Genomic DNA, 55,738 nt, shown 5'->3' with positions numbered 1-55,738 from the left:
CTCCCTGGTGTCGATCTTGTCGTAGCGGATCACCGCGCCGGTGTGCGGCGCGTTGATCATGTAGCCGCCGCCGACGTAGATCCCGACGTGGTGGATGCTCCGCGGATCGTTCAGATCCGTCGCCCAGAACACCAGGTCGCCCGGCCGCAGCTGATCGCGCGACGGGTGCGGGCCGGCGTACCACTGGTCGTTCGCCACCCGGGGCAGCGTGATGCCCACGCTGGCGTACGCCGCCTGGGTCAGGCCCGAGCAGTCGAACCGCCCGTTCTGCGAGGGCAGCCCCTCCCCGCCCCACAGGTACGGCGTCCCGAGCTTGCTCTGCGCGAAGTAGATCGCCGCGGCCGACTGCCCGGACACCTCCACCGGCGCCGTGGGCACGGTGAAGCTGCGGGCCATCGCCTGAATGTTCCTCACATAGCCCTGGGTCTCCTTGTACGGCGGCACCCCGTTGTACTTGGTCACCGCGTACGGGCCGGCGTTGTAGGCGGCCAGCAGGTTGGCCTGCCGGTCGCCCGGGACCTTGGCGACGTCCTTCGCGAGCGCGCAGTCGAAGGTGGCCGCCGAGGCGATCGCGTCCAGCGGGTCCCAGACGTCCTTCTTGCCGTCCCCATTGGCATCCGTGCCGTACGCCGCCCAGGTATCGGGCATGAACTGCGCCATTCCCTGTGCCCCGACGCCCGATTGGGCCTTCGGATCGAAACCGCTTTCCTGGTAGAGCTGTGCCGCGAGCATCGGCGGCGAGATCTCCGGGCAGAGCGCCCCCCACTGCTGGATCGGCGCCTGGAACGCCGCCGGGACCGTCCCCGGCGAGAGTGCAGCGCGATTCGCCGACTGCTGCGGCGTCCCACTCGCCGCGAACGTCCCCACCGTCACCAAACCGAGCAACCCGAACGTCACAACTCCCGCAGCGGCGGCGGCCGTACCGGCCTTCCGGAGTACCATCAGCACCATCCCGACGAATCGTCAGTCGAAGTGTTCCGGAAGGCGTTGCTCACCGCAATCATCAGAGATACAAAGAGTGAGCGCTATCCTTCGTACGGTGGACATCCTCGCGTACGTGCCCGGTGCCTCACGACCAATCCGCGAGAAGTAGCCAAGTCGACATCAGATCTGGCCAAGAATAGGTACCGACCCTTCGCGCGGGCGGGGTCAGGGCCCTTGAATTTGCCTGATCGGGCGGTGAGATGGAAATGAACCTGAGCAGCGTGCACACGAACGCGATCGGCCACCTGGCCGAGGACCCTCCAAAGAAGCCGAATATCGACACCATCATCGGCGGGATCGCCCCGGACTGGGGCCCGTTCGCGACCCTCGGGTCGGAGGCCAGGGTGATGGTCGAGGTCATCATGGCCGTCGCCATCCTCCTCTGCCTCGGCATCGCCGTCTGGGGGGCGGCCAAACAGCGGATCGGTGCGACCGCGATGCGCGACAGCTTCGGCGCCGAACAGGGCAAGGGGCTGATCGTCGCCGGTCTGACCGGCGTGTTCATCATTGGATCACTCGGCACTCTGTTCACCATTGTCTACGGCATGGCGATCTGACGATCGGACAGCAGTAGCCAGGCCCGCCCGCCCCGGGGCCAGGTCCCCGTCCGGACCGCCCCGAGCCCACCCGCCAGCAGTCCACCCCCCGTTCCCACCCTCCGTCCGCGCCCGCCCCCGGCGGAGGGCCCCCGGAGCCCCCCGGCTCCCCGCACCAGGAGGGCCGCCGTGCCGTTGTCCGACGACCAGCCGCACACCCGTACGCGGCTGCCGGTCGGCGAACAGCCCTCCTCCCAGCCGACCCAGCGTCAGGCCCGACCGCTCCGCACCCTGCTGACCGTCCTCGTCGTCGTCACCCTGCTCGTCGTGGCCATCTCCATCGCCAACCGCGACAAACCCGACCCCGGCAGCACCGGCCGCTCCGCCGACCACGCCGCCCCCACCGCGCCCGCCGGCGCCGGCCCCGCCCCCAGCGGCGACCAGCCCGTCGGCACCACCACCAACGGCATCGGCTCCGGCTACCCGCACACCGACCAGGGCGCCCAGTCCGCCGCCGCCAACTACGCGGTGGCGATCGGCTCCGCCGACATGTTCCGCGCCGACAGCCGCCACACCATCGTCGCCACCATCGCCGACCCGGGCGCGGTCTCGGGCCTGCAGAGCCGCCTGGACCAGGGGTTCGGCGGCGACACCGCCGCCCGTTACGGCCTCGACGCCCAAGGCCGCGCGCCCAAGGGCCTCACGTTCGTCAGCCGCACCGTCCCGGTCGGCGCCAAGTCGACCGGCTACAGCGACGGCGACGCCAAGGTCGAGGTCTGGTGCACCGGCCTCACCGGCCTCGCCGGCGAACACTCGGTCCAGCCCGTGACGACGAACTGGTTCACCCTCACGCTCTCGCTCCACTGGACGGGCAGCGACTGGAAGCTCACCGACTTCACCAGCAAGCAGGGCCCCGCGCCGATGCCGGGGGACCAGCAGGCCGCCACCGCCGACGAGATCACCGGCGCCGTCCAGCAGTTCGGGGGGTTCCGCTATGCCCGTTGACCAGACCTCACACCGCTCCACCGCACGCCGAGCGGGCACGCTGGCGGGCGCGTTCGCCACCTTGCAGGTCGCGGCGCTGTTGGCGGCCCAGCGGGTGTTCGCCGAGCCGTCACCGTCGGCCACGCCGTCCGCCACCCCCACGTGCCAGAAGGTCGATCTGCCGATCCCGGGCAGCGACGCGGGCTGCGCCCCGAATGGCGCGGTCGTCATCCCGGGCGGTGGGGCCATCGGGAGTGTGGCCGATCCGTTGGGGTCGTTGGCCAAGGGGTGTGCCCAGGCGGCGGCTTGGGTGGTGCGGAAGCTGTCGAGCGCGATCGACGGGACGACGCAGGTGGACTTCACCAATGCGTCGTTCCTGCAGCAGTACGCGGTGGTGTTCGCCGTGTCGACGGTGATCACGCTGGTGCTGTGGCTGCTGGCGGTGACGAAGCGGGCGGTGCGGGGGGCGCCGTTGGCGACGGCGTTCACGGAGGCGATCGGCTTCCTGTGGCTGACCGTCGTGGCGTCCGCGTTCACGCCGCTGATCCTCTACACCGTGGTGAGCGTGACGGACGGGCTGACCAAGGCGATCGCGGTGGGGACGAAGTCGGACACCGGGTCGTACCTGGGCGCGTTCGCCGACACCCTGGAGAAGGGGGACATGGGCGGCGGCCCGCTGATCCTGATCATCGTGTCGCTGGTGGCGGTGCTGGCGGCGGCGGTGCTCTGGATCGAGCTGCTGATCCGGGCGGCGATGCTGTACGTGGGCGCGCTGCTGGGTACGGCGGTGTACGCGGGGTTGGTGGACAAGCAGCTGTGGAAGCACGTGCGCCGGTGGGCGGGGGTGATGGTGGCGGTGGACCTGGCGAAGCCGATCATCGTGGTCATCCTGGGCCTGGCGGGTGCGGTGGCGTCGGGGGCCGGGGCCAGCGACGACTTCGCGCGGGTGTTGTCGGGGCTGGCGATCCTGTTCCTGTCGATCTTCGCGAGCGCCGCCGTGTACCGCTTCGTGCCGGGCTTCGGCGACGAGATCATGAACATGCGCCATGCCCGGGCGAGTGCGGTGTCGGCCGGTTCGGCGATGATCAACGGCACCGCGAACCTGATGAAGCAGGGCATCACCACCCACGGTGACCGCGGGCCGGTCGGTGCGGGTGGCGGCGGCGGGGGTGCGGGCGGCGGTTCGGTCGCGCCGGGCATCGCCGCGCACGCCGGGCGGACGCCGGCGCCACCACCGCAGGCCGGGCCGCCGCAGACCTCGGTTCCGATCCGCGACAGCAACTCAGCGAAGGGAGGGTGACGGGTAAGTGAGCAGTGAACCGCTCGGCCAGTACGGAGCCCAGTACGCCCAGCCGTACGTGCACCAGCGCCGCACCTACCTGATCGGCAAGGCCCGCCCGAACGCGCCGATCGGCCGCAACCGGGAGTCCGGCGAGATCGTCCTGATCATCTTCGGGGCGTTCCTCGGCATGCTCTGGGGCCTGCTGATGCCGATCCTGCCGCTGCGGATCGGCGGCCTGATCGGCCTGCCCATGGTGGCCATCGCGGCGGTGTACGTGCCGTACCGCAGGCGGACGTTCTACAAGTGGGCGGAGATCAACCGCACCTACCGCCGGACGGTGCGCAGCGGCCGGTCGGTGTGGCGCTCGGACGTGATGGACGCCGGGACCCGGATGGACGGCCGGGAGGTGGAGGTCGGCCCGCCGCCCGGGGTGGGGCGGCTGCGCTGGCTGGCCGCGCCGTTCGGGCCGGACGAGGTCGGGGTGCTGATGCACCTGGAGCGGCGGACGGTGACGGCCGCGATCGAGATCGAGGGCCCGGGTGTCGGCCTGCGCGACTCGGAGGACCAGGAGGCGCTGGTCGACCGGTTCGGCACGCTGCTGAAGCACGTCGCCAACGGGGACGGCTTCGTGACCCGGTTGCAGATCCTGGCCCGGACGCTGCCGGCCGACCCGGACGCGCACGCCAAGGACGTCGAGCGGCGCGGGGACCACGACGCGCCGCGCTGGCTGCAGGATTCGTACGACCAGTTGCAGTCGATGGTGTCGACCTCCTCGGAGCAGCACCGGGCGTACCTGGTGGCCTGCATGCACTACACCCGCGACCTGGCGGCCGAGGCGCACGCGATGGGCCGTACGGCGACCGGTCGGCGGGCCCGGGACGACGAGGGGCTGGCGGCCGTGATGGCGCGCGAGCTGACCGACATCTGCGCCCGGCTGGCGGAGGCGGACATCCGGGTGCGCCAGCCGTTGGGGCAGGCCCGGCTCTCCTCGCTGCTGCACTCGATGTACGACCCGGACCACCCGATCGACCACATCCAGGCGATGTCCCGGCGCAACGCCTGGCCGGCCGAACTGGACGCGACCAACCCGCAGTACCTGGAGGCGAAGACCCGCGAGTCGGCGACCCGGGAGCCGTGGTGCCACGCCACCGCGTGGATCAAGGAGTGGCCGCTGACCCCGGTGGGGGTCAACTTCCTGGCGCCGCTGCTGGTGCACACCCCGGACGTGATCCGGACGGTCGCGGTGACGATGGACCTGGAGCCCACCGACGTCGCGATCGAGCGGATGCTGACCGAGAAGACCAACGACGAGGCGGAGGCCAGCCGCGCGGCCAAGATGAACCGGACGGTCGACCCGCGCGACCTGGCCCACACCGGCCGGGTGGACCAGCGCGGCGACGACCTGGCCTCCGGTGCGGCCGGGGTGAACCTGGTCGGCTACATCACGGTGTCCTCGCGCAACCCCGACGCGCTGGCCCGGGACAAGCGCACCATCCGGGCCTCGGCCGGCAAGAGCTACCTCAAGCTGGAGTGGTGCGACCGCGAGCACCACCGGGCCTTCGTCAACACCCTGCCGTTCGCGACCGGCATCCGCCGCTGACGCCCGGTCCGCACCGCTCCACCACCGCCCGTCGACCAGACCAGGAGGCCGTACATGGCGCTCGGCAACCTCTCCGAGGCGTTCACCAGCCTGATGTTCGGCAAGGTGGAGACCACCCGGCTGCCGGTGCGCACCTCCACCGGCCAGGCGCAGGCGGTCTACCTGCCCACCGCCGCGCCGGGGCTGGGCGACTCGGGCGTGATCATCGGCCGTGAGGTGTACAGCGGCAAGGGGTACGTCTACGACCCCTTCCAGCTGTACGGGCAGCAGCTGCCGGCCCCGCACTGGCTGGTGCTCGGCGAGTCCGGCAACGGCAAGTCAGCGCTGGAGAAGACGTACGTGCTGCGGCAGTTGAGGTTCCGCGACCGGCAGGTCGTGGTGCTCGACGCGCAGGGCGAGGACGGCGTCGGCGAGTGGAACCTGATCGCCAACGCGCTGGGCATAAAGTCGATCCGGCTCGACCCGATGGCCGCCCGGGACGGCGGGGTGAAGCTCAACCCGCTGGACCCGGCGATCACCCAGACCGGCCAGTTGTCGCTGCTGCGCACCATCGTCGAGGTGGCGATGGGGCGGGGCCTGGAGGAGCGGGCCGGGTTCGCGCTGAAGGCCGCGCACGCCCATGTGGTGGCGACGGTGAAGGACCGTCAGCCGGTGCTGGACGACATCATCGACACCCTGCGCAGCCCCGAGCTGTCCTCGGTGGAGTCGCTGGGCGTGGCGGTGGACGAGGTGCAGTCCTGGGGCCTGGACGTGGCGCTGGTGCTGGACCGGCTGGTCGACGGCGACCTGCGCGGCATGTTCGACGGGTCGACCACCGACGGCATCGACCTGGACGCGCCGCTGATCGTCTTCGACCTCTCGCACATCGACCGCAACTCGATCGCGATGCCGATCCTGATGGCGATCGTCGGTGTGTGGCTGGAGCACACCTGGATCCGGCCGGACCGGAAGAAGCGCATCTTCCTGGTCGAGGAGGCCTGGCACATCATCAACAGCCCCTTCGTGGCGCAGCTGTTCCAGCGGCTGCTGAAGTTCGGCCGCCGGCTCGGGCTCTCCTTCGTCGCGGTGGTGCACCACCTGTCCGACGTGGTGGACGGTGCGGCGGCCAAGGAGGCGTCGGCGATTCTGAAGATGGCCTCCACCCGGACGATCTACATGCAGAAGGCGGAGGAGGCGCGGTCCACCGGCCGGGTGCTGGGCCTGCCGCGCTGGGCGGTGGAGATCATCCCCACCCTGTCGCCGGGCATCGCGGTCTGGGACGTCAACGGCAATGTCCAGGTGGTCAAGCACATCATCACCGAGGCCGAGCGGCCGCTGGTGTACACCGACCGTGCGATGACCGAGGACGCGGTGGCCGAACGGGACCGGGCCGAGCGGCAGTTGGCGGCCGAGCCGGGAGTCTGAGCGGTCGGGTCGGGGGGCTTGAGCGGCCGGTCGGGGGCCTGGGCGGGTCGGGCGGGTGGTCTGGGCGGGGAGGCCCGGACGGGGGCGCCGGCGCTGGTCGGACGGCGACGGTTCGTCAGGAGGTAATCCTCTCGTTACGTTCGACGTCCTGACAGCTACGCGCGTTGACTCTAGGCTTCACAGGCGCAACACATCACCCAGACGCCCGGTCAAGTCCACAGCGGGCGCTCCTCCAAGGTGCAGGGGACCCTCATGCTCACCGTCAGATCCCGACGCGCGGCGCTCGCCGTCGTCGCCGCCGCAGGTCTGGTCGGCACGGTGGCCGTGCCGACGGCCGCGCAGGCCGCCGACGCCAACGCCAAGCGTCACAAGACCGTCAACCTCCAGCTGCTGGCGATCAACGACTTCCACGGCAACCTGGAGCCCCCGGCCGGTTCGTCCGGCACCATCCGGGAGATCGACCCGGCCACCGGCAAGGAGGTCTCGACCCCGGCCGGGGGCATCGAGTACCTGGCCACCGAGCTGCGCAAGGCCCGGATCCCGGCCGACGACTCGATCACCGTCGCGGCCGGCGACATCATCGGCGCCAGCCCGCTCACCTCGGCGCTCTTCCACGACGAGCCGACCATCGAGGCGATGGACAAGCTCGGCCTGGACGTCACCTCGGTCGGCAACCACGAGTTCGACGAGGGCGCGCAGGAGCTGCTGCGCATGCAGGACGGCGGCTGCCACCCGGTCGACGGCTGCTACGAGCCCGGCCGCACGTTCAAGGGCGCCAACTTCAACTACCTGTCGGCCAACGTCACCGACGAGAAGACCGGCAAGCCGCTGCTGGCCCCGTACTGGGTGACCAAGTCCCAGGGCGTGAAGGTCGGCTTCATCGGCGTCACCCTGGAGGGCACGCCGAACATCGTGACCGCCGAGGGCGTCAAGGGCCTGAAGTTCGCCAACGAGGTCACCACGATCAACAAGTACGCCGCCGAGCTCAAGGCCAAGGGCGTCAACTCGATCGTCGCGCTGATCCACGAGGGCGGCTACCCGGCCAGCAGCGTCTACAACTACGACTGCGGCCCGGCCGGCCAGGGCATCTCCGGTCCGATCGTCGACATCTCCAAGAAGCTCGACCCGTCGATCGGCGCCATCGTCACCGGTCACACCCACAACGCGTACGCCTGCACCATCCCCGACCCCAACGGCGTCCCGCGCTCGGTCACCAGCGCCGCCTCCTTCGGCCGGCTGTACACCGAGATCGACATGAAGCTGGACAAGACCACCGGCGAGATCGTCCGCCCGACGGTCAAGGCCGAGAACCACGTGGTGCGCCGCACCGTCGAGAAGGCGCCCGACATGACGGCGCTGGTCGACCACTACTCCAAGCTGGCCGCCCCGATCGCCAACCGGCCGATCGGCTACATCGCCTCGGACATCAACGGCCGCGGCAACAGCGACCTGGAGAAGCCGCTCGGTGACCTGATCGCCGACGCGCAGGTGGAGGGGCTCGCCCCGGCCGCCAAGGGCGGGGCGCAGGTCGCCTTCATGAACCCCGGCGGCATCCGCTCCGACCTGGTCTACAAGGCCTCCGGCGCCGAGGGCGACGGCGTGGTGACCTACGGCGAGGCGTTCACCGTCCAGCCGTTCACCAACATGATGCAGGTCAAGACGCTGACCGGCGCCCAGCTGGTGCAGCTGCTCCAGCAGCAGGTCAGCGGCTCCAACGCGGCCGCGCCGAAGATCCTCCAGGCGTCCTCGGGCCTCCACTACACCCTGGACATGCGCAAGACCGGTGCGGACCGGGTGGTCGTCGACTCGATCCGGCTGAACGGCGCCCCGATCGACCAGGCCGCCAAGTACCGGGTCGCGGCCAACGAGTTCCTGGCCGGCGGCGGCGACGGCTTCCCGGCCTTCGCGGCCGGCACCGACAAGCTCGTCGGCGCCTCCGACCTGGACGTCTTCGCCGCCTACCTGGGTGCCCACAGCTCGGCGGCCTCGCCGCTGAAGGCCCCGGCGCAGGATCGGATCAAGGTCATCGGCCCGGGCGTCGACATCGACTGACCGTGAGCCGGTACAGGACGGGCGGGGCGCTGTCGGGGCGCCCCGCCCGTCCTGCGTTGTCCGCCTGTCCCGCCCTATTCGGGGGCGGGGCCGCCGGGCAGCCGGACGGTCGCCAGCGCGCCCGGGCCGCCGTCCCCGGCCGGGCCCAGCGACACCTCGCCGCCCGCCTCCCGGACGCTCTGCGCGACGATCGACAGGCCCAGGCCGGAGCCGGGCAGCTGTCGAGAGGACGGCGAACGCCAGAACCGGTCGAACACGTACTGCAGTTCCTCCGGCGGGATGCCGGGGCCGTGGTCGCGGACGGTCAACACGCCCTGCTGGAGCCGGACTTCGATGGTGCCGCCGGGCGGGCTGTACTTGACCGCGTTGTCCAGCAGGTTGATCACCGCCCGTTCGAGCCCGGCGGCGTCGCCGTGCACGAACCAGGGGTCGGTCGCGGTCTCGAAGACCAGCCCCGGGCCGCGCAGCTTCGCCCGCTCGACCGCCCGCCCGGCGATCTCGTGCAGGGCCACCACGGTGGGGTTGTGGACCGGCTTGGGGGAGTCCGGGCGGGACAGCTGGAGCAGGTCCCCGATCAGGACGGTGAGCTCCTGCATCTGTGCCTTCATGTTGCCCAGCAGCTTGGTCTTGGTCGCGGCGGGCAGCGGGCGGCCCGTGTCGTTGCTGCGGATCAGCAGGTCGACGTTGGTGCGCAGCGAGGTGAGCGGGGTGCGCAGCTCGTGCCCGGCGTCGGCGATCAGACGGGTCTGCCGCTCGCGGGAGTTGGCGAGGGCGGTGCTCATCGAGTTGAAGGAGGTGGAGAGCCGGGCGATCTCGTCGTCCCCGTGTACGGGGATGGTGGTGCCGACCTCCTCGGTGCGGGCGATGTGCTCGACGGCGTCGGTGAGTTGGTCGACGGGCTTGAGCGCGGACCGGGCGACCACGCGGCCGGCGATGGCGGCGAGGATGATCCCGCCGAGGGCCACGCCGCCGAGGAGGAGGGCGAGCCGCTGGAGGGAGTCCTCGATGGGCTGGGAGGGGGTCGCCACCATGACGACGACGGGCACCTGGAAGCTGTGGTTGAGGGTCAGCCGGACGATCGCGGGGTCGCCGTTGGTGTACCGGCCGTCCCGGATGATCGACTGGCCCGGCTTGAGCCGGAATCCGGCGGCGTCCTCCGACGTGGTCACGATCGCCTTGGTCGCCCCGGGGGGCAGACAGACGCCCCCGGCCCCGCCCCGGAGGAACTGGGTGTCCCGGGGGACGGCTCCGCTGATGTCCGGGATGACGACGCCGCGCTGGTTCTCCAACGCGGCTTCCGGGGTGGCGTAGCAGTCCAGGGAGTTCCTCCCGATCGGTGCTGCGGGAGCACCCGCCAGGTCCGCCCGGACCTGGTCGTACAGCTGCTTCTCCACGATGAACCAGCAGGCCAGCGCCGACAGGGCGATGGCCACCGCGACCGCGGCCGCGCTCAGGAAGGTGAGGCGGCTGCGGAGGGAGCGGGAGCGGAGCCAGTGGGAGAGGCGCCGGCGGCGGGGGACGCCGGGTGGAGCCAGTGGCGGGGGCGGGTAGGGCGTGGGGGAGGTCACGTGGTGGCGCCGGCGGCCGGGCGCAGGGCGTAGCCGACGCCGCGCACGGTCTGGACGAGGCGGGGCATGCCGCCCTGCTCGGTCTTGCGGCGCAGGTACATCACGTAGACGTCCAGGGAGTTGGAGGAGGGTTCGAAGTCGAAGCCCCAGACGGCCTTGAGGATCTGTTCGCGGGTGAGGACCTGGCGGGGGTGGGCGAGGAACATCTCCAGCAGCATGAACTCGGTGCGGGTGAGTTCGACGGGCTTGCCGGCGCGGGTGACCTCGCGGGTGGCGGTGTTCATCCGCAGGTCGGCGAAGGCCAGCACCTCGCTCTCGTCCTCGGCGGCGGCGCGGGCGGCGGCCTCGGTGGCGAGGGCGTTGCGGCGCAGCAGGGCGCGGACGCGGGCGAGCAGTTCGTCGAGTTCGAAGGGCTTGGCGAGGTAGTCGTCGGCGCCGACGTCCAGGCCGGTGACGCGGTCGCCGACGGCGTCGCGGGCGGTGAGCATCAGGACGGGGACGGTGTCGCCGCGGGAGCGCATCCGGCGGACGGCGGTGAGGCCGTCCATCCGGGGCATCATGATGTCCAGCAGGACGAGGTCGGGCCGGTCGCGTTCGACGGATTCCAGGGCCTCGTAGCCGTCGGTGGCGGTGGCGACCTCGTAGCCCTCGAAGGCGAGGCTGCTCTCCAGGGCGTCCCGGAGGGCGGGTTCGTCGTCGACCACGAGGAGCCGGGCGGAGGGGTGGCCGGCCTCGGCGGCGGTGCGGTCGTCGGCGGACGGGGTCATGGGCTGCTGCCCTTTCTCGTCGGGTGGAGGGCCTGCTGGGGGTACCGGGGGTAATTGTCCGTCTTACAGGTTCTGGCCGGCCTCCAGTTTCGGCAGAACCTGCTTGATGTCGTTGATCGGGATGGCGAAGCCGAGGCCGACGCTGCCGGCGCTGCTGCCGCCGCCGCCGGCGGTGGAGCTGGCGCCGCTGGGGGCGTACATCGCCGAGTTGATGCCGATGACCTGGCCGTTGGCGTTGATGAGCGGGCCGCCGGAGTTGCCGGGGTTGAGGGCGGCGTCGGTCTGGAAGGCCTTGTAGGTGGTGGTGCTGCCGCTGTTCTGCTGGGGGAGGTTGCCGCGCGTGCCGGGCAGGTTGGGCAGGCCGGGCAGGCTGGGGAAGCCGAAGCCGCCGTTGCTGCTGGTGGTGCCCTCGTCGAGCTGGACGGTGACGTCGCGGTTCTCGGCGCTGATGATGCCGGAGGTGACGGTGCCGGTGAGGCCGTCGGGGTTGCCGATGGCGACGACGGGGTCGCCGACGGCCACGCCGGAGGAGTCGCCGAGGGTGGCGGGGGTGAGGTTCTTGCCGCCGCTCGCGGTGATCACGGCGACGTCGAGGGACTTGTCGGTGCCGGTGACGGTGGCCGGGACGGTGGAGCCGTCCTTGAAGGCGACGGTGATCTGGCCGCCGTCGGCGGCGGTGTCGATCACGTGGTAGTTGGTGAGGATCCGTCCGCTGGTGTCGAGGATGACGCCGGTGCCGGTGGCGGTGCCGTTGCCGTTCTTGACGGTGATCTGGACGACGCTCGGCGAGACGGCGGCGGCGATGGCCGGCACGTCGGCGCCGCCGTCGGAGCGGGCGGAGACGGGGCTGGCGACGGTGCTGGTGCGGGCGGCGGAGCCGTGCTGCTCGGCGGCGACGAACCCGCCGGTGACGCCGCCGATGACGGCGGCGACCGCGGCGACGGCGGTGACCAGGGCGAGCCGTCCGCGCAGCAGGCCGCGCCGGGCGCGGTTGCCGTGGCCGCCGTGGCCGCCGGGCTGGCCGGCGGTGGGCGGCTCGGGGGGCATGGGCGGGGTCGGGGTCGGGGAGTCGAAGCCGCCCGCCGAGTGGTCCTCGCGGTACCCGTAGGCGGTCGTGGCGGCGCTGCTGCCGAGGACGGTGCCCTCGACCACGCGGGGCTCGTACGGGCCGTACTGCTCGTCGTGGTGCTGCTGCTGTTCGCTCATGCCGACCAACGTCCGCCTGGTGGATGAGGATGGCATGAGAACCGGCTCAGAAGGGTCCGAGAAGCCCGTTGGGTTCTCATAAAGCCTGGTCAGGCAGTGTGCGGCGGCGGGTGGAGCGGAGTGGGCTACTCCGCTTCCCCGGTCGGGACCGCCGCGGCGCCGCCGCAGCCGCAGGAACGGCGGATCACCAGGCGGGACGGGAACTTGCGGACCCGCTCGGTGTCCGATCCGGGCACCATCAGCGAGTCGTCGAGCACCAGGTCCACGGCGGCCCGGGCCATCGCGTCGCGGTCGGAGGCGACGGTGGTCAGCGGCGGGTCGGCGAGTGCGGCCTCGGGGACGTCGTCGAAGCCGGCCACCGCGAGGTCCTCCGGGACCTTCAGCCCGACCTCGCGGGCGGCCCGCAGCACGCCGATCGCCTGGTCGTCGGTGGAGCAGAAGATCGCCCGCGGCCGGTCCGGCGAGCGCAGCACCCCGAGCGCGACCTCGTACGCGCCGTAGCGGTGGAAGGGCGCGTCGATCAGGTGGGGCTCGGTGGGCAGGCCGTGCGCGTCCATGGCGCGCTGCCAGCCCTCGACGTGGTCGATGACCGGGTCGCCGGGGGCGGGGGACTCGACCGGGCCGCCGAAGCAGGCCACGTACGGGTGCCCGTGCGCCTCCAACAGGTGGCGGACGACGGCCTCGGCGCCGCCCACGTCGTCGGTGACCACCGCGACGTCGTCGATCGCCTCGGGGCGGCGGTGCAGCAGCACGACCTTGGCGCCCTCCATCGCGGCGAACTCCTCGGCGGCGCGCTGCGAGGGGCCCTGGCTGACCAGGATCAGGCCGGAGACGCGCATACCGAGGAAGGCCCGGACGTAGTGCACCTCGCGGTCGTCCACGTAGTCGGAGTTGCCGATCAGCACGAGCTTGCCGCGCTCGGAGGCGGCCCGTTCCACGGCGTGCGCCATCTCGGCGAAGAAGGGCTGGCGGGCGTCCGGGACGACCATGCCGATCAGGTTGGTCCGGCGGGAGGCCATCGCCTGGGCGACGCTGTTCGGCCGGTAGCCGAGCTGCTCGATCGCGGCGAGGACCTTCTCCCGGGTCGCGGGCGCGACCGGGCGCGGCCCGTTGTTGATGACGTAGCTGACGACCGCGGTCGAGGTACCAGCCAGCCGGGCTACATCGTCGCGCGTCACTTTGGCCACGGGGGGAGTCTACGCGTGTGGCGTGCGCGTCGGCAGTGGGACCTGGGGCTTTCCGTCAGGGCTTTCGGCGGGTGCCCGGCAGGTGCCGGGGAGCGAACCGGACAAGCCGGGCGGGGTGGGCCCGCCCGGCCGTCGGTCAGGCCTCCAGCGGCGCCGAGGGGCGCTGGGCGAGCTCCGGGCGCTCGCCCTTCTCCGGCTTCTCCGGGACGACGAAGCGGTAGCCGACGTTGCGCACGGTGCCGATCAGCTGCTCGTGCTCGACGCCGAGCTTGGCGCGCAGCCGGCGGACGTGCACGTCCACCGTCCGGGTACCGCCGAAGTAGTCGTAGCCCCAGACCTCCTGCAGCAGCTGGGCCCGGGTGAAGACCCGGCCGGGGTGCTGGGCGAGGTACTTGATCAGCTCGAACTCCTTGAAGGTGAGGTCGAGCGCCCGGCCCTTGAGCTTGGCGGAGTAGGTGGCCTCGTCGACCGTGAGGTCGCCGTTGCGGATCTCCATCGGGCTGTCGTCGGTGCTGATGTGGAGCCGGCCGAGTGCGAGCCGCAGCCGGGCCTCGACCTCGGCCGGGCCGGCCGTGTCCAGCAGGACGTCGTCGATGCCCCACTCGGCGGTGACGGCGGCGAGGCCGCCCTCGGTCACCACCAGGATCAGCGGGCAGCCGATGCCGGTGGAGCGCAGCAGCTGGCAGAGGCTGCGGATCTGCGGCAGGTCGCGCCGCCCGTCGACCAGGATGACGTCCGCACTGGGGGTGTCCACCAGGGCGGATCCCTCGGCGGGGGCCACCCGGACGTTGTGCAGCAGCAGGCCGAGGGCCGGCAGCACCTCCGCGGAGGGTTGCAGAGCGTTGGTGAGGAGGAGGAGAGAACTCATACCCGGTAGTCCCCTTTCCGGGTCGTCGCGGTCGCGTTACGGCTGCCGCCACAGCCGGATGGCGCACGTGCTGAGGTCGGGGGGAGGTGGATGGACGCCCGAGGAGCGCCGGAGGGCCGGCCGGTGCGCAGGACGCGACGGCGCACGCGCCGAGGGTCCCGCAACCCTTGGCGCACCGTTTCTGCCCTGTTCATCCCGCGAACCCTCCGGTTTGTTTCCGGTCCCGGGCGGCGGCCCGGGTGCCGGGTGGACACCCCGGCCGGCCGGGGCACGTCGTCGTGCCGCGTGGGGCGGGGCGGTTCCCGCGACGCGCCGGGGGTGGGCCGACGAATCGCAAGAATGTCCGTACTGGCGTCCTGAAAGCACAAAAGGACCCGGGGGCGACTCTGCCCGGATCCCTCTTGGACGTCGAGGATAGCCGACGGCCCTCCGCGCCGGGAGGGCTCGAATCCGGCGGTTCGCCCAATCCGGGCGCGCGCCGGGTGAGCCTGGACACAGCTTCGAGCCGTCCTCCGGGCCCCCTCAGCCAGGGCGATTGCCGGTCGTGGCGGCGGACACGCCATCATGGGACGCACATCGGCGGCGCCGTGCGAGTCCATCTTTCGGGTGGTCGGGCGGCCCGGTGGCGAGCCGGACCGGGGCACCGGGGCCGGGCGAGGACGACGAGAAGGGGTGGCCCCGATGGGTGCGACCACGGAGCCCGCGAGCGGCGCCCGGGTGCGCGGGACGATCCGCTACTGGGCGGCCGCGAAGTCCGAGGCCGGGCTGGCCGAGGAGCCGTACGAGGCGGTGACCCTGGCGGAGGCGCTGGCACAGGCCAGGCGGCGGCACGCGGACCGGCCGAAGCTCGTCCAGTTGCTCGGGCACTGCTCCTACCTGGTCGACGGCTCCCAGGTCGGCGGCCGGGACCACACGACCGTGGCCCTCACCGAGGGCGGCACGGTCGAGGTGCTGCCGCCGTTCGCGGGAGGCTGAGCGGCGTGACGGACATGAACAACGCGAACCAGGGCGGCTACGGCGAGTGGCCGCAGCAGCCCCCGCCGCCCCAGCCGCCCTACCGGCATCCGCAGCAGCAGCCCCAGCCGCCGTACCCGCAGCCCCCGTACCCGCAGGCCCAGGCGCCGCAGCCGGGGCAGCAGCCGCCGTACGGCTACCCGGGGTACGGGCAGCCGCCGATGGACGACGCTGCGACCACGCTGCTGCCGCCCGTCCCCGCGATGGACGACGCCACGGCGACCACGCTGCTGCCGCCCGTGCCCCCGATGGACGACGCCACGGCGACCACGCTGCTGCCGCCCGTGCCCCCGATGGAGGACGCGGCCGCGACGACGCTGCTGCCGCCGGTGGTCGTGTCCGGCGCGATGCCGTCCGCCCCGCCGGCCTGGACGCCCGCTCCGCCGCCGCCGCCGGCGGCACGGCACGCCGCGCCGCCGCAGGCCCGGCACGCCGCTCCGGCGCCGGGCCCGCAGCGGGCGGCCCAGCCGATGGCGGCCCCGCAGCAGGGAGCGCCCGCCCTCGACTCGCCGACCATGACGCTCAAGCGCCCGGTCGCCCCCGGCGGCCCGGCGGGCGCCCCGGCCGCGCCGCCGTACGCGGCCGTCCCGGCGCAGCCCGCACCGGTGGCGCCGCCCGCCGGCCCGCGCGGCCGGACCGGTTCGCCGATCATCGATCCGGGCCTGCAGCCCGCGCTGATCACCGCCGGCGTGGCCGCGCTGCTGGCCGGCGGCGCCGCGCTCGGGCAGGTGGCGCTGGCACTGGTGGTGGCGCTGCTCCAGGTGCTGACGGCGGCCGGCTGGTTCCGGCTGAACGGGATGTGGCCGGCCCGCCAGGGCATCGCGCTCGCCGCGCTGGCCGGGCTGACCGCGGACGCGGCGGTGCTGCTGGCGGACTCCGAGGGCAGCGTGGCGGCGGTGGTCGGCACGCTGGGCGGGTTCTTCCTACTGGTCCTGGTGCTGCAGACGTTCCGCCCCTCGGACCCGAAGGAGCGGTTCTACGCGCTGACGGTGCTCGGCTCGGCCACGGTGGTGACGGCGCTGTGCACCTCGCTGCTGGTGGCCGACTGGGTGCCGGCCGGGGTGGGCGCGGTCGCGCTGGCCACCGTGCTGGCCGCGGCGCCGCTGCCCGGTCCGAAGCTGCTGGGTCCGGTGCTGGGCCTGGCGGCGGCGGTGCTGCTGGGTCTGCTGGTGGGCGCGCCGCCGGCGCTGGGGGTGCTGGCGGGGCTGGGTGCGCTGGTCGGCCGACGCGTCGCGGCGTACGACTTCCCGTCCCGGTTCGTGCACATGACGGCGGGTGTGGCGTTGCCGCTGGCGGTGGCCTCGCCGCTGATCTGGATCGCCACGGACCTGCTGGCCGGCTGACACCCGGCAGACGACCGGCGAGTCCCGCTCCGGAACCATGCTCCGGGGCGGGACGTCGTACGGTCGGGCGGGAACGGCCTCGGCCGGGGGCCGCCATGGAACGCCGGGCAGGGAACGCCGGGCGAGGAACACCGAACGAGGACAGCGAACGACAAGGGCGACCGGCGACGACGGGGAGTGCGATGCGCGGATGGCTGAAGGCGACGATCGGCCTGGTGGTGCTCTCCGGCCTGCTGGTCGGCGCCGACCGGATCGCGGTCGGGGTGGCCGAGGACCAGGCCGCCGACCGGATGGTGAGCAGCGGCCGGATGAGCCAGCGGCCGGACATCTCGATCGAGGGCTTCCCGTTCCTCACCCAGGCGCTGTCGATGAAGCTGGACGACGTCCGGATCTCCTCCGACGGCCTGACCGTCGGCGACGGCGGCCGCCAGGTGGCGCTGCGCTCCTTCAAGGCCCGGCTGTCCGGCGTCACGGTGAGCGACAGCCTGAAGAGCGCCACGGTGGACAGCGGCACCGGCAGCGGCCTGATCTCGTACGCGGACCTCGCGCAGCTGCTGCCGCCGGCCTCCCAGCTGATGTCGGGGGCGGGCAAGCTGCCGGTGGGCGGCAACACCCGGCTGGCCCTGTCGTACGGCGGGCCGGGCAAGATCAAGGCCGCGCTGGGGCCGATCGCGGTCGGTGAGGGTTCGCTGCACAACAGCGGGAGCACCGTCACCGTGGACGGCTTCCAGCTCAGCGCGCTGGCCGGGATGTTCGCCGGGGTCACCGACCAGCGGCTGGCGCCGATGAGCTTCACCCTCGACTCGCTCCCGGCCGGGCTGAAGCTGGCCGACAAGGACGGGGCGACGCCGCTGCCGGAGGGCGTGCAGCTGACCTTCGAGGGCAAGGGCGTCAAGCTGCTGGGCTGACCGGCCGGTCACTTCCACCCGTGCGGTTCCCTCCCTCCGTTCCATTTCTTCCGTCTCTTGTGTTCCGCTCCGCGAGACGCGCCGTCCGGCGCGGATCGTGGAGCGGTGTCGTTTCCGCCCGTTGTGGGCCGTCCGGGGCCGCGGGTCTCGGGCGGGACGGCTGCCCGGCAGGCCATGAAAGGGTCAAATCTCAGTATTCGGTCTATCTGGTCTCGGTATTCGGTACGCTGATGACAGCGGGCCTCCGGTGTCCCTAGCATCGTCGACATGAAGCGACAGACGGATCTCACGAAGCGGCGGGCGGTCGACCTGTGCCGCGTGGCCGCCTGTCTGTGTCGAATGCGCTAACTCGGCGTTTTGGCTGGGCAGTTGAAGCCCGCCGCCGATTTTCCCGGTGACCTTGCCCGGCCGCCCCGGCCGGCCGTCGCCGCAGCTCCCCGCCCGGTCGGCCCGGACCACCACCCTCGTCCCAGTATTCGGACAGGAATTCGGACCGCAGTCGCCCGGGCACCCGGCAGCACCTCCCGAGCAGAACCTTCCGCACACCGCCCTCGGATGGAGAACACCACCATGAGCCGCAGCGACGTCCTGGTCGACGCCGACTGGGTCCAGGCCCACCTGGACGACCCGAAGGTCGTCATCGTCGAGGTCGACGAGGACACCTCCGCGTACGACAAGAACCACATCCGCAACGCCGTCCGGATCGACTGGAAGCAGGACCTCCAGGACCCGGTCCGCCGCGACTTCATCGACCAGGCCGGCTTCGACGCGCTGCTCAGCGCCAAGGGCATCGCCAACGACGACACCGTCGTGCTCTACGGCGGCAACAACAACTGGTTCGCCTCGTACGCCTACTGGTACTTCAAGCTGTACGGCCACGGTGACGTCCGCCTGCTGGACGGCGGCCGCAAGAAGTGGGAGCTGGACTCCCGCGACCTGGTCGCCGAGGTGCCGGCCCGCGAGGCCACCGAGTACCGGGCGCAGGCCGTCGACTCCTCGATCCGCGCCTTCCGCGACGACGTGCTCGCGGCCATCGGCCAGCTCAACCTGGTCGACGTCCGTTCGCCCGACGAGTTCTCCGGCAAGCTGCTCGCCCCGGCGCACCTCCCGCAGGAGCAGTCGCAGCGCCCCGGCCACGTGCCGAGCGCCCGCAACATCCCGTGGGCCAAGAACGCCAACGACGACGGCACCTTCAAGAGCGACGACGAGCTCAAGGCGCTGTACGAGGCCGAGGGCATCGACCTGGCGAAGGACACCATCGCCTACTGCCGCATCGGCGAGCGCTCCGCGCTCACCTGGTTCGTCCTGCACGAGCTGCTCGGCCAGGAGAACGTCAAGAACTACGACGGTTCGTGGACCGAGTACGGCAGCCTCGTCGGCGTGCCGATCGAGCTCGGCAGCAACTGAGCCTGCGGCTCGACCGTCGTCAGAAGGGAAGACAAGACATGTGCGGTGCGAAGGCCGGCGGCCCGGACCTGGCAGGAGTTGACGTGGCGAACGAAACGATCATCCAGGGTTCGGTGACCCGCGACGGTGAGCCGGTCAACGGCTACGTCCGGCTGCTCGACGAGGGGGGCGAGTTCACGGCCGAGGTGCCCACCTCGGCGACCGGCCAGTTCCGGTTCTTCGCCCGCCCGGGCAAGTGGACCCTGCGCGCGCTGGTGCCGGGCCAGACCGTGGACCGTCAGGTGGTGGCCTCCCAGGGCACCGCCGTCGAGGTCGCGATCGCGGTCTGATCGGCGCCCGAGCGACCCGATCGACCCGATCCACCTGATCCGCCCGATCCACCAGATCCGCGGACGAAGTACACCGAGGGCCCTGCCGCGGCAGGGCCCTCGGTCGTACCGTGGAGGCGTGCAGACAAGGCGGCGGCGGCACTACTACTTCGCCCTGATGGGCGTCTGCCTGGGCCTGTTCGTGCTGGCCTGGGGCGTGGTGAGGTTCTTCTCCGTGCCCGCCGCGATCGGCATGTGCGTGGTCGCGATGGTGATCCCGCCGGCCGCCGCCGTGTTCGCCAACAAGCGGGACCCGGACGACGACTGGTGGAACGACCCGCGCTGGGACGACCCGAAGTGGGACGATCCCGGCCACGACCGGGACCGCCCCGACCACGAGGAGCACCCGTAGGCGTCAGTAGACGAGTGCCTGGACGTTGTCCGCCATGATCTCGCTGACGAAGACCTGCGCGCCCGCGATCCGGACGCCCTCGACGGTGTCCTGCTGCACGATCCCCCGGCGGGCCGCACACTGGGTGCACAGCGTCACCGAGCCGCTCGCGAGGATCGCCTCCAGCAGGTCCGGAAGCGGTGCCGCGTGCGGCAGTTCGAACTCCGCCGCCCGCCCCGGCAGGGCGAACCAGGAGGACTCCCCGGTCAGCCAGAGCGAGACCTCGATCCCACTGGCGACGGCCACCGCCGCGACGGTGAACGCCTGCGAACACCGCTCCGGCGCATCGGCCCCGGCGGTGACCTTGATGACGAGTTTCTTCGACATGGCGCCACCTTAGAGGGCTCGCGGCCCCCGCTCGCCGTCATCCCAGGATCCCTTGGGGAAACCTTGGACGGCGGGGGAGAATCGGCGCGAACGATGACGTGGTGGGGCTCACCGCGACCGGCCGATGACCGGCGGATAGAGTGAGCGGCAGCAAAATCCACCACACTGTCGCCGCCTGGGAGCCACCCGTGTCCGGTCTGGAAATCTTCTTCGACGGTCTGCTGGCCCTCATGGCCGTGCTGATCACCTGGTTCGCCATCTTCTCGGTGATGAAGCTCTACCAGGGCCAGCGCTGACCCTGCCGTACGGTTGAGGCAGCCCACACCGACGACGACAGCGACCAGGAACATGATCGAGATCCCCTCTGACCTCCACAAGGACGTCGTCCCGCTCGCCTTCCTCCTCGGCACCTGGGAGGGCGCGGGCGTTTACGACTTCCCCGGCGCCGAGAAGTGCAACTTCGGCCAGGAGATCGTGATCCGGCACGACGGCCGGCCCTTCCTGGAGTTCCGCTCCCGTACCTGGGTGCTGGACAACGAGGGCGAGAAGGTCCGTCCGCTGGAGAACGAGCACGCGTTCTGGCGCATCACCAGCAACCACGACGGCACCAGCGGCGTCCGCGGGATCGAGATCTCCTCCGTCCGCGACGACGGCACCGTGGAGATCTGGTACGGCGAGCTGGCCGACGGCAAGCCGCAGATCGACGTCTCCACGGACGCGGTCGCCCGGATCGAGGGCTCGCCGGAGTACTCGGGCGGCAAGCGGCTGTACGGCTTCGTCAACGAGGAGCTGCTCTGGGTCGGCGAGAAGGCCGCCCCGAACGTGCCGCTGCGCCCGTACATGTCGGCCCAGCTGAAGAAGGTGCTCAGCCCGGCCCAGCTGATCAAGGACATCAACGACCTGCCGGACGACGGCATCGCGTTCTTCAAGTGAGCCCGGCGCTCCGCTGAGCGGTACGGCTTTCGCGTGAGGTAGGGACCGGCCGCCGGCCGGTCCCTACACTTGCCTCAGGACCCCCGACCTTGGCAGGGACAGCACCGTGGCGGACACCGGCACCACCGACTGGCAGCTCTCCGGCGACTGGAAGGCCGACCTGCGTGAACGCGGCTACCGGCTGACCCCGCAGCGGCAGCTCGTACTCGAAGCCGTCGACCGCCTCGACCACGCCACCCCCGACGAGATCCTCTGCCACGTCCGGCAGACCGCCAGCGGCGTCAACATCTCCACCGTCTACCGGACCCTGGAGCTGTTGGAGGAGCTCGGCCTGGTCTCGCACGCCCACCTCGGCCACGGCGCCCCGACCTACCACCTGGCCGGCCGCCACCACCACCTGCACCTGGTCTGCCGGGACTGCGACAAGGTCTCCGAGACCGGCACCGAGATCGCCGAGCCGCTGATCAGCAGCCTGCGCGAACAGCACGGATTCGACACCGACCTCAAGCACTTCGCCATCTTCGGCCGCTGCGCCGACTGCACCGCCAAGCTCGCGGACGGCCGGTCGTAAGCTGGCCGGTATGAAGAGCCCGCTGCTGAGCCTGCCCGGAGCCGTCCCCGCCGAAGGCGCCGACGAGGGCGTCGCCGCCCACTACGGCGACATCTTCCGCGAGCAACGCAACCTCGCGCAGGGCACCGGCTTCGTCGACCTCTCGCACCGCGGCGTGCTCACCGTCACCGGCCAGGACCGCCTGGCCTGGCTGCACCTGCTGCTCACCCAGCACGTCAGCGCGCTGGCGCCGCAGGAGGCCACCGAGGCGCTGGTGCTCTCCCCGAACGGGCACGTCGAGCACGCGCTCTACCTGGTCGACGACGGCACCACCACCTGGGCGCACGTCGAGCCGGGCACCCAGGAGGCGCTGCTGGGCTACCTGGAGAGCATGAAGTTCTTCTACCGGGTGGAGGTCGCCGACGCGACCGCCGAGTACGCCGTGGTGCACCTGCCGGCGGGCTCCACCGCCTCCGTCGAGGGCGTCGCGGCGGTGCGCGAACTCCCGTACGGGCGCGACCTGTTCGTGCCGCGCGCCGAGCTGGCGAAGCTGACCGCCGGGTACGGTCCGGCGGCGGGGGTCTGGGCGTACGAGGCGCTGCGGATCGAGGGCCACCGGCCGCGGCTGGGCTTCGAGACCGACCACCGGACCATCCCGCACGAGGTGGACTGGCTGCGCACCGCCGTCCACCTGCAGAAGGGCTGCTACCGCGGACAGGAGACCGTCGCCCGGGTGCACAACCTGGGCCGGCCGCCGCGCCGCCTGGTCTTCCTGCACCTGGACGGCACCGAGGAGACGCTGCCCCCGCACGGGACGCAGGTGCGGCTGGCCGCCGAGCCGGACGGGCGCCCGATCGGCTTCGTCACCTCCTCGGCCCGCCACCACGAGCTGGGGCCGATCGCGCTGGCGATCGTCAAGCGGAACGTCCCGGTGGACGCGGTGCTGCTGGCCGGGACGGTGCCGGGCACCCAGGACGTGATCGTCCCGCAGTAGCCCGTGCGCCCGGCTGCGGTCAGACCTCCACGAGGACGGTGAACGGGCCGTCGTTCACCAGCGCCACCTGCATGTCGGCGCCGAACCGGCCCGTCTCCACCTTGGCGCCGAGCGCGCGCAGTTGGGCGACCACCTCGTCCACCAGGGGCTCGGCGACCGGGCCGGGGGCGGCGGCGTTCCAGGTCGGGCGGCGGCCCTTGCGGGCGTCGCCGTAGAGGGTGAACTGGCTGATCACCAGCAGCGGGGCCCCGAGGTCGGAGCAGGACTGCTCGACGCCCTCGTCGTCGGCGGGCAGCAGCCGCAGCGTCCACAGCTTGCGGGCCAGTTGGGCCGCCTTGGCCGGGGTGTCCTCGTGGGTGACGCCGACCAGGACGCAGAGCCCGGGCCCCTCGATCGCGCCGACGGTCTCTCCGGCCACGGTCACCCTGGCCTCGGTCACTCGCTGCACCACTGCTCGCATGCCGCCATTGTGCCGGAGGCCCACGGGGTGCTCGGTGGGCACCCGGGGCGTGCGGGAGGGGCGCGTGTGCAGGTGGTGCACGCTGGGTGGTGCACGCCTGCGCGGGGTCGGGCGCCGCTCTTCCTGCGGAAAGGTCCGGTCATATCAGCCACCCCCGTTCGCCAGGGGGCCGTTCGGGTGCACGGGCGGTGCGCCCGCGCCGGGCGGGGTGGCACGCTGGTGGACCGTACGGAGGGCCCGGCGCGCCATATGGTCCGCCGCACCGGGCCGGGCTCGGCCGGGAGGTCGAGCCGGTAGGTCAGGCGTTCTGGCGGCATCGCCCCGGTGGGTGGTTGCGGCCGGGAACCGGAACCTTCGGGGGTGGCCGGGCGTGCCAACGGACGGGACGCGTGAGCCCGTCGGGGGACGGGCCGGACCGGCGGCAGGGACGCAGTGCCGCGAGCGGGCGGGATCGGACGACGGCAGGTGGGTTGGTTGATGGACGCGAGCAGCGCGGCGTGGGACCGGTCCGGGCACGTGGCGGAGGTCGCCGGGGGCGCCGGGGCCCTGGGCACGGCGATAGAGCCCGACCTGGAGCGGCTGGGCCTGGACCAGCTGCGGATCCTGCGCCGGGAGACCCTGGAGCAGGAGGCCGACCTCTCCTACCTGCGGCGGCTGCTGCACGGGCGGATGGACATCCTGCGCGCCGAACTCGACCGCCGGCCCGGCGGTCCGCCGCGGCCGGCCGGACCGCCCGGGGCGGGCGGTGCCGACGGCCCCCCCGGCGACCTGCTGGACCGCCTCCCGGCCATCCTGACCGACGCGCCCTCCACCGTGCGGCGCTCGGCCCGGCACGTCACGCTCGGGCCGCCGCGCGGCCACGAGTCCCAGCTGGAGGCGGCCGAGCTGATGGGGGACGTCCAGCTCGCCGACCTGGCCGCGCACCCGGCGGAGGAGCTGCTGGCCGCGCTGGAGCGGCTGCGCACGCACGAGCGCGAGGTGTCCGGGCGGCGGCAGCGGCTGCTGCGGACGGCCGACGGTTGCAGCGCGGAGATCACCCGCAGGTACCGTGATGGGGAAGCACGGGTCGAGGACCTGCTCGCAGGGGGGCCGCTCTGACCGGGTGAGGTACCACGGGCGGGCGGGGCCCGGTCCACCCTCACCCCCGGAAGGCTCCCGCCATGTCCCAGTCCGCCACCCCGCCCGTCGTCCTCGCCGAGGTCATACGCTCGGGCTTCACCGAGGGCCGCCACCACGGCTCCCTGGTGCTGCTCGCCGCCGACGGCTCGGTGGAGTTCGCGCTCGGCGACCCCGACGCACCGGTCTTCCCCCGGTCGACCGCCAAGCCGTTCCAGGCGGTGGCCACGCTGCGGGCCGGGCTGGCGATCGAGGGCGAGCTGCTGGCGCTGGCCGCCTCCAGCCACTCCGCAGAATCGTTTCACCTCGATGCTGTCCGGGCCATCCTGAGCTCCGCCGGGCTCGACGAGTCCGCCCTGCGCACCCCGGCCGACCTCCCGCTGGACGAGACCGAGGCGGAACTGCTGCTCGGCTCCGGCGGCCGCCGCGCCCCCGTCCTGATGGACTGCTCCGGCAAGCACGCCGGCTGGCTCGCCGCCTGCGTCGCCAACGGCTGGGACACCGCGAGCTACCTCGACCCCGGGCACCCGATCCAGCTTCTGGCCCGCGAGGCCCTGGAGGAGGGCACCGGCGAGACCGCCACGCACGCCGGGGTGGACGGCTGCGGCGCGCCGCTGCTGGCCGTCACGCTGACCGGCCTGGCACGCGGCTACCGCGGCCTGGTGCTGGCCGCCGAGGGCACGGCGCCCCGCCGGGTGGCCGACGCGATGCGCGCCCACCCCGAGTACGTGGCCGGCACCCGCCGGGCCGACACCTGGCTGATGCGGGCCGTCCCCGGCGCGCTGTCCAAGATGGGCGCCGAGGCCGTCCAGGTGGTGGCGCTGCCGGACGGGCGGGCGCTCGCCTTCAAGATCGACGACGGCGGCGAGCGGGCCCGCGGCCCGGTGCTGGCGGCCGCACTGCGCCGGCTCGGGGTGACCGGCGCGGACGAGACCGTCGAGCGGATCGGGGCGGCCCCGCTGCTGGGCGGCGGCGCCCCGGTCGGGCAGGTGCGGGCGGCCTTCTAGCGGCCTCCCACGACTTCCGGGGAGCCCGCAAGGGGCCTCCCCGGGGCCTGCCGCGGCCTCCCGGGGCCTGGCAGCGGCCTTCCAGGGGATGCGGGGCGGCCGTCGGCGTGCGGGCGGAGCGGCGGCGGTGCACGGTGGACCGGGGGCCGTCGCACAGCTGAGGGAGTCCGCCATGACTGACCACGTGTACCGGGTGACCGAGATCGTCGGATCCTCGACCGAGAGCGTCGACGCCGCGATCCGCAACGGGGTGGAGCGGGCCTCCCGGACGCTGCGCAACCTCGACTGGTTCGAGGTGACGCAGGTCCGGGGCCACCTGGAGGACGGCGGGGTGAAGCACTACCAGGTCGGACTGAAGCTCGGCTTCCGGCTGGAGGACTGAGCCCGCTTCCGCGGCCCGGCCCAGGCCCGCTCGCAGCCCCGCCCTACAGCTCCGCCGTCGGCCCCGGCCGCCCGGTCAGCGTTCGGGCAGCACCAGCGGCACCCCGGTGCGCGGGTGCGCCAGCACCTCGACCGGGTGGCCGTACACCTCGCTGAGCAGCGGGGCGCGCAGCACCTCGGCGACCGGCCCGTCCGCGACCGTCGACCCGGCGTTCAGCAGCACCACCCGGTCCGCGTAGGCCGCCGCCAGGGACAGGTCGTGCAGCACCACGACCACGCCGTCCCCGGCGGCGGCGCGCTCCCGGGCGACCCGCAGCACCAGCTCCTGGTGGCGCAGGTCGAGGGCGGCGGTCGGCTCGTCCAGGAGCAGCAGCGGGGCGCGCTGGGCCAGCACCCGGGCCAGCGCCACCCGGGCCCGCTCGCCGCCGGACAGGGCGGTGAACGGGCGCCCGGCGAAGGCGGCGGACTCGGTGGCGGCCATCGCCTCGGCGACCACGGCCTCGTCCTCGGCGGCGGCCGCCGTGCCGGTCCAGGGGGCGCGGCCCATCCGGACCACCTCGTCGGCGGGGAACGGGAAGGACAGCGCGGCGGACTGCGGCAGCAGCGCGCGGTGCAGGGCGAGCTCGGCGGCGCCGTAGCCGGCCAGCGGGCGGCCGCGCAGCCGGACCTCGCCGCCGTCCGGCCGGACGTCGCCGGCCAGGACGGACAGCAGGGTGGACTTGCCGGCGCCGTTCGGTCCGAGCAGCGCGACCACCTCTCCGGCGGCGACCCGCACCGACGCGCCGTCCAGCAGGGCACGCCCGCCGATGGTCAGCCGGATGGTCTCGGCGGTCAGCAACTCGCTTCCGGGCAGGGGCCGTTCGGGCACCTCCCGGGGGGTTCGCAATCTCATGCCCAGCCTCCCTGCCGGCTCCTGGTACGGCGCAGCAGCCAGAAGAAGAACGGACTGCCGATCAGTGCGGTGAGCACCCCGAGCGGCAGCTCGGCCGGCTCGGCGACGGTGCGGGCGGCGAGGTCGGCGGCCACCAGGACCAGCGCGCCGCCGAGCGCCGAGGCGGGCAGCAGGAAGCGGTGGCCGGGCCCGGCCAGCATCCGCAGCAGGTGCGGGACGACCAGCCCGACGAAGCCGATGATGCCGCTGACCGCGACGGCCGCGGCGGTGAGCAGCGCGACGACGGTGATCAGCACCAGCCGCATCCGCTCGACGTCCACCCCGAGGTGGCGGGCCGGGCGTTCGCCGAGGGCCAGCAGGTCCAGCTTGCGGGCGTACAGCGGGGCGACGGCCAGGCCGACGGCGGCGAACGGCAGGACGGCGAGCACCTTGCCCCAGGTGGCCTGGGCGAGCGAGCCGAGCTGCCAGAAGGTGACCTGGCTGATCGCGGCGGAGTCGGCGGTGAACAGGAAGATCCCGATCAGCGCGCCGCAGAAGGCGTTCACGGCGACCCCGGTGAGGATCAGCGTGACCACCTCGGTGCGTCCGCCGGAGCGGGCCATCAGGTACACCGCGAAGACGGTCAGCAGGCCGCTGGCGAAGGCGAAGGCGGTGATCGTCCAGCTGCCGAGGGCGTCCAGGCCGAGCACGATGCAGGCCACCGCGCCGACCGCGCCGCCCGAGGAGACGCCGATCACGGCGGGTTCGGCCAGCGGGTTGCCGAACACGCCCTGCATCAGCGCTCCGGCGCAGCCGAGCGAGCCGCCGACCAGCAGGGCGAGCACCACCCGGGGGAGCCGGACGTTCCACAGCACCGACTCGGGCACCCGGTCCAGGGCGTGCCCGCCGAGGCCGAGCCGGTGGGCGGCGGAGGCCAGGATGTCGCCGAGCGGGATGCGGTAGGCGCCGATGCCGGCGGCGAGCAGGGCGCAGAGCACCAGGGCGGCGGCGAGCCCGGCGGTGATCAGGGTGGTCCTGCTGACGGCGGGCGCGGTCTTCGCCCGTACGGCGGTGGTCACTTGGCGTCCGCCGGGTAGAGCTGGGCGGCGATCTCGCGGAGCACCTGGGGGGTGCGCGGGCCGTAGCTGAGCAGTTGGCCGTCCTCGATCGAGACGATCCGGCGGTCGAGGCCGGCCGGGGTCTGGGCGACGCCGGGCAGCTTGAGCAGGCCGTCGACGCCGCCGACCGAGTCCAGGCCCTTGCTCATCACCAGGATGGCGTCGGGCGCGGCCTTGACCAGGGCCTCGCTGGTGAGCGGGGTGAAGTCGCCGGTGAGGCCGGCGGCGGTGCCGGCGTCCTGGCCGCCGACCGCCTCGATCAGCGAGCCGGCGCCGGAGGCGGGCCCGCCGAGCAGGTAGACGGAGGCGCTGCCGCGCAGGTAGAGGAAGGCGACCTTGGGGTGGCGGGCGGCGGCCGGGGCGGCGGCCCTGGCCTCGTCGATCCGCTGTCCGGTGCGCTCCTTCAACTGCCGTCCGGCGTCCGGGACTCCGAGGGCGGCGGCGACGGTGTCGATGCGCGGGCCGACGTCGGCGAGCCGCTTGGCGTCGTCCAGGACGAGCAGCGGGACGCCGGCCGCGCGGATCTGCGCGATGGCCTCGGCCGGGCCGGTGGAGCGGTCGGCGAGGACGACGGTGGGGTGCAGCGACAGCACGCCCTCGGCGGACACGTCGTGGGCCTGGGTGATCACCGGCAGGGCGGTGGCCTGCTGGAAGGTGGTGGAGACGTCCCGGGCGACCACCTTGGGGCCGAGGCCGAGGCTGAACACCAGCTCGGAGAGGCTGCCGTTGAGCGGGATGATCCGCTCGGCGCTGGTGACGGTGACCTGGCGGCCGTCGACGGAGGCGGTGGTGGCCGGGAGCTGCGGGACGGGTTCGACGGGCAGCGGTTCGACCGCGTCGGGGGCCCGGGAGGAGCTCGCCGCGGCCGCTCCGGTGGTGGTGCCGGACGGGCCGCAGGCGGTGAGGGCGAGCAGCAGGCCGAGGGCGAGCAGCAGGAGGGCGGGCCCGCGGGCCGCCCCGGTTCGGATCGTACTGCTGCTCAACGCGCTTCCCTTCGATGGGAGTTGTCGCCGCTCCGGTCCTGGTGGAGGGGTTGCGGCGGGACTCTTGACTCATATATTAGGTTAGCCTTACCTGAGTTCCGCAAGGGGGTCGGCGCCACGCCCGACCCCTCCCTTGCCGCGCCCTTCACCGCCACTGACCGCACCCCGCCGAGGAGTGATCCGCCGTGCCCCTGTCCAGCCGGCTCCGCCGTCTGGCCGCCACCCTGGTGGCCGCCCTCGCCGCCCTGCTGGCGGTGGGCCTCTCCCCCGGCCCGGCGCACGCGGCGGAGGGCAAGGTCGCCGGCGGGCGGCTGGACTGGGGCATCAAGCAGTCCTTCCTGACGTACATCACCGGTCCCATCGCCAAGGGGAGTTGGACGCTCAACGGCGGCGCGGCCACGGTCGGCGGCAGCACCTTCCGGTTCCACTCCGCGACCGGCGGCTACGACCCGGCGACCGGTGCGCTGACCGCCGCCTTCTCCGGCGGGGTCCGGTTCACCGGGCACCAGGAGAACGGCGCCAACGCGCTCGACCTGAGCCTCGGCCGGCTCACCGTCCGGGCCGTCCAGGGCGGCGCGGCCGGGCTGTACGCCGACGTCAGCAGCAAGTCCAAGGACACCGGACAGGTCAGCAGCGCGAGCCAGGCCAAACTGGCCGAGCTCTCACTGGCCGGCGTCGACCTGCGCGGCGCGGCCGGCACCCTGACGCTCAGCAACGTGCCGGGCACCCTCACCGACGCCGGGGCCAAGGCCTTCGGCAACTTCTACCCCGCCGGGACGGCCCTGGACCCGCTCACCCTCTCGGTCAACCTGCCCGCCGCGCAGCCGACTTCGCAGGCCCCGTCGCCGACCGCCGCGGCCACCCCCTCGGCGGCCGCCGTGCCGACGCCGTCGGCGACCGCCGAGGGGGTGGCCGCCGAGACCCCGACCACCCCGCCCGGCGCCCAGGCCCCCGCCAGGACCGAGTTCGCCAACGGCGCCCTCGACTGGGGCGTGCGCCGCACCTTCCGCGACTACGTCACCGGCGCGATCGCCCAAGGCCGCTGGGAACTCGGCGCCGGCGCGGCGGACGGCGGCGCCTACTTCCGCTGGACCCCGGCCAAGGGCGGCTACGACCCCGCGAACGGCGACCTCACCGCCGCCTTCACCGGCACCGTGCGCTTCACCGGCCTGCGCAGCGGCGACACCTACGGCCTGGACCTCACCCTCGCCAACCCGGGCGTCACCGTGGCCGGCGGCCAGGGCCGACTGGTCGCGGACGTCTCCGGCCGGACCCCGGACGGCGCCACCCAGCAGCTCACCGGCGTCGAGCTGGCCGCCTTCGACCCGGCCGGCCTCAAGCCCGAGGGCGGCCTGCTGAAGGCCGTCGAGGTGCCGCTGAAGCTCACCGAGGGCGGCGCCAAGGCCTTCGGCGGCCTCTACCCGGCCGGCACCGAGATGGACCCGCTGAGCTTCGCCGTCGCGCTCGACCCGGCCGCGGCGCTGCCCCCGCTGCCCGACCTCGGCAGCGCCCCGGCCACCGCGCCGAGCGCCACCGCGACCCCCGCCACCGACCCCTCCGCCGCGCCCGTCGCCTCCTCCTCCCCGGGCGGCTTCCCGGTGGCGGCCGTGGCCGGCGGCGCCGTGCTGGTGGCCGCGCTCGCCGTGACCGGCGGCCTGCTCGTCCGGCGCCGCCGCGCGGCCGCCGCGCCGGGCGCGGGCGCCGACGGCGGCCCCGGCGATGCGCCGGGCCCCGGCGACGCGGCCTGACACCCCGGAGCGTCCCCCCGCTCCCTCCCCCCGCCCCATCCGAACGGAGTACCCACCATGTCCCGCAACCGCACCCGGCTGGCCGCCCTCGCGGCCGCCACCGCCGGCCTCGGCCTGACCGCCCTCGGTGCCCCCGCACTGGCCTTCGGCGCGGGCGGCCCCGGCAGCGTCACGTACGACACCGGCGCGCTGGACTGGGGCGTGAAGGCCAGCTTCCGCAGCTACGTCAGCGGCCCGGCCTCCCAGGGCGGCGCCATCGAACTGACCGGCGGCGCCACCACCAACGCCGACGGCACCTTCCACTTCGGCCTGGCGAACGCCACGTACGACCTCGCCACCCACGCGCTGAGCTCCTCCTTCACCGGCGGGGTCCGCTTCACCGCCCACCACGGCGCGCTGGACGTCGCCCTCAGCGACCTCAAGGTCACCACCGCCGGGACGACCGGCACACTCACCGCCGACACCGCGTCCAAGGAGTCGATGGGCGCCACCGAGGTCACCCGACGGGACGACGTGCCGTTGGTGACGTTCACCGTCGGGCGGGACACCACCACCGGGGTGCCGACGGCGGCGAAGCTGACCGAGCAGGGCGCCAAGGCCTTCGCGGGCTTCTACGCGGCCGGGACGGACATGGACCCGCTGTCGCTGCTGCTGAAGCAGAGCCCGGCGACGCCGTCGCCGACGGCCACGGCGACCGCCACCGCTTCGCCGACGGCCCCGACCCCGACCCCGACGTCGACCCCGACCGCCACGGGCACGCCGTCCGCCTCGCCGTCCGCCACCGGCACGCCGTCGGCCACGCCCTCCGCCACGCCGTCGGCCACCACGACGCCGTCCGCGACGCAGTCGCCGAGCGCCACCGCCTCGCCGTCCGCGAGCGCCACCCCGTCCGCGACCGGGACCCCGGCGCCCACCGGTGCCCCCGGCCGGCTGCCGGTGCTGAACGGCACCCTCGACTGGACGGTCAAGGAGAGCTTCCGCGCGTACCTGGCCACCCCGATGGCGAGCGGCAAGGTCGAGTTCGGCGGCGGCGCGGCCGACTACCGCTTCGGCGGCGCCACCGGCGGCTACAACACCGCCGACCACTCGCTGACCGCCGCGTTCGACGGCTCGGTCCGTTTCCTCGGCCACCCCGGCAAGGACGGCTGGGCGCTCGACACCACGCTCTCCAAGCTGGGCCTGACGATCGACCAGGGCGGCGCCTTCCTGACCGCCGACGTGAACGGCAAGTCCCCCGACGGCAAGGCGACGTCGCTGAGCGGCGCGCGGATCGCCAAGCTGGACGTGCCCGCCTCCGCCCTGAAGCCGGTCAACGGCGTGGTGACGCTCTCCGGCGTCCCGGCCACGCTCACCGCCGAGGGCGTCCCGGTGTTCTCCAACTACCCGGCGGGCACGGCCCTGGACCCGGTCAGCGCCACCCTGGCGTTCGACAAGGACGCCAAGCTGCCGGCCACCCCGCCGCCCGCCGGGTCCGGTGCCGGCGCCGGTGCTGGTGGCGCCAACCAGCCTGCCGGAGGCCAGGGTTCGGGTACCGGCGCGGTCGGTGGCGCCTCGCTGACCACCGGCGGCGGCCTGACCGGTGCGGGCGGTGCGGGCGGCGTGCTGGCCGCCACCGGTTCGCAGACCCCGATGGTCCCGCTGCTGGCCACCGCGGCCGGTCTGCTGCTGGTCGGCGGCAGCGCCACCGTGCTGGTGCGCAACCGGCGCGGCGCGCGCTCCTGACGCACCCCCGGGACGCGCGACGGCCCCGGCGAGCAACCGCTCGCCGGGGCCGGTCCGTTGGCGCACCCGGACGGGTGCGCCCTACGGAGAAACGTTCAGGCGCTCAGCGGGTAGCGCGCGTCCAGGTCCCGGAAGACCGCGCCGTTGAGCACGAAGGCCCGCTTGCACTCCTCGACCACCCGGCGCCGCTCCACCTCGTCCATCGCCAGCCCGGCCGCGTCGAGCCGGGCCCGGTAGTCGCGCTTGAAGGCGGCCGGGTTGTCGACCTCCTCGAAGACGTAGAACCGCACGCCGTCGCCCTTGCGCTCGAAGCCCCAGGTCTTCTCGGCGATGCCGCGGATGATCTGACCGCCGGACAGGTCGCCCAGGTAGCGGGTGTAGTGGTGCGCGATGTACCCGGCCGGCCACGTCTCGGCCAGTTCCTCCACCCGCGCGACGTACGCGGCGGTGGCCGGCAGCGGCGCCAGGCCGTCCTGCCAGTCCGGTCCGCGCAGGTGCGCCAGGTCGCGCTCGATGGCGGCGGTGCGCAGCAGCGCCCGGTCGATGAAGGGCCCGGCGAGCGGGTGCTCCGCCAGGTGTCCGGCACGGCTCTCCAGGGCCCGGTAGACGTACCAGAGCTGGCCGGTGAGGTCGGCGTAGGCCTCGATGCCGAGCCGTCCGCCCAGCAGGTGGCTCATGAACGAGGACTGTTCCGCGGCCTCGTGCTCCTCGCTGCTGGCGGTGCGGAGCGCGGTGGAGAACGGGACGGGCTCGGGCGTGGGCATGCGGCCTCCAGGATCGGATTCGGCCCCGACTGTTTTGGTTAGCCTAACCTAACAAATCGTCTTGCCGACAGGCTGTCGGCAAGACGGCCGCGCCCGGCCCCGGACACGGCGAAGGCCGGGGCCCGCGGACGAATCCGCGAACCCCGGCCTCCGGCTGCCCCGACCTACCTCGAACTGCTCAGAACGATCTGATCGAACGAGATCGGAACGACGGCTCAGTGGCCGCCCTGCTCCGCCAGACGCTTGATCGAAGCGGTGACCTCGGCCTCGGCCTCGGCGCGGCCGACCCAGTTGGCGCCCTCGACGGACTTGCCGGGCTCCAGGTCCTTGTAGACCTCGAAGAAGTGCTGGATCTCCAGACGGTCGAACTCCGACACGTGGTGGATGTCCCGCAGGTGCTCCCAGCGCGGGTCGGTGGCCGGAACGCACAGCAGCTTGTCGTCGCCGCCGGCCTCGTCGGTCATCTGGAACATGCCGATGGCGCGGCACTTGATGAGGCAACCCGGGAAGGTCGGCTCGTCCAGGATCACCAGCGCGTCCAGCGGGTCGCCGTCCTCGCCGAGCGTGCCCTCCACGTAGCCGTAGTCGGCCGGGTAGCGGGTCGAGGTGAAGAGCATCCGGTCGAGCCGCAGCCGGCCGCTCTCGTGGTCGACCTCGTACTTGTTACGAGAGCCCTTCGGGATTTCGATAAGGACGTCGAATTCCAACGGTTCCTCCAAGGTAGGGACTGACAGAATCCAAGTGTCTCCTACGGGAGTGAGTGCTCGGGAAAGGGGCCGGTCGGTGGGAACAGGGGTCGGGGCGGCGCGCCGCCGCAGGGGGACGGCCGCCGGACTGTTCGGAGCGGCCCTGCTGGTCGCCGGAACGGTCCTGACCTCGGGCGGAGCGTACGCGCAGCCCTCCCCTGGCCCCGGCGGCCACAGCACCGAGCACGGCGAGGGCGACGGCCGGGACGGCCGCGACGGTGGGAAGGGCGGCCGGGGGAGGGGCGACGGCAAGCCCGGGCCGGGCGACACCCCGGCCACCCGCCCGGCCGAACAGCCCACCGCCCCCGGCACCGCCGCCGGCTCCACGCCCAGCGGCACCGGCTCCACGGGCCCCACCGGCTCCACCCCCGCCCCGGGTGGCGGCGCCCGCCCGGCCCCCGCCCCCGGCGCCGTCCTGGCCACCGTCGAGGCCGGCGGCGCCGCCGCCGCACCCACCGCCCAGGGCCTCCAGCAGGCGCTCGCCGCCGCCGTCGCCGACAAGAGCCTCGGCACCGTCACCTTCGCCGTCGCGGACGCCGCCGGCGGCCAACTCCTGTACGGCTCCGGCGAGAACACCCCGGGCACCCCCGCCTCCACCACCAAGCTGGCCACCGCGATCGCGGCCCTGTCGCTGATCCCCGGCGACACCCGGCTGACCACCCGGGTGGTCCGGGGCGCGGACCCCGGCACGATCACCCTGGTCGGCGGCGGCGACCCGACGCTCACCGCGCTGCCCGCCGACCAGGTCCAGATCGGTGGTCAGGCGGCCGATGCCGACACCGCCCCCGCCTCGCTCGACGCCCTGGCCCGGCAGACCGCCGCCGCCCTCAAGGCCGCCGGCACCACCACCGTCAAGCTCGACTACGACCTGTCGATGTACGCGGGCAATCCGCAGCACAAGAACCACGACGCGCAGAACATCGCCCTGGTCGTCCCGCTGATGGCCGACGAGGGCAGGGTGGACCCCAAGAGCCGCGACGAGGCGCCGGCCCGGGTCGCCGACCCGGCCGGGAAGGCCGCCGAGAGCTTCGCCGCCCTGCTCAAGGCCCAGGGCGTCGCCGTCGACGGCACGGCCAAGCCCGCCGCCGCCCCGGCCGCCCCCGCCGCCACCGTCCTCGGCCGGGTGGACTCGCCGACCGTCGCCCGGCTGGTCGAGCGCATGCTCACCACCTCCGACAACCAGCTCGCCGAGGCGATGGCCCGTCAGGCGGCCCTCGCCGCAGGCCAGCCGGCCAGCTTCGAGGGCGCCGCCACCGCCGTCACCCGGGAACTCGCCAAGCTCGGCGTGCCGATGACGGGCGTGTCCCTGAACGACGGCAGCGGACTGCACCCGGGCAACGCCGTCCCGCCGGCCGTCCTCGTCCAACTCCTCGCCCTGGCCGCCTCCGACCAGCACCCGGCCCTGCGCCCGGTCCTCACCGGCCTGCCCATCGCCGGCTTCACCGGCACCCTCGGCAAGCGCTACGGGAGCGGTTCGGGCGCCGCCGCCGCGGCCGGCCTGATCCGCGCCAAGACCGGCACCCTCAGCGGCGTCAACACCCTCGCCGGCACCGTCGTCGACGCCGACGGCCGCCTTCTGGCCTTCGCCGTCATGACCCGCACCACGGCCCCCGCCGACACCGCCCGCGCCGCCATGGACCGCATCGCCGCCCGCCTCGCCACCTGCGGCTGCCGCTGACCCGCCCGCGCCCCCGCCCCGGGCCCCGCCGGGGGCGGGGTGAGGGTGTTCGTCGCGGGTGGCTGCCGCTGGTGGGTGGGAGCACGTACGGTGAGGGCATGACGAGCGCGAGTGGCGGTGCTGGCATGGTCGACTGGAATCTCGCGGTCGCAACCGCGACCAGGTTGGTGCGGCCGGGGCCGGAGGTGAGTCGGGCGGAGGCGGCGGCCGTGGTCGCCGAACTGCGCCGGCACGCGCTGGAGGCCGAGGAGCACGTCCGGGCGTTCACGGGGATGCGGTCGAGCAGTCTGACGGCGGCCACCGCGACGCCGGTGCTGGTGGTGGACCGCCCGGGCTGGGTGCGGGCGAACGTGGCCGGCTTCCGTACGGTGGTCCAGCCGCTGGTGGAGAAGCTCCAGGCGCGCCGGGCGAGCAGCCCGACGGCGGGGGTGTTCGGCGCGGTGGGGGAGAAGGCCACCGGCATCGAGGTGGGCGCGCTGCTGGCGTTCCTGGCCGGGAAGGTGCTCGGCCAGTACGAGACCTTCGCCCCGGCGGAGCCTTCGCTGGAGGCCCCGGACAGCCCGGCGGCGCTGTTCGACAAGCCGCGGCTGGGGCCGGAGGGCCCGGGGCCGGGCCGGCTGCTGCTGGTGGCGCCGAACATCGTGCACGTCGAGCGGGAGCTGGACGTCGACCCGTCCGACTTCCGGCTCTGGGTCTGCCTGCACGAGGAGACGCACCGGACGCAGTTCACCGCGGTGCCGTGGCTGCGCGACCACATCCAGTCCGAGGTGCAGTCCTTCCTGGCGGAGACGGACGTGGATCCGGGCGCCCTGCTGGACCGGCTGCGGGACGCGGCGGGTTCGCTCGGCGGCGGGCTGCCGGGTGTCGGGGGCCGGGAGGGCGTGCCGTCGGCGGGGCTGATGGAGGTCGTCCAGTCGCCGGCGCAGCGCGAGATCCTGGGCCGGCTGACGGCGGTGATGTCGCTGCTGGAGGGCCACGCGGACGTGGTGATGGACGGGGTCGGCCCGGCGGTGGTGCCGACGGTGGCGGAGATCCGGGAGAAGTTCCAGCAGCGCCGGGACCGCGGGGCGAACCGGCTCGACCTGCTGTTGCGCCGGCTGCTCGGCATGGACGCGAAGCTGCGCCAGTACCAGGACGGCGCGGTGTTCGTGCGCGGGGTGGTGGGGCAGGTCGGCATGGAGGGCTTCAACCGGGTCTGGACCTCCCCGAACACGCTGCCGACCAAGGAGGAGATCCACGATCCGGCCGCCTGGGTCGCCCGCGTCGCCCGCTGAGGCGGGCTCGGACGGGGCTCGGACCCCAAGCGCCGCGCGGTGGTCGGTGGTGGTCAAACCCGCTCGTACGAGTGGTCCAATCGGGCAGACGGAGGGTGAAGATACGTTTCTCCATTCACCCGAACGTGGGACGGTGGTCGTACCGGTGGCGCGGGTGGCGTAGCGGGGTGCTCCTTTCTGCCACCATCTGTGAGCGCCCGGTAACAGGGCGCTCATGAAGCTGCGCGGCCCAGCCGCGCGAGCCGCCGTCCTGTCCCCTCCGTCGAGGAGTCGTCCGCCGTGGGTCCACACCCCGCAGTCGCAGCGATACGCCTGGCCGTCCGCCGCACGCTCACCGACCTCGCCGCCGAGGCCGGTACCACCTTCACCGCGCCCGTGCGCGAGCCCCGCGAGCGCCCGGCCGGGGCGCCCCTGGTGGGCGCCGCCGTCGGCACCACCCTGATCGGCAACGCCGCCCGGCACCCGTCCGGACTGCCCCGGACCCCGGCCGCCCCCGGCTCCCCGCTGGTGCTGGTCGCCGTCAGCGGCGGCGCCGACTCGATGGCGCTGGCCATCGCCGCCGCCTTCGAAGCCCCCAAGATCGGCCTGCGGGTCGGCGCCGTCACCGTGGACCACGGCCTGCAGCCCGGCTCCGCCGACCGGGCCGCCCAGGTGGCCGAACGGCTGCGCTCGCTCGGCCTGGACCCGGTCGAGGCGATCCCGGTGCGCGTCGGCCGGTCCGGCGGCCCGGAGGCCGCCGCCCGGGACGCCCGCTACGCGGCCCTGGACGCGGCCGCCGAACGGCTCGGCGCGGTCGCGGTGCTGCTCGGCCACACCCGGGACGACCAGGCCGAGACGGTGCTGCTGGGCCTGGCGCGCGGTTCGGGCTCCCGCTCGCTGGCCGGGATGCCGGCGCAGAAGGGCCGCTACCGCCGCCCGCTGCTGGAGCTGGACCGGGCGGCCACCCGGCAGGCCTGCTCCGCCCAGGCGATCCCGGTCTGGGACGACCCGCACAACTGTGATCCCGCCTACACCCGCTCCCGGGTCCGGCACGAGGTGCTGCCGGTGCTGGAGAAGCACCTGGGCGGCGGGGTGGTCGAGGCGCTGGCCCGCACCGCCCGGCTGTTCCGCGACGACGCGGACGCCCTCGACCAGTGGGCCTCCCTGGCCGAACGCGACCTCCGGACGGGTGAGGGCGCCCTGGACGCCGTGAAACTCGCCGAACTCCCGCCCGCGGTCCGCCGCCGGGTGCTGCGCCGGGCCGCGCTGCGCGCGGGCTGCCCGGCCGGGGACCTGTTCGCGCGGCACCTGGAGACGATCGACCTGCTGGTCACCGGATGGCGCGGCCAGGGGCCGCTGCACCTACCCGGGGGCGTCGAGGCCACCCGCAGGTGTGGCACGCTGGTCTTTCGGCGGCAGGGCGACTGACGGACGGGCATGTCCCGGGGTAGTCGGCCGCCGGCCACACAGACCCCGAACGTTTGAGGACGTATCCCCGGTGGACCAGAACGACATGGGCGCTGACCTCGCGAAGGTGCTCATCAGCAAGGACGAGATCGACGCCAAGCTCCTGGAGCTGGCCGAGCGCATCGACCGGGACTACGCAGGCAAGGACCTGCTGATCGTCGGCGTCCTCAAGGGGGCTGTGATGGTCATGGCCGACCTCGCCCGGGCCCTGCACTCGCAGGTCACCATGGACTGGATGGCGGTGTCCTCCTACGGCATGGGCACCAAGTCCTCCGGCGTGGTCCGCATCCTGAAGGACCTGGACACCGACATCGCCGGCCGGGACGTCCTGATCGTCGAGGACATCATCGACTCCGGTCTGACCCTGTCCTGGCTGCTGGGCAACCTGAGCTCGCGCGGCCCGGCCTCGCTGGAGGTCTGCGCCCTGCTGCGCAAGCCGGACGCGGCCAAGGTCGAGATCGACGTGAAGTACGTCGGTTTCGACATTCCGAACGAGTTCGTGGTCGGCTACGGCCTGGACTACGCGGAGAAGCTGCGTAACCTGCCCTTCATCGGGACGCTCGCCCCGCACGTCTACGGGGGCTGAGGGCTCCGTTCGGGCTACGGATGGGAACAGGAGCCGGTTCCCGCCCGTTGGACCGGGGGGACCAAGAACGACAGCCGTGTCGCTGCGCTCCCGCCATGCGCGGGTGTGACTGCGGTACGGTCCATTAAAACCGCTCTTCACATGAGCACCGACCAGGATGCGCCGGCGGCACCCAGCCCGCGGCGCCGCTGAGTGGCAGGAGGGACGGGGCGGCAACGCCCCGCATGGATGGACGTCAAGCGATACTTCCGTGCGCCGATCATGTGGATCGTGCTGGCCGTCCTCGCCGTCATCGTCTTGATGCAGGTCGTTTCGGATTCGAACGGCTACAAGACGGTGGACACCGGTCAGGTCGTCGCGGCGATCGACGCGAAGCAGGTCAAGTCGGCGCAGATCACCACTGGTGACTCGAACACCATCAAGATCCAGCTGAAGGACGGCGCCACGCTGTCCAACGCCGGTACCGGCAAGACGCCGTCCGGCAGCAAGTTCCAGGCCTCGTACATCGGCGACCAGGGTGTTGCGATCGCCGACAAGCTCCAGGCCCAGATCAACGACAACGACCAGAGCACGCTCGCCGAGGGCTACACCATCAGCCCCGAGAAGCAGAGCACCTTCGTCAGCCTGCTGCTGTCGATGCTCCCGATCGTCATCATCGTCCTGGTCTTCCTGTTCCTGATGAATCAGATGCAGGGCGGCGGCTCCCGGGTCATGCAGTTCGGCAAGTCCAAGGCCAAGCTGCTCACCAAGGACACCCCGAAGACGACCTTCGCGGACGTCGCGGGCGCCGACGAGGCGGTCGAGGAGCTCCACGAGATCAAGGAGTTCCTCCAGGAGCCGGCCAAGTTCCAGGCCGTCGGCGCCAAGATCCCCAAGGGTGTGCTGCTCTACGGCCCGCCCGGTACCGGCAAGACCCTGCTGGCGCGTGCCGTCGCGGGCGAGGCCGGGGTGCCGTTCTACTCGATCTCCGGCTCGGACTTCGTCGAGATGTTCGTGGGTGTCGGCGCCAGCCGCGTCCGCGACCTCTTCGAGCAGGCCAAGGCGAACGCCCCGGCGATCGTCTTCGTCGACGAGATCGACGCCGTCGGCCGGCACCGCGGTGCGGGTCTGGGCGGCGGTCACGACGAGCGCGAGCAGACTCTCAACCAGCTGCTGGTCGAGATGGACGGCTTCGACGTCAAGGGTGGCGTGATCCTGATCGCGGCCACCAACCGCCCCGACATCCTGGACCCGGCGCTGCTGCGCCCGGGCCGCTTCGACCGTCAGATCTCGGTCGAGCGCCCCGACCTCCAGGGCCGGCTGGACATCCTCAAGGTGCACCAGAAGGGCAAGCCGATCGCGCCCGACGTCGACCTCTCGGCCGTCGCCAAGCGCACCCCCGGCTTCACCGGCGCGGACCTGTCGAACGTCCTCAACGAGGCCGCTCTGCTGACGGCCCGTTCGGACAAGAAGCTGATCGACAACGGCATCCTGGACGAGGCGATCGACCGCGTCGTGGCCGGTCCGCAGAAGCGCACTCGGATCATGTCCGAGCGGGAGAAGAAGATCACCGCGTACCACGAGGGCGGCCACGCCCTGGTGGCGGCGGCGTGCCCCAACAGCGACCCGGTGCACAAGATCACGATCCTCTCGCGCGGCCGGGCCCTCGGCTACACCATGGTGCTGCCGGACGAGGACAAGTACTCCACCACCCGCAACGAGATGCTCGACCAGCTGGCCTACATGCTGGGCGGGCGCGCGGCGGAGGAGCTGGTCTTCCACGACCCGACCACCGGTGCGTCGAACGACATCGAGAAGGCCACCGCCACCGCCCGGGCCATGGTGACCCAGTACGGCATGACCGAGCGGCTCGGCGCCATCAAGTTCGGCTCGGACAACGCGGAGCCGTTCCTGGGCCGTGAGATGGGCCACCAGCGCGACTACTCGGAAGAGGTCGCCGGGCTGGTGGACGAAGAGGTCAAGAAGCTCATCGAGAACGCGCACAACGAGGCCTGGGAGATCCTGGTCGAGAACCGCGACGTGCTCGACAACCTGGTTCTGGAGCTCCTGGAGAAGGAGACCCTGAACAAGGAGCAGATCGCGGAGATCTTCGCCACGATCGTCCGGCGCCCGGCCCGGCCGGCCTGGACGGGCTCGTCCCGTCGCACGCCGTCCACCCGGCCTCCGGTGCAGTCCCCGAAGGAGCTGGCGCTCACCAACGGCGCCGCCGCGATCGACACCGCCCCGGTGGACATCGTGAAGCTCCCGCCGCTGCCGAGCGCGGAGCCGCCCGCCGAGGGCTGATCCCGCGCACCGTACGGAATGGATGCCGCGTCACCGGGGTTTGTACCCTGGAGACGCGGCATCCGTGCTGTTCAGCAAAGTCGTCCCAAGTAAGCGAGGCCCGCATGATCGACCCGGTGACGCTCGACGGTCCACCCACCGTCGGGACCTTCGACCAGAAGCGGGCCGAGAACGCCATCCGCGAGCTGTTGCTCGCCGTGGGTGAGGACCCGGACCGCGAGGGGCTACTGGAGACCCCGGCCCGGGTCGCGCGCGCCTACAAGGAGATATTCGCGGGCCTCTGGCAGGAGCCCGAGGACGTCCTCACCACCACCTTCGACCTCGGGCACGACGAGATGGTGCTCGTGAAGGACATCGAGCTGACGTCCGTCTGCGAGCACCACCTGGTGCCGTTCCGCGGTGTGGCGCACGTCGGGTACATCCCGTCCGCCAGCGGCAAGATCACCGGCCTGTCCAAGCTGGCCCGGCTGGTCGACGTCTACGCCCGCCGCCCCCAGGTGCAGGAGCGGCTGACCAGCCAGGTGGCCGACGCGCTGATGCGGATCCTGGAGCCGCGCGGGGCGATCGTCGTGGTCGAGTGCGAGCACATGTGCATGTCGATGCGCGGCATCCGCAAGCCCGGCGCCAAGACCATCACCTCGTGCGTCCGCGGCCAGCTGCGCGACCCGGCCACCCGGGCCGAGGCGATGAGCCTCATCATCGGCCGATAGCGCAACGGCCGGCCGGTCCCTCGGACCGGCCGGCCGTCGCCTGCCCGCGCCACCCGCCCGCGTCAGCCGAGCCGCTCACCGATCCACTCCAGCGAGGACGGCAGCTCACGGGTCCAGCTGTCGAAGTTGTGGCCGCCGTCGTCCAGGTAGAGCGAGTCGACCTTGAACTGCGGGTTGGCCGCGGCGACCTGCTGGGCGTGGCCGACGAACTGGAGGGTCTGCGCGAAGTCGCCCTCCTTGCGGGAGGAGACCACCAGCAGCGAGAGGGCGGGGGCCGGGAGGTTCGTCAGCCGCCAGTCGAGGTCGCTCTGCTGCGCCAGGGCGGCGTCGCCGGCGAACAGGTCGCCGCCGGTGAACTGGTCCTCCTTGACCTTGTACTCGCTGTGCAGGCCCACCCCGCTGCCGTAGACGTTCGGGAAGCGCATCGCCAGCCGCAGCGCGCAGCTGCCCCCGGTCGAGTAGCCGAAGACGGACCAGGAGGCGGCCGAGCGGCCGGTCCGGTAGGCGGTGCGGAGCGCCTCCGGCAGGTCCTTGGTGAACCAGGTCTCGGCGCGCGGGCCGCCAGGGACGTCCACGCACTCGGTGTCGCGCGGTGGGGCGACCGTCGGGCGGGCCATCACCACGATGGTCGGCGGCATCTTGCCGGACTTCTGCAGCTCGCCCGCGGTGCGCAGGACGGGCAGCTCCTTGATCAGGTTGAGCGTGGTGCCGGGGAAGCCGGAGATGGCGACCAGGACGGGGAAGCGGACCAGGGCGAACTTCGGGTCGAAGTACTCGGGCGGCAGGTAGACGAACAGCTGGTCGGACAGCCCGGTCTCCTTGCCGGTGACCCGGACCGATTCGACCTTGCCGGTCTCCTCGGGCGGGCCCTTGGGCAGGTCGGTGACGGTCTCCAGACCGCCCTCGGTGGTCGGCTGGACCGGCGTGTCCGAGGCCGAGGTGCCGCCCTTGTGGTTCTCGTTGCTGGTCAGCGCGAGCTTGGTGCTGCCGGGGCTGAGCAGGTCGTCCCACGAGGTGTAGAACCCGAAGGAGTTGTTCACCGCCAGCGCCAGCACGGCCACGACCGCGACTTGAGTGACGGTCAGCAGGCCGATCCGGCCGAGGACGGGCAGCGGGCGCTGGCGCGCCAGCCGCGGCCAGAGCCACAGGGTGGTGACGAGAGCCGCGGCGCCGAGTGCAAGCAGCGAGTTCACCAGTGCGTCGCTGGTCAGTTCCATGCAGTCGGCCTTCCGATGGGACACTGTCGGTGCACGCCTCATCGTCTGGCGGCCCGTCAGCTCCGGCCACCGCGACTAGGCTGTCCGGATGCCCGGGCGAGCTGGGAGGGCGGGGGGAGCCGCAGGCAACCGGCGCCCTAGAATGCGGCGTCCACCGTACGTACGGCGTACCGGAGGACCCTGCCGCGCCACGCGGCGGCAGGGCTTCGGCTCCGTCCCCGGCTCCACCGCAGCGCGCCCACGGCACCGGTTTACCGACCGTTTCCGGATCCTTGGTATGCGCATTGCCTGATGAAGGAAAAGGCATTGAAGGTCCATCACACGTGCTCCCCCGGAGTGACCGGACGGCGTCCCGCAGCCTCTACGCTGAGCTTCCATGAGCGTTCCCGTGTCCGTTGAGCCGAGCCCCGAGCAGCCGCGTCGTCGACGCGGCCTGCAGACGCTTCGCACCCAGGCGGCGGCCGTTCCGAGGGCCTGGCTGCCCCGCGCGGTCGGGTACGCCTGTCTGCTGATCGGCCTGGTCGACATCGCCAGCGCGGTGTTCCCCAAGCTCCGGCACTCCAAGATGCACACCTTCACCGGGCAGCTGCCCGGCGGCACCACCTCGCTGGCCGCGGTCGGGACGATGATGGTCGGCCTGCTGCTGGTGCTGCTCGCGCACGCGCTGCGTCGGCGCAAGCGGCGGGCCTGGCGGGCGGTGTGCGTGCTGCTGCCGGTCGGCGCCGCGCTGCACATCGTGCGCTGGCACCAGGTCGGCCCGGCCGTGGTCTCGCTCGCGGTCTTCGTGGTGATGCTGGTGCACCAGCGCGAGTTCTACGCCAAGGCCGACCCGCGCACCCGCTGGCGGGCGCTGGTCAACCTGATCGTGATGGGCGCCGTCAGCGTGCTGCTCGGCCTGCTGATCGTGAGCACCCGGACCAAGTACGAGATCGGCTACCCGGCCCTGCCCGAGCGCCTCCAGCACGTCGTGTACGGGCTGTTCGGCTTCGAGGGGCCGATCCGGTACAACAACGTCCGGATGTCCGACCTGGTCGCCTACCTGCTCGGCGGGCTGGGCCTGCTGACCGCCTTCACCACCGCCTACCTGGCGCTGCGCCCGGGCAAGCCCAAGCCGGAGCTGACCCCGGAGGACGAGGAGAAGGTCCGCGAGCTGCTCACCCGGCACGGCGAGCGCGACTCGCTCGGCTACTTCGCGCTGCGCCGCGACAAGAGCGTGCTGTTCTCGCCCACTGGCAAGGCCGCGATCTCCTACCGGGTGGTCTCCGGCGTGATGCTCGCCTCCGGCGACCCGGTCGGCGACGTCGAGGCCTGGCCGGGCGCGATCAAGGTGTTCATGGCCGAGGCCCGCGAGCACGCCTGGGTGCCGGCCGTGATGGGCTGCAGCGAGGTCGGTGGCGAGGTCTGGACCCGCGAGGCGGACCTGGACGCGCTGGAGCTGGGCGACGAGGCGATCGTCGACACCGCCACCTTCTCGCTCGCCGGCCGGGCCATGCGCAACGTCCGCCAGATGGTCAAGCGGATCGAGCGCAACGGCTACTCCTGCCAGGTGCGCCGGGTCCGCGACCTCAGCCCGGAGGAGAAGCACCGGATCGCCGACGCCGCCGCCCGCTGGCGCGGCACCGACACCGAGCGCGGCTTCTCGATGGCCCTCGGGCGCTTCGGCGACCCGCTGGACGACGACTGCGTGGTGGTCACCGCCCACAAGGCCCCGGAGGAGGGCGAGAGCGGCGACGACCTGAAGGCCGTGCTGCACTTCGTGCCCTGGGGGCCGGACGGCATCTCGCTGGAGCTGATGCGCCGCGACCGCGCGGCCGACCCGGGCCTGAACGAGCTGCTGATCGTCGCCGCCCTCCAGGCGGTGCCCGCGATGGGCGTGCGCCGGGTGTCGCTCAACTTCGCGATGTTCCGCTCGGCGCTGGCCCGCGGCGAGCGGATCGGCGCCGGCCCGGTGCTGCGGGCCTGGCGCGGACTGCTGGTGTTCCTCTCGCGCTGGTTCCAGATCGAATCGCTGTACAAGTTCAACGCCAAGTTCCAGCCCGAGTGGGAACCGCGCTTCCTGGTCTTCCCGAACACCCGGGACCTGCCGCGGATCGGCTTCGCCGCGATGCAGGCCGAGGCCTTCATCACCCTCGGCATGCCGCGCTTCGGCCGCCGGCGCCAGCGGGAGGGCCTGATGCCCACCCCGGGCGCCCGCGACGTCACCGAGGCCGCCTGAGGCACCGCCGCGACCAACGGGGCCCCCGCCGAGAATCCTCGGCGGGGGCCCCGTTCGATAATGGGCACATGAGCAACTCGCCGTCCTTCTCGCTGCCGGCCGGACTGCCGCGGCTCGACCGCTGCGCCGTGATGGGTGTGGTCAACGTCACGCCCGACTCCTTCTCGGACGGCGGCCTCTGGCACGACCCCGCCAAGGCGATCGCGCACGGGCTCGCCCTGCGTGCCCGCGGTGCGGACCTGGTGGACGTCGGGGGCGAGTCCACCCGGCCCGGTTCGCAGCGGGTGCCCGAGGAGGAGGAGCTGCGCCGGGTGCTGCCGGTGGTGCGCGAGCTCGTCGCCGCCGGGGTCGTGGTGTCGGTCGACACCATGCGGGCCTCCGTCGCCGAGCAGGCCGTGGCGGCCGGTGCCGCGCTCGTCAACGACGTCTCCGGCGGGCTCTCCGACCCGGCGATGGCACAGGTGGTCGCCGACACCGGCGCGCCCTTCGTGGTGATGCACTGGCGCGGCCAGTCCGCGGACATGGAGCGGTTGGCGGTCTACCGGGACGTGGTGACGGACGTCGTCGCCGAGCTGGCCGTCCGGGTGGACGCGCTGCTGGCGGCCGGGGTCAAGGAGGACCAGCTGATCCTCGACCCGGGGCTCGGCTTCGCCAAGACCCCCGAGCACAACTGGGCGCTGCTCGGCCGGCTGGACGCGCTCACCGCGCTCGGCCGTCCCGTCCTCGTCGCCGCATCGCGCAAGCGGTTCCTGGGTACGCTGCTGGCCGACCCGCAATCCGGGGCGCTGCGCCCGGCCCGGGAGCGCGACGACGCGACCGCCGCGGTGTCGGTGCTGTCGGCCCAGGCCGGCGCCTGGGCGGTGCGGGTGCACGACGTGTCCGGCACGGCGGACGCCGTCCGGGTGGTCGCGGCCTGGCAGCACGCGGCCCGGCAAGGGGTGAGGGAGGGTCTGTGACAGGTGACGGCAGGCTGAGCGGCGGAACGGCCGGCCAGGCCCGCGAGGCGGACCTGGAGGCGGTGCTCGCGGCGAACCAGGCGCTCTACCAGGCACTGGAGGAGGGGGACCTGGAGGCGGTCGAGGACGCCTGGCTGGGCGCCGCGGACGCGGACGACAAGGGCGGCGTGGTGTGCGTGCACCCCGGCTGGCCGGTGCTGCGCGGGCGGGCGCAGGTGACCCGCTCGTACATGCTGATCATGATGAACACGGAGTACATCCAGTTCTTCCTGACCGATGTCGAGGCCGAGGTCCACGGAGATGTGGCCCTTGTCACGTGCACCGAGAACATCCTCTCCGGCGGCGAGGCGGAGGAGGAGGGGGAACTCGGTCCGCTGGTCGGCGGAAAGGTCGTATCCACGAATCTGTTCCGCCGTACCCCGGGCGGGTGGAAGCTCTGGTCGCACCACGGTTCACCCGTTCTGACCAGCGGCGACGACGAGGACGAGGACTGATTCGGGCGGCCTTCGGAAAACGCCGCCGGGAGGTCGCCCGGGAATTCCCGAGTGGTCACCGAACGTTCACGTCAATCGCCATTCCGGTGCGCGTGGCGACGGTTCGTGCCGGGTAGGACGGTCAGACGTTGTCAGCGCCCGCGGGTAGATTCGAAACGGAGTGGCGGGTGTGCTGCCCGCCTTCGCCCCGCCCGTCCATGCCATTCTCCGGGTGGGGCCCGTCCGACTGGGAGCAGTGATTCGTTTGCTGGACCGCGTCACCCTGCGGGGGCTGCGTGCCCGGGGCAACCACGGCGTCTTCGAGCGCGAGCGCATCGAGGGCCAGACCTTCGTGGTCGACCTCGTGCTGTACCTGGACACCCGCCCCGCCGCGTCCGGCGACGACCTCACCCGCACGGCGCACTACGGCCTCGTGGCCGAGGAGGTCACCGCGATCATCGCCGGGGAGCCGGTCGACCTGATCGAGACCCTGGCCCAGCGCATCGCCGACCAGTGCCTGAAGCACGAAGCGGTCGAGGAGGTCGAGGTGACCGTGCACAAGCCCGACGCCCCGATCACCGTGCCGTTCGACGACGTGACCGTGACCATTCACCGGGGCCGCGCATGACCGCCGCCGTGCGCCCCGTTCCAGTTGCAGAGGGATCTCGATGAGCACCAGCGACCCGACCGCCTCGCCGACCACGTTCGACCTGGAGAGCCGGGTGGACTCCGCCGACACCACACTGCACAGCCAGCACTGCGCGGTGATCGCACTCGGCAGCAACCTGGGCAACCGCCTGGACACCCTCCAGGGCGCCGTCGACGCGCTCGCCGACACCCCCGGGCTCAAGATCAAGGCCGTCTCCGCGGTCTACGAGACCGAGGCCGTCGGCGGCCCGGACGAACAGCCCAACTACTACAACGCGGTCGTCGTGCTGCGCACCTCGCTGCCGCCGCGCGACCTGCTGGAGCGCGGCAACGCGATCGAGGACGCCTTCGGGCGGGTCCGGACGGTGCACTGGGGTCCGCGGACCCTGGACGTCGACATCCTGGCCTACGAGGGCGTGCTCAGCGACGACCCGCAGCTGCTGCTGCCGCACCCGCGCTCGCACGAGCGGGCCTTCGTGCTCGCCCCCTGGCTGGACGCCCAGCCGGAGGCCGAGGTGCCCGGGCACGGGCAGGTCGGCGCACTGCTGGACGCGCTCGGCGGCCCGGGCGCGCAGGGCGTCCGGCGGCGGGACGACATCCGGCTGACGCTGCCGGAGTGACCGGCCGCGGCCCGGCGGCCCGGTGAGGGCGGCCGGGGAACTCGACCGGGGGGCCCGGCCGTACGAGTAGGTGTCCGCCGTTCGCGCGGGTGCCCGCCCGGTCGGGCCCGGTACGGTGGCCTGGCGCCGCCGTGCCGGGCCACCGGGCGACGGCCGGCTCTGGTAACCCCGGGAAGGACCTCCTCCGAGTGAAGCTGCTTCGCCTCCGCCTGCTGGTCGGCATCACCGCTGCTACCACGGCGCTGTCCTGGGCCGGTGCCAAGCTCTGGGTCTCCCTGGACACGCTGCCGGCCGTGCCGGTCGCGGCGCCGGTGGTGCTGGCGGCGGTGGCGGTGGTCCTGTTGGCGACCGCCCTCTCGCTGCGGTCCCGGCTGAAGGCGGTGCGCGAGCGGCAGCCCGGCGCGAAGGGCGTCGACCCGCTGCTGGCGGCCCGGGCGGTGGTGCTGGGGCAGGCCAGCGCGCTGGTCTCGGCGGTGGTCACCGGCGTCTACGCGGGCGCGGGGATCTTCCTGCTGGGCGAGCTGGACGTGTCGGCGCGCAAGGACCAGGCCGTCACGGCCGGGCTCGCGGTGCTGGCGGGGGCCGCGGTGATCGCGGCGGCGCTCTGGTTGCAGCACGTGTGCAAGCTGCCGGAGAACCACGACGATCCGAGCGGCCCGGCGCCCTCGCCCCGTTGAGCAGGTCCTTTTTCGTGATCTTGAGTGAAACGCCGGGCACGTGCGGTAAAACTTGCGCACTGTCAAGGGCGGAAGAGGACCCTGGGCTGACACGGCCCCAATTCGCACGCTAGTTTCTTGGCATGTCTCGCGGACGCCACCGTCATTCCTCCGTCCTCGGCCGGATCCTCCCCCCCACCGCCGCCGGCGTGCTGCTCGTCGCTGCGCTGGCCGCCCTGCTCTTCAGTCAGGACGCCGTCCTGGTGCGTTCGGTGGGTGTCGCGGCGGTCGTCGCGACGCTCGGCTTCGCGCTGCTGCTGCGGCAGCGGGACAAGGCGGCCCGGGCGGCCGCCGAGATGGCCGCGGCGCAGCGGCTGCGGGCCGAGGAGCGCTTCGAGGAGCAGCTGGCGGAGGCCGAGTACGCGGCTGAGGTCGCCGAGGAGCGGGCCACCCGGTTCGGGCGGCGGCTGACGGCGGAGAAGTCGCGGCTGGCGAAGGCCGAGACCGAGATCGCCCGGCTGCTGCGGGAGCGGGCCGTGACGGTGGCCGAGCAGGCGCTCAAGGAGGCCGAGGCGGCCCAGCGGGCGCTCGCCGCGAGCCGCCCCAAGTACCCGGCCAGCCCGGCCGCGTTCGTCCGTGCCGCGTCCGTGCTGCGGGTGCTGGAGCGGCGGGCGGCGGAGCAGGAGGCGCGGCGGGAGCGGACGACGGGATCGGCGGGCTCGGCGGTCGCGCTGCGGGCGCGTACGGCGCCGGCCGCTGCGGCCCCGGCGCCCGTGCCCGTGGCTGCCGTGGTGGCGCCCTCGGTGCCGGCGCCGGTGGCTCCCGCGGTGCCCACTCCGGAGCAGGCTCCGGTGGCACAGGCACAGGCACAGGCACAGGCACAGGCACAGGCACAGGCACAGGACCAGACCCAGACCCAGGCGTCGGTGCGGCCCGCGCCGGTGCGCCCGGCGCTGACCGCCACGGTCGGGCAGCTCGGCGGGACGCCGTCCGCTCCGGTCGCGGCGCCCGCGCCGGTGGAGCGGCAGCGGCCGCGGTCGGCGCCGTCCGGGGCGGTGCGCGGGCCGGGCTTCAGCTTCTTCGGCCGTGGTGCGGGCGCGGCCGTGCGGGCGGCGGCCCCGGCGCCGGCGGTGGGCAGCGTCGCCGAACTGGGCGAGCGCACGGACCTGGCCGACGTGGTGGGCGACGAGGCGGTGGCCGCGCAGGCGAAGGCCGAGGCGCAGGAGGCCCAGGAGGCTCGTGAGGTGCAGGAGGCCGTGGCCGGCTCGCAGGCGTCGCAGCCGGCGGCCGAGCCTGCGCCGGGCGCGCCCGCGGTGGTGGACCTGACCCCGGAGGACGAGACCGAGCTGATCCAGCTGCCGGAGCTGCGCGCCTCGCGCTGAGTCAGGGCCGGGTACGCGAAAGCGGCGCGGGACGTCGGTGTGACCGATGTCCCGCGCCGCTTTGTTTCCAGCGGTGTGCCGGGCCGGGAGGGGCCCGGCGGGGCGTCAGAGCTGGACGCCGAAGTCCTGGGCGATGCCCGCCAGGCCGGAGGCGTAGCCCTGGCCGACGGCGCGGAACTTCCACTCGCCGCCGTTGCGGTAGAGCTCGCCGAAGATCATGGCGGTCTCGGTGGCGGCGTCCTCGGAGAGGTCGTAGCGGGCGATCTCGGCGCCGCCGGCGGCGTTCACCACGCGGATGTACGCGTTGCGGACCTGGCCGAAGCTCTGGCCGCGGGCGACCCCGTCGTAGATGGTGACGGGGAAGGTGATCTTGACGGCCTCGGCCGGCAGGCCGGCCAGGTTGACGTTGAGCGACTCGTCGTCGCCGGCGCCCTCGCCGGTGCGGTTGTCACCGGTGTGCACGACGGTGTTGTCCGGGCTGCTGGTGTTGTTGAAGAAGACGAAGTGCCCGTTGGAGAGCACCTTGCCGTCCGCGTTCAGGACGATCGCGCTGGCGTCGAGGTCGAATTCGGTGCCGGTCGTGGTCCGGACGTCCCAGCCCAGGCCGACACTGACCGCGGACAGGCCCGGGGCCTCCTTGGTCAGCGAGACGTTGCCACCCTTGGAGAGGCTCACTGGCATGGCGATTGCTGTCCTTTCGTTCGCTTTTTCCGGGACAACGCAATACTCCGGTGGGTTGGTTCCGCGAAGTCCGTGAATTCTTCGTGGGCGCCAATCCTCTGGCAAAGGTCTGACAATGCCCTGGTCAGATCCGGGGGAACCGGCCCTGCAGCGACCAGATGTTCGGATTGTCGGCCAGCTCGGGGTGCATATCGAAGAGGTCGGCGAGGGTGTCCTGGAGGAAGTCCCTGGCCTCGCGCCGCAGCTCGCCGTGGCGGACCACGGCGGGCGGCTCGTCCGGCAGCCAGGTCGCGGTGATCTCGACCCAGTTGAAGCGGCGGGCGAACCGCAGCAGCTCGGTGTTCTGGGTGAAGTCGAGGTCCGCGGTCTGCACCCGGGCGGCCCGGCCGCCGTCCGGGTCGCGGTCCAGTTCCTCGGCGATGTCGCACAGCGCCCAGGCGAAGTCGAGCACCGGTACCCACCCCCAGCCGGTGGACAGCTCGGCGCCCTCGGCGTCCAGGTAGACGTCGCCGCAGAACAGGTCGTACCGCAGGGACCGCACCGGGGCGGAGCGGTAGTCCGTCTGCGGGGGGTCGGGGAAGCGGTTGGAGAGGGAGTAGCCGAGCTCGATCACGTACGCCATTGTCCGGGCTGCGGGCGGTGGTGCGGAACCGGGCTGCCGGCCGTCGCGGATAACCGGGTGACCGGGCGGTGCGGGCGCGGGATGATGGACGCATGCCCGAGCCCATCCGCGTACGGGGGTCGGTGGTCGTCCCCGACGCCGAGCTCGTCTGGCGCTTCTCGCGTTCCTCCGGCCCCGGTGGCCAGCACGTCAACACCTCCGACAGCAAGGTCGAGCTGCGCTACGACCTGGCGGCGTCCAAGGCGCTGCCCGAGGTGTGGCGCGAGCGCGCGCTGGAGCGGCTGGCCGGGCGGCTGGTGGACGGCCGGGTGCTGGTGATCCAGGCCTCGGAGTTCCGCTCGCAGTGGCGCAACCGGGAGGCGGCCGCGGCCCGGCTGTCGGCGGTGCTGACCGAGGCGTGCGCGCCGCCGCCGAAGTCCCGCCGGGCGACCAGGCCGAGCCGGGGGATGGTCGAGCGCCGGCTGTCCAACAAGCGGCGCCGCTCCGAGCTGAAGCAGGGACGGCAGTCGCCGCGGGGCGGCGAGTAGCCGGGGCGGCTCAGCCGAGGGCGCGGTAGCCGCCGCGGAAGTAGAGCAGCGGCCGGCCGGCCGGGCTGGGCACCGCGGCCTCCAGGACGCGGCCGAGCAGCAGGGTGTGGTCGCCCGCCGGTATCCGCTGCTCGGTGCGGCACTCGACGGTGGCGAGCGCGCCGTCGATCAGCGGGGCGCCGGAGCGCGGGCCGCGGTGGTGCGGGGTGTCCGCGAACAGCAGCCGGTCGCTGAGCCGGCCCTTCATGGCGAAGCGGGAGCCGAGCGCCTTCTGCCCCTCGGTGAGCAGCGAGACCGCCCAGGTGTCGGTGCGGGAGAGCACCTCGTCCATCCGGGAGTCCTCGCGGACCGAGATCAGGACCAGCGGCGGCTCCAGCGACACGGACAGGAAGGACGTGGCGGTCATGCCGACGTCCTCGCCGTCCTCCGGGTCGTGGACGGTCACCAGGCTCACGCCGGAGGCGAGCTGGGAGAGTGCCGCCCGGAACTCGTCGGGCGTGGCGTGGGAGGCAGCTTCGGGCTGCGGGGACGAGTACACGTACCGCACGGTAGTCGGCGGCCGCCGGAATCGGCATCGGGCCGAGGTCGTAGGACCAGCGGCGCACGGGGCGGGGTTGCGGCCGGGTTCGGGACTCACCCTCAGGAGTGAAGCAAGGGGCCTGCCAGGCGGCAGCGGGCTTCAGCGTGAGGCCAATGCGGTCGACCAAAGGAAATATTCCGATAGCGCTTTATGTCCCGCTATGGGGCGGATGAGCTGATTAAGGGTGCATTAGTGTCGTGTGATTTAAGTCACAAGTGATGGCCTATTGCTGACCGAGCGTGCCGAACGCTGTGCTCCCTGTGATTCAGTTCTTCTGGCAATCGGACGATAACCAATCAAGAACTATCCGAAGCAGCCGGGGAGCCCCCGCATGGAAGCCGAGTCGGAGCCGTACGTCCGTCTCGCGACCCTCCGCACCTTGCACCGGGTCGTGGCGGACCTCAACGCTGCCCGCAGCCTGGCGGGCACGCTGCAGGCCGTCGTCGAGGGTGCGGTGCACGGGCTCGGCTTCGACGCCGCCGCGGTCAGCCTGGTCCGCCCGGACGGGGACCTCGTGGTCGCGGCCGTCTGGGAGCTGGAGGAGAGCACCATGGGCGGCCCCTCCGTCCTGCTCGGCCAGGTCGGCTCCCGGGAGTCCTGGGACCGGCTGCTCGGCGTCAGCGACCACTGGGGCACCCTGCGCTTCCTGCCGTACGACCGCGGCTGGGCCGTCGCCAGCGACATCCCGCGCTGGATCGGGGACGGCCCGCTGCCCGTCTACGCCAACGACTGGCACCCCGCCGACGGGCTGCTCGCCCCGATGTACAGCGCCGGCGGCGACCTGCTCGGCGTCCTCTCGGTGGACCGCCCGCGCAGCGGCAAGCGGCCCGGGGCGTGGACCCGCGAGGCGCTGGAGATGTTCTCGCTGCAGGCCTCCATCGCGATCGGCAACGCCCGGCTGCGGGCCGAGATGCAGCGCGCGCTGGCCCGCCTGGAGAAGGAGCAGCAGGCCCTGCGGGCCAGCGAGGAGAGCTTCCGCCAGGCCTTCGAGTACGCGCCCAGCGGGATGGCCATCACCGAACTGCACGGCGCCGGGCGCGGCCAGCTGACCAGGGTCAACGACGCGCTCTGTCGCCTGCTCGGCCGCCCCCGCGCGGTGCTGCGCCAGCAGAGCTTCGCCGACCTCGTGCACCCGGAGGACCGGGCGCTGCTGGAGCGCACCAGCGCCGAGAGCGGCCGGGCGGAACTGCGGCTGTCCCGGCGGGACGGCGGCTACCAGTGGGTGTGCCTGCGCAACTCGATCGTGGCGGACGCGGCCGAGGGCCCGAGCTTCCTGCTCACCCACGTCGAGGACATCGAGGACCGCAAGCGCCACGAGTTCCAGCTCGCCCACCGGGCCAGCCACGACGCGCTCACCGGCCTGCCGAACGGCGCCGAACTGAAGGCCCGGCTGGGCCGCCGGCTCTGCGCCGAGCCGCAGACCGTCGGGGCCCCCGCCGGGCCGGGCGAGCCGGCCTACCCGGCGCCGTACGGCTACCCGGCCGACTCCTACAGCGCGCACGCCGCGTACGACCGGCTGGAGGGCGCGGACCCGTACGGCGGGCCGGTGCACGGCTACGGGACGCCCGAGGGCGGCCCGCCGTACGGCCTCGCCCCGGGCTACGGGGAGCACGTGCACGCGGTGGTCCCGGCCGACCAGGGCCCGGGCGGCGAGGCGTGGTCCGCACCGTTCCGCTCCGGCGTCGCGGCGTCGCTGGACAAGGGACTCGCGGTGCTCTTCTGCGACCTGGACGGCTTCAAGTCGATCAACGACCGGTTCGGCCACAACGCGGGCGACGCGGTGCTGGTCGAGGTCGCCCGGCGGCTGAGCCAGGCCGTCCGGGACGGCGACACGGTGGCCCGGCTCGGCGGCGACGAGTTCGTCGTGCTGGCCGACGGGATCGGCCGCGAGGAGGCCAAGGACCTGGCCCACCGGCTGCGGGGCGCCATCATCCCGCCGATGCGGATCGACGGCCGGGCGATGCGGGTGGGGGTGAGCCTCGGCGTCGGCTGGGCGGGCTGCGGGATGAGCATCGAGGAGGTGCTGCACACCGCGGACGAGCGGATGTACGACGAGAAGCGGGCCCGGGGCGGCGCGGTGCGCGGCGCGCGGGGCGAGCGCTCGCACCGACGGGCGGGCTGAGCCCGCCGGTCCTGGTTACCCACGGGTTGTCAAGGGCTCTTTTCCGGCTGTCACAAAGGACAGGTAGGGTTCCCGGGTACGACAGCGTCCATGATCTGCGCCGGCGGCCCGCATCCCGGCGGCGCGAACCGGATGGGGGAGTTGACCACCGTGACGACCGCCGGCAACAACGGAGCGCCCGAGGGCGGTGCCCCGCAGGACGACGACCCGTTCGGCTACCTCTACCGCCCGGCGGAGGGTGCCTCCGGGCAGCCGGCCGAGCCACAGCAGGGCGTGCCCCGGACGTCGTACAGCCGTCCGATGGAGGTCGGCCGGGCCCAGTACGGGCAGCAGCCCTACCAGCCGCGGCCGCAGCAGCCCCCGTACGGACAGCAGGCGGGGCCGCAGCAGGGCTACCCCGGCGGCCAGCAGCCGTACCCGCCGCAGCAACAGCAGCCCGAGCACGGCACCGCGCCCACCCAGCAGACCCGTTACGCCGAGCACTCCCGGCCGCAGCCGGGGGAGGACCGGTCGAGCAGCGGCCGGAGCAAGGGCGCGGTGATCGGCGCGGTCGCGGTGGTCGCGGCCATAGCGATCGGCGCCGGGATCGCGCTCTCCAAGGGCGACCCGGAGGGTGACAAGACCGCCAAGGGCGGCGCCCAGACCACCGCCGCGGCTCCCCCCAGCACCCCGGCGACCGGCAGTTCGTCCCCGACCGCCTCGGCCTCGGCGAGCACCACCGCCCCGGCCGGCCCGTTGACCGTGGACGCGGGCCAGCTCCAGGCCCAGAACGCGGCGTCCGGCAACGGCGTCAAGGGGACCAAGTCCGCCGACGGCAGCTACCTGACGCTCCAGCCGGGCGGCTCGGTGACCTGGAACGGCGAGGTCGCCGCGGCCGGCACCTACAAGCTGAACGTGCACTACAACAACACCGGCGGGGACCTGAAGGGCGCCGCCTCGGTGAACGGCAAGGACTGGCCGAGCGGGCTGCTCTTCAAGAACTACGCGTCCGGCAAGGACCCTGCGTCCTCCTGGTTCAACACCTGGATACTCCCGCAGCTCCAGGCCGGGGCGAACAGCATCACCTTCACCGTGCCCTCCGGGTCGATCCTGATCGACCAGATCACCCTCGAACCGAATGCGACCGGCTGACCGGTTGAGCAGCTGACCGGCTGAGCCGGAACACGAGACGGCCGCCCGTCCCCGTGGGGGAAGGGCGGCCGTCGGCGTTCCGGCGCTCCGTCAGGCGGGCTTGACCACGTCGAAGCGCTCGCCGCCGAGGACCCAGCGGCCGCGGCGCATGACGGCGACCAGGTCGTAGCCCTCGGAGTCGAGCACGACCAGGTCGGCCTGCTTGCCCGTCTCCAGCGAGCCGATCGAGTCGGCGAGGCCCAGCAGGCGGGCCGGGGTGGCGGACAGCGACTCGACGGTCTGGTTCAGCGTCAGGCCGTTGACGGTGAGCGAGCGCTTGAAGGCGACGTCCAGGGTGAGCGT

General features: G+C 73.0%; 55 protein-coding genes (1 of these 55 cut by a window edge). 37 read left to right on the top strand and 18 right to left on the bottom strand.

What is annotated here, in order from left to right; all coding sequences use genetic code 11:
• Positions 1-942: the 5' portion of a bifunctional lytic transglycosylase/C40 family peptidase gene (locus AB0R04_RS30320; RefSeq protein WP_363376772.1), read on the bottom strand. Its footprint begins 285 nt before the window's first position; 942 of the gene's 1,227 nt are visible here — the first part of the coding sequence; its start codon is at positions 940-942; the stop codon falls past the left edge of the window.
• A 248-nt stretch (positions 943-1,190) separates the two neighbouring features.
• Here AB0R04_RS30320 and AB0R04_RS30315 point away from each other — a divergent pair, with 248 nt between their 5' ends.
• From AB0R04_RS30315 to AB0R04_RS30290, 6 genes are all read left to right on the top strand, one after another.
• Positions 1,191-1,541: a hypothetical protein gene (locus tag AB0R04_RS30315; protein WP_063348277.1), complete on the top strand. Its 351-nt coding sequence runs from the start codon at positions 1,191-1,193 to the stop codon at positions 1,539-1,541.
• Between the two features lie 168 nt (positions 1,542-1,709).
• The gene (locus AB0R04_RS30310; RefSeq protein ID WP_363376770.1) at positions 1,710-2,525 is read left to right on the top strand and encodes a hypothetical protein; all 816 of its coding nucleotides are present in this window, start codon (positions 1,710-1,712) and stop codon (positions 2,523-2,525) included.
• Positions 2,515-3,804 (top strand): hypothetical protein, encoded by a 1,290-nt coding sequence (locus tag AB0R04_RS30305; protein WP_363376768.1) that lies wholly within the window; start codon positions 2,515-2,517, stop codon positions 3,802-3,804. Before AB0R04_RS30310 ends, AB0R04_RS30305 begins: the two co-directional genes overlap by 11 nt.
• Before the next feature lie 7 nt (positions 3,805-3,811).
• Positions 3,812-5,386: an SCO6880 family protein gene (locus AB0R04_RS30300; RefSeq protein ID WP_063348275.1), complete on the top strand. Its 1,575-nt coding sequence runs from the start codon at positions 3,812-3,814 to the stop codon at positions 5,384-5,386.
• Positions 5,387-5,440: 54 nt separating this feature from the next.
• On the top strand, positions 5,441-6,790 hold the full coding sequence (locus AB0R04_RS30295) for an ATP-binding protein (protein WP_063348274.1): 1,350 nt from the start codon (positions 5,441-5,443) through the stop codon (positions 6,788-6,790).
• Between the two features lie 252 nt (positions 6,791-7,042).
• On the top strand, positions 7,043-8,842 hold the full coding sequence (locus AB0R04_RS30290; RefSeq protein ID WP_063348273.1) for a bifunctional metallophosphatase/5'-nucleotidase: 1,800 nt from the start codon (positions 7,043-7,045) through the stop codon (positions 8,840-8,842).
• 74 nt (positions 8,843-8,916) lie between these two features.
• Here the strand turns inward: AB0R04_RS30290 and AB0R04_RS30285 are convergent, their stop codons facing one another.
• The 5 genes from AB0R04_RS30285 to AB0R04_RS30265 all read right to left on the bottom strand — a co-directional run bounded on the left by AB0R04_RS30285 (position 8,917) and on the right by AB0R04_RS30265 (position 14,438).
• Complete coding sequence (locus AB0R04_RS30285; RefSeq protein WP_363376766.1) at positions 8,917-10,410, bottom strand: HAMP domain-containing sensor histidine kinase; 1,494 nt, start codon at positions 10,408-10,410, stop codon at positions 8,917-8,919.
• Positions 10,407-11,177 (bottom strand): response regulator transcription factor, encoded by a 771-nt coding sequence (locus tag AB0R04_RS30280; RefSeq protein WP_363376764.1) that lies wholly within the window; start codon positions 11,175-11,177, stop codon positions 10,407-10,409. Before AB0R04_RS30280 ends, AB0R04_RS30285 begins: the two co-directional genes overlap by 4 nt.
• Positions 11,178-11,240: 63 nt before the next feature.
• On the bottom strand, positions 11,241-12,383 hold the full coding sequence (locus AB0R04_RS30275) for a trypsin-like peptidase domain-containing protein (protein WP_363376762.1): 1,143 nt from the start codon (positions 12,381-12,383) through the stop codon (positions 11,241-11,243).
• A 125-nt stretch (positions 12,384-12,508) separates the two neighbouring features.
• Positions 12,509-13,570 (bottom strand): LacI family DNA-binding transcriptional regulator, encoded by a 1,062-nt coding sequence (locus tag AB0R04_RS30270; protein ID WP_363376760.1) that lies wholly within the window; start codon positions 13,568-13,570, stop codon positions 12,509-12,511.
• 136 nt (positions 13,571-13,706) lie between these two features.
• Positions 13,707-14,438, bottom strand: coding sequence for a response regulator transcription factor (locus tag AB0R04_RS30265; RefSeq protein ID WP_063348270.1), 732 nt, complete (start codon positions 14,436-14,438; stop codon positions 13,707-13,709).
• A gap of 681 nt (positions 14,439-15,119) precedes the next feature.
• On the opposite strand from AB0R04_RS30265, the gene AB0R04_RS30260 reads away from it, so the two are divergent.
• From AB0R04_RS30260 to AB0R04_RS30230, 7 genes are all read left to right on the top strand, one after another.
• Entirely contained in the window at positions 15,120-15,413 is a 294-nt protein-coding gene (locus AB0R04_RS30260; protein ID WP_063351215.1) for a MoaD/ThiS family protein, read from the top strand.
• A gap of 14 nt (positions 15,414-15,427) precedes the next feature.
• Positions 15,428-16,795, top strand: a complete 1,368-nt coding sequence (locus AB0R04_RS30255) for a hypothetical protein (RefSeq protein ID WP_363376788.1) — start codon at positions 15,428-15,430, stop codon at positions 16,793-16,795.
• A 182-nt stretch (positions 16,796-16,977) separates the two neighbouring features.
• Positions 16,978-17,703: a DUF2993 domain-containing protein gene (locus AB0R04_RS30250; RefSeq protein ID WP_363376758.1), complete on the top strand. Its 726-nt coding sequence runs from the start codon at positions 16,978-16,980 to the stop codon at positions 17,701-17,703.
• Positions 17,704-17,970: 267 nt separating this feature from the next.
• Positions 17,971-18,051 carry an Ms5788A family Cys-rich leader peptide gene (locus AB0R04_RS30245; RefSeq protein ID WP_350517234.1) on the top strand — a complete coding sequence of 27 codons (81 nt, stop codon included), beginning with the start codon at positions 17,971-17,973 and terminating at the stop codon, positions 18,049-18,051.
• Positions 18,052-18,273: 222 nt separating this feature from the next.
• Positions 18,274-19,110: a sulfurtransferase gene (locus AB0R04_RS30240; RefSeq protein ID WP_350885168.1), complete on the top strand. Its 837-nt coding sequence runs from the start codon at positions 18,274-18,276 to the stop codon at positions 19,108-19,110.
• Between the two features lie 38 nt (positions 19,111-19,148).
• A complete protein-coding gene (locus AB0R04_RS30235) occupies positions 19,149-19,439 on the top strand; it encodes a DUF1416 domain-containing protein (RefSeq protein ID WP_030059605.1) in 291 nt (96 codons plus the stop codon).
• 118 nt (positions 19,440-19,557) lie between these two features.
• Complete coding sequence (locus tag AB0R04_RS30230; protein ID WP_079135696.1) at positions 19,558-19,830, top strand: DUF3099 domain-containing protein; 273 nt, start codon at positions 19,558-19,560, stop codon at positions 19,828-19,830.
• A 3-nt stretch (positions 19,831-19,833) separates the two neighbouring features.
• Here the strand turns inward: AB0R04_RS30230 and AB0R04_RS30225 are convergent, their stop codons facing one another.
• Complete coding sequence (locus AB0R04_RS30225; RefSeq protein ID WP_063348267.1) at positions 19,834-20,196, bottom strand: DsrE family protein; 363 nt, start codon at positions 20,194-20,196, stop codon at positions 19,834-19,836.
• A 348-nt stretch (positions 20,197-20,544) separates the two neighbouring features.
• Between AB0R04_RS30225 and AB0R04_RS30220 the strand changes: the two genes are divergently transcribed.
• From AB0R04_RS30220 to AB0R04_RS30210, 3 genes are all read left to right on the top strand, one after another.
• Positions 20,545-21,129, top strand: coding sequence for an FABP family protein (locus AB0R04_RS30220; RefSeq protein WP_363376755.1), 585 nt, complete (start codon positions 20,545-20,547; stop codon positions 21,127-21,129).
• A 106-nt stretch (positions 21,130-21,235) separates the two neighbouring features.
• On the top strand, positions 21,236-21,700 hold the full coding sequence (locus tag AB0R04_RS30215; protein WP_363376753.1) for a transcriptional repressor: 465 nt from the start codon (positions 21,236-21,238) through the stop codon (positions 21,698-21,700).
• Between the two features lie 10 nt (positions 21,701-21,710).
• On the top strand, positions 21,711-22,673 hold the full coding sequence (locus tag AB0R04_RS30210; protein ID WP_363376751.1) for a glycine cleavage T C-terminal barrel domain-containing protein: 963 nt from the start codon (positions 21,711-21,713) through the stop codon (positions 22,671-22,673).
• 19 nt (positions 22,674-22,692) lie between these two features.
• Here the strand turns inward: AB0R04_RS30210 and dtd are convergent, their stop codons facing one another.
• Complete coding sequence (dtd, locus tag AB0R04_RS30205; RefSeq protein ID WP_063348263.1) at positions 22,693-23,133, bottom strand: D-aminoacyl-tRNA deacylase; 441 nt, start codon at positions 23,131-23,133, stop codon at positions 22,693-22,695.
• 477 nt (positions 23,134-23,610) lie between these two features.
• Between dtd and AB0R04_RS30200 the strand changes: the two genes are divergently transcribed.
• The 3 genes from AB0R04_RS30200 to AB0R04_RS30190 all read left to right on the top strand — a co-directional run bounded on the left by AB0R04_RS30200 (position 23,611) and on the right by AB0R04_RS30190 (position 25,638).
• Entirely contained in the window at positions 23,611-24,231 is a 621-nt protein-coding gene (locus AB0R04_RS30200) for an ABC transporter substrate-binding protein (protein ID WP_363376749.1), read from the top strand.
• 62 nt (positions 24,232-24,293) lie between these two features.
• Positions 24,294-25,256, top strand: coding sequence for an asparaginase (locus tag AB0R04_RS30195; RefSeq protein ID WP_363376747.1), 963 nt, complete (start codon positions 24,294-24,296; stop codon positions 25,254-25,256).
• 172 nt (positions 25,257-25,428) lie between these two features.
• The gene (locus tag AB0R04_RS30190) at positions 25,429-25,638 is read left to right on the top strand and encodes a dodecin (RefSeq protein ID WP_063348261.1); all 210 of its coding nucleotides are present in this window, start codon (positions 25,429-25,431) and stop codon (positions 25,636-25,638) included.
• A gap of 75 nt (positions 25,639-25,713) precedes the next feature.
• On the opposite strand, the gene AB0R04_RS30185 is transcribed toward AB0R04_RS30190, so the two are convergent.
• From AB0R04_RS30185 to AB0R04_RS30175, 3 genes are read right to left on the bottom strand one after another with little or no spacing between them, the layout of a single operon-like run.
• On the bottom strand, positions 25,714-26,529 hold the full coding sequence (locus AB0R04_RS30185) for a heme ABC transporter ATP-binding protein (RefSeq protein WP_363376745.1): 816 nt from the start codon (positions 26,527-26,529) through the stop codon (positions 25,714-25,716).
• Complete coding sequence (locus tag AB0R04_RS30180) at positions 26,526-27,587, bottom strand: iron ABC transporter permease (protein ID WP_363376743.1); 1,062 nt, start codon at positions 27,585-27,587, stop codon at positions 26,526-26,528. The genes AB0R04_RS30185 and AB0R04_RS30180 overlap by 4 nt, the downstream gene beginning before the upstream one ends.
• Entirely contained in the window at positions 27,584-28,540 is a 957-nt protein-coding gene (locus tag AB0R04_RS30175; protein ID WP_363376787.1) for an ABC transporter substrate-binding protein, read from the bottom strand. The genes AB0R04_RS30180 and AB0R04_RS30175 overlap by 4 nt, the downstream gene beginning before the upstream one ends.
• 254 nt (positions 28,541-28,794) lie before the next feature.
• On the opposite strand from AB0R04_RS30175, the gene AB0R04_RS30170 reads away from it, so the two are divergent.
• Positions 28,795-30,357 carry an HtaA domain-containing protein gene (locus AB0R04_RS30170; protein ID WP_363376741.1) on the top strand — a complete coding sequence of 521 codons (1,563 nt, stop codon included), beginning with the start codon at positions 28,795-28,797 and terminating at the stop codon, positions 30,355-30,357.
• A 57-nt stretch (positions 30,358-30,414) separates the two neighbouring features.
• The gene (locus tag AB0R04_RS30165) at positions 30,415-32,079 is read left to right on the top strand and encodes an HtaA domain-containing protein (protein ID WP_363376740.1); all 1,665 of its coding nucleotides are present in this window, start codon (positions 30,415-30,417) and stop codon (positions 32,077-32,079) included.
• A 95-nt stretch (positions 32,080-32,174) separates the two neighbouring features.
• Here the strand turns inward: AB0R04_RS30165 and AB0R04_RS30160 are convergent, their stop codons facing one another.
• Both AB0R04_RS30160 and AB0R04_RS30155 read right to left on the bottom strand, forming a co-directional pair.
• Positions 32,175-32,843: a biliverdin-producing heme oxygenase gene (locus AB0R04_RS30160; protein ID WP_063348257.1), complete on the bottom strand. Its 669-nt coding sequence runs from the start codon at positions 32,841-32,843 to the stop codon at positions 32,175-32,177.
• A gap of 215 nt (positions 32,844-33,058) precedes the next feature.
• A complete protein-coding gene (locus AB0R04_RS30155) occupies positions 33,059-33,550 on the bottom strand; it encodes an inorganic diphosphatase (protein ID WP_063348256.1) in 492 nt (163 codons plus the stop codon).
• A 76-nt stretch (positions 33,551-33,626) separates the two neighbouring features.
• Here AB0R04_RS30155 and dacB point away from each other — a divergent pair, with 76 nt between their 5' ends.
• The 6 genes from dacB (at position 33,627) to folE (ending at position 41,566) form a co-directional block, all read left to right on the top strand.
• Entirely contained in the window at positions 33,627-35,267 is a 1,641-nt protein-coding gene (gene dacB, locus AB0R04_RS30150; RefSeq protein ID WP_363376737.1) for a D-alanyl-D-alanine carboxypeptidase/D-alanyl-D-alanine-endopeptidase, read from the top strand.
• Between the two features lie 98 nt (positions 35,268-35,365).
• Positions 35,366-36,541: a zinc-dependent metalloprotease gene (locus AB0R04_RS30145; RefSeq protein ID WP_363376736.1), complete on the top strand. Its 1,176-nt coding sequence runs from the start codon at positions 35,366-35,368 to the stop codon at positions 36,539-36,541.
• Between the two features lie 279 nt (positions 36,542-36,820).
• On the top strand, positions 36,821-37,948 hold the full coding sequence (gene tilS, locus AB0R04_RS30140; RefSeq protein WP_363376734.1) for a tRNA lysidine(34) synthetase TilS: 1,128 nt from the start codon (positions 36,821-36,823) through the stop codon (positions 37,946-37,948).
• A gap of 70 nt (positions 37,949-38,018) precedes the next feature.
• Complete coding sequence (gene hpt / locus AB0R04_RS30135) at positions 38,019-38,573, top strand: hypoxanthine phosphoribosyltransferase (RefSeq protein WP_063348252.1); 555 nt, start codon at positions 38,019-38,021, stop codon at positions 38,571-38,573.
• Between the two features lie 228 nt (positions 38,574-38,801).
• Entirely contained in the window at positions 38,802-40,856 is a 2,055-nt protein-coding gene (ftsH, locus tag AB0R04_RS30130) for an ATP-dependent zinc metalloprotease FtsH (protein WP_063348251.1), read from the top strand.
• A 104-nt stretch (positions 40,857-40,960) separates the two neighbouring features.
• Entirely contained in the window at positions 40,961-41,566 is a 606-nt protein-coding gene (gene folE / locus AB0R04_RS30125; RefSeq protein ID WP_063348250.1) for a GTP cyclohydrolase I FolE, read from the top strand.
• A 62-nt stretch (positions 41,567-41,628) separates the two neighbouring features.
• Here folE and AB0R04_RS30120 read toward each other — a convergent pair whose 3' ends face one another.
• The gene (locus tag AB0R04_RS30120; RefSeq protein ID WP_063348249.1) at positions 41,629-42,783 is read right to left on the bottom strand and encodes an alpha/beta hydrolase-fold protein; all 1,155 of its coding nucleotides are present in this window, start codon (positions 42,781-42,783) and stop codon (positions 41,629-41,631) included.
• 376 nt (positions 42,784-43,159) lie between these two features.
• Between AB0R04_RS30120 and AB0R04_RS30115 the strand changes: the two genes are divergently transcribed.
• From AB0R04_RS30115 to AB0R04_RS30085, 7 genes are all read left to right on the top strand, one after another.
• Positions 43,160-44,998 carry a phosphatidylglycerol lysyltransferase domain-containing protein gene (locus AB0R04_RS30115; RefSeq protein WP_363376732.1) on the top strand — a complete coding sequence of 613 codons (1,839 nt, stop codon included), beginning with the start codon at positions 43,160-43,162 and terminating at the stop codon, positions 44,996-44,998.
• Positions 44,999-45,066: 68 nt separating this feature from the next.
• A complete protein-coding gene (folP, locus tag AB0R04_RS30110) occupies positions 45,067-45,954 on the top strand; it encodes a dihydropteroate synthase (RefSeq protein WP_363376730.1) in 888 nt (295 codons plus the stop codon).
• On the top strand, positions 45,951-46,448 hold the full coding sequence (locus tag AB0R04_RS30105) for a nuclear transport factor 2 family protein (protein WP_063348246.1): 498 nt from the start codon (positions 45,951-45,953) through the stop codon (positions 46,446-46,448). The genes folP and AB0R04_RS30105 overlap by 4 nt, the downstream gene beginning before the upstream one ends.
• A 247-nt stretch (positions 46,449-46,695) precedes the next feature.
• On the top strand, positions 46,696-47,055 hold the full coding sequence (folB, locus tag AB0R04_RS30100) for a dihydroneopterin aldolase (RefSeq protein ID WP_063351209.1): 360 nt from the start codon (positions 46,696-46,698) through the stop codon (positions 47,053-47,055).
• Between the two features lie 40 nt (positions 47,056-47,095).
• Positions 47,096-47,695 (top strand): 2-amino-4-hydroxy-6-hydroxymethyldihydropteridine diphosphokinase, encoded by a 600-nt coding sequence (gene folK / locus AB0R04_RS30095; RefSeq protein ID WP_063348245.1) that lies wholly within the window; start codon positions 47,096-47,098, stop codon positions 47,693-47,695.
• 188 nt (positions 47,696-47,883) lie between these two features.
• The gene (locus AB0R04_RS30090; RefSeq protein ID WP_363376727.1) at positions 47,884-48,372 is read left to right on the top strand and encodes a DUF3180 domain-containing protein; all 489 of its coding nucleotides are present in this window, start codon (positions 47,884-47,886) and stop codon (positions 48,370-48,372) included.
• A gap of 122 nt (positions 48,373-48,494) precedes the next feature.
• Positions 48,495-49,733, top strand: a complete 1,239-nt coding sequence (locus AB0R04_RS30085; RefSeq protein ID WP_363376725.1) for a hypothetical protein — start codon at positions 48,495-48,497, stop codon at positions 49,731-49,733.
• A 105-nt stretch (positions 49,734-49,838) separates the two neighbouring features.
• Here AB0R04_RS30085 and AB0R04_RS30080 read toward each other — a convergent pair whose 3' ends face one another.
• Both AB0R04_RS30080 and AB0R04_RS30075 read right to left on the bottom strand, forming a co-directional pair.
• Entirely contained in the window at positions 49,839-50,414 is a 576-nt protein-coding gene (locus AB0R04_RS30080) for a TerD family protein (RefSeq protein WP_063348242.1), read from the bottom strand.
• A 124-nt stretch (positions 50,415-50,538) separates the two neighbouring features.
• Positions 50,539-51,027: a hypothetical protein gene (locus AB0R04_RS30075; RefSeq protein ID WP_363376723.1), complete on the bottom strand. Its 489-nt coding sequence runs from the start codon at positions 51,025-51,027 to the stop codon at positions 50,539-50,541.
• A 101-nt stretch (positions 51,028-51,128) separates the two neighbouring features.
• On the opposite strand from AB0R04_RS30075, the gene arfB reads away from it, so the two are divergent.
• Complete coding sequence (gene arfB / locus AB0R04_RS30070; protein ID WP_063348241.1) at positions 51,129-51,563, top strand: alternative ribosome rescue aminoacyl-tRNA hydrolase ArfB; 435 nt, start codon at positions 51,129-51,131, stop codon at positions 51,561-51,563.
• A 10-nt stretch (positions 51,564-51,573) separates the two neighbouring features.
• Here arfB and AB0R04_RS30065 read toward each other — a convergent pair whose 3' ends face one another.
• The gene (locus AB0R04_RS30065; protein WP_350885220.1) at positions 51,574-52,101 is read right to left on the bottom strand and encodes a flavin reductase family protein; all 528 of its coding nucleotides are present in this window, start codon (positions 52,099-52,101) and stop codon (positions 51,574-51,576) included.
• A 373-nt stretch (positions 52,102-52,474) separates the two neighbouring features.
• On the opposite strand from AB0R04_RS30065, the gene AB0R04_RS30060 reads away from it, so the two are divergent.
• Complete coding sequence (locus tag AB0R04_RS30060) at positions 52,475-54,265, top strand: diguanylate cyclase (protein ID WP_063348239.1); 1,791 nt, start codon at positions 52,475-52,477, stop codon at positions 54,263-54,265.
• A 90-nt stretch (positions 54,266-54,355) separates the two neighbouring features.
• On the top strand, positions 54,356-55,396 hold the full coding sequence (locus tag AB0R04_RS30055) for a hypothetical protein (protein ID WP_363376721.1): 1,041 nt from the start codon (positions 54,356-54,358) through the stop codon (positions 55,394-55,396).
• A 90-nt stretch (positions 55,397-55,486) separates the two neighbouring features.
• Here the strand turns inward: AB0R04_RS30055 and AB0R04_RS30050 are convergent.
• Positions 55,487-55,738: amidohydrolase family protein (locus AB0R04_RS30050; RefSeq protein WP_363376719.1), on the bottom strand; the 252-nt coding region annotated here is incomplete at its 5' end.

It is taken from the genome of Kitasatospora sp. NPDC056731 (genome assembly GCF_040687675.1).
Taxonomy (GTDB): Bacteria; Actinomycetota; Actinomycetes; order Streptomycetales; family Streptomycetaceae; genus Kitasatospora.
This window is presented reverse-complemented; position numbering and strand designations above follow the sequence as displayed.

Coding starts and splice junctions, on each gene's coding strand:
- AB0R04_RS30315 (WP_063348277.1), top strand. CDS start 1,191: ATGAACCTGAGCAGCGTGCACACGAACGCGATCGGCCACCTGGCCGAG.
- AB0R04_RS30305 (WP_363376768.1), top strand. CDS start 2,515: ATGCCCGTTGACCAGACCTCACACCGCTCCACCGCACGCCGAGCGGGC.
- AB0R04_RS30295 (WP_063348274.1), top strand. CDS start 5,441: ATGGCGCTCGGCAACCTCTCCGAGGCGTTCACCAGCCTGATGTTCGGC.
- AB0R04_RS30290 (WP_063348273.1), top strand. CDS start 7,043: ATGCTCACCGTCAGATCCCGACGCGCGGCGCTCGCCGTCGTCGCCGCC.
- AB0R04_RS30280 (WP_363376764.1), bottom strand. CDS start 11,177: ATGACCCCGTCCGCCGACGACCGCACCGCCGCCGAGGCCGGCCACCCC.
- AB0R04_RS30275 (WP_363376762.1), bottom strand. CDS start 12,383: ATGAGCGAACAGCAGCAGCACCACGACGAGCAGTACGGCCCGTACGAG.
- AB0R04_RS30265 (WP_063348270.1), bottom strand. CDS start 14,438: ATGAGTTCTCTCCTCCTCCTCACCAACGCTCTGCAACCCTCCGCGGAG.
- AB0R04_RS30260 (WP_063351215.1), top strand. CDS start 15,120: ATGGGTGCGACCACGGAGCCCGCGAGCGGCGCCCGGGTGCGCGGGACG.
- AB0R04_RS30255 (WP_363376788.1), top strand. CDS start 15,428: ATGAACAACGCGAACCAGGGCGGCTACGGCGAGTGGCCGCAGCAGCCC.
- AB0R04_RS30250 (WP_363376758.1), top strand. CDS start 16,978: ATGCGCGGATGGCTGAAGGCGACGATCGGCCTGGTGGTGCTCTCCGGC.
- AB0R04_RS30245 (WP_350517234.1), top strand. CDS start 17,971: ATGAAGCGACAGACGGATCTCACGAAGCGGCGGGCGGTCGACCTGTGC.
- AB0R04_RS30240 (WP_350885168.1), top strand. CDS start 18,274: ATGAGCCGCAGCGACGTCCTGGTCGACGCCGACTGGGTCCAGGCCCAC.
- AB0R04_RS30235 (WP_030059605.1), top strand. CDS start 19,149: ATGTGCGGTGCGAAGGCCGGCGGCCCGGACCTGGCAGGAGTTGACGTG.
- AB0R04_RS30225 (WP_063348267.1), bottom strand. CDS start 20,196: ATGTCGAAGAAACTCGTCATCAAGGTCACCGCCGGGGCCGATGCGCCG.
- AB0R04_RS30220 (WP_363376755.1), top strand. CDS start 20,545: ATGATCGAGATCCCCTCTGACCTCCACAAGGACGTCGTCCCGCTCGCC.
- AB0R04_RS30210 (WP_363376751.1), top strand. CDS start 21,711: ATGAAGAGCCCGCTGCTGAGCCTGCCCGGAGCCGTCCCCGCCGAAGGC.
- dtd (WP_063348263.1), bottom strand. CDS start 23,133: ATGCGAGCAGTGGTGCAGCGAGTGACCGAGGCCAGGGTGACCGTGGCC.
- AB0R04_RS30200 (WP_363376749.1), top strand. CDS start 23,611: ATGGACGCGAGCAGCGCGGCGTGGGACCGGTCCGGGCACGTGGCGGAG.
- AB0R04_RS30195 (WP_363376747.1), top strand. CDS start 24,294: ATGTCCCAGTCCGCCACCCCGCCCGTCGTCCTCGCCGAGGTCATACGC.
- AB0R04_RS30190 (WP_063348261.1), top strand. CDS start 25,429: ATGACTGACCACGTGTACCGGGTGACCGAGATCGTCGGATCCTCGACC.
- AB0R04_RS30185 (WP_363376745.1), bottom strand. CDS start 26,529: ATGAGATTGCGAACCCCCCGGGAGGTGCCCGAACGGCCCCTGCCCGGA.
- AB0R04_RS30165 (WP_363376740.1), top strand. CDS start 30,415: ATGTCCCGCAACCGCACCCGGCTGGCCGCCCTCGCGGCCGCCACCGCC.
- AB0R04_RS30160 (WP_063348257.1), bottom strand. CDS start 32,843: ATGCCCACGCCCGAGCCCGTCCCGTTCTCCACCGCGCTCCGCACCGCC.
- AB0R04_RS30145 (WP_363376736.1), top strand. CDS start 35,366: ATGACGAGCGCGAGTGGCGGTGCTGGCATGGTCGACTGGAATCTCGCG.
- ftsH (WP_063348251.1), top strand. CDS start 38,802: ATGGACGTCAAGCGATACTTCCGTGCGCCGATCATGTGGATCGTGCTG.
- folE (WP_063348250.1), top strand. CDS start 40,961: ATGATCGACCCGGTGACGCTCGACGGTCCACCCACCGTCGGGACCTTC.
- AB0R04_RS30120 (WP_063348249.1), bottom strand. CDS start 42,783: ATGGAACTGACCAGCGACGCACTGGTGAACTCGCTGCTTGCACTCGGC.
- AB0R04_RS30115 (WP_363376732.1), top strand. CDS start 43,160: ATGAGCGTTCCCGTGTCCGTTGAGCCGAGCCCCGAGCAGCCGCGTCGT.
- folP (WP_363376730.1), top strand. CDS start 45,067: ATGAGCAACTCGCCGTCCTTCTCGCTGCCGGCCGGACTGCCGCGGCTC.
- folK (WP_063348245.1), top strand. CDS start 47,096: ATGAGCACCAGCGACCCGACCGCCTCGCCGACCACGTTCGACCTGGAG.
- AB0R04_RS30085 (WP_363376725.1), top strand. CDS start 48,495: ATGTCTCGCGGACGCCACCGTCATTCCTCCGTCCTCGGCCGGATCCTC.
- AB0R04_RS30080 (WP_063348242.1), bottom strand. CDS start 50,414: ATGCCAGTGAGCCTCTCCAAGGGTGGCAACGTCTCGCTGACCAAGGAG.
- arfB (WP_063348241.1), top strand. CDS start 51,129: ATGCCCGAGCCCATCCGCGTACGGGGGTCGGTGGTCGTCCCCGACGCC.
- AB0R04_RS30060 (WP_063348239.1), top strand. CDS start 52,475: ATGGAAGCCGAGTCGGAGCCGTACGTCCGTCTCGCGACCCTCCGCACC.
- AB0R04_RS30055 (WP_363376721.1), top strand. CDS start 54,356: ATGATCTGCGCCGGCGGCCCGCATCCCGGCGGCGCGAACCGGATGGGG.